General features: G+C 38.3%; 53 protein-coding genes and 4 pseudogenes (1 of these 57 only partly in view). 9 read left to right on the forward strand and 48 right to left on the reverse strand.

The features are described from left to right. The first annotated feature begins 152 nt into the window (after positions 1-152). From QK255_RS06725 to QK255_RS06740, 4 genes are all read left to right on the forward strand, one after another. Positions 153-395 (forward strand): hypothetical protein, encoded by a 243-nt coding sequence (locus tag QK255_RS06725; RefSeq protein WP_002339290.1) that lies wholly within the window; start codon positions 153-155, stop codon positions 393-395. Between the two features lie 70 nt (positions 396-465). Then, positions 466-798, forward strand: a complete 333-nt coding sequence (locus QK255_RS06730) for a hypothetical protein (protein WP_002342211.1) — start codon at positions 466-468, stop codon at positions 796-798. 25 nt (positions 799-823) lie between these two features. Next, a complete protein-coding gene (locus QK255_RS06735; RefSeq protein WP_002329193.1) occupies positions 824-1066 on the forward strand; it encodes a hypothetical protein in 243 nt (80 codons plus the stop codon). A gap of 123 nt (positions 1067-1189) precedes the next feature. Continuing rightward, a complete protein-coding gene (locus QK255_RS06740; protein ID WP_002329192.1) occupies positions 1190-2134 on the forward strand; it encodes an L-lactate dehydrogenase in 945 nt (314 codons plus the stop codon). A gap of 660 nt (positions 2135-2794) precedes the next feature. On the opposite strand, the gene QK255_RS06745 is transcribed toward QK255_RS06740, so the two are convergent. The 11 genes and pseudogenes from QK255_RS06745 to QK255_RS06795 all read right to left on the reverse strand — a co-directional run bounded on the left by QK255_RS06745 (position 2795) and on the right by QK255_RS06795 (position 13232). Then, positions 2795-3193 carry a type II toxin-antitoxin system death-on-curing family toxin gene (locus QK255_RS06745; RefSeq protein ID WP_002329191.1) on the reverse strand — a complete coding sequence of 133 codons (399 nt, stop codon included), beginning with the start codon at positions 3191-3193 and terminating at the stop codon, positions 2795-2797. Then, a complete protein-coding gene (locus QK255_RS06750; RefSeq protein WP_002309281.1) occupies positions 3190-3426 on the reverse strand; it encodes an AbrB/MazE/SpoVT family DNA-binding domain-containing protein in 237 nt (78 codons plus the stop codon). The genes QK255_RS06745 and QK255_RS06750 overlap by 4 nt, the downstream gene beginning before the upstream one ends. 169 nt (positions 3427-3595) lie before the next feature. After that, positions 3596-3880 (reverse strand): hypothetical protein, encoded by a 285-nt coding sequence (locus tag QK255_RS06755; RefSeq protein WP_002313773.1) that lies wholly within the window; start codon positions 3878-3880, stop codon positions 3596-3598. 171 nt (positions 3881-4051) lie between these two features. Continuing rightward, entirely contained in the window at positions 4052-6280 is a 2229-nt protein-coding gene (locus QK255_RS06760) for a type IA DNA topoisomerase (protein WP_002329190.1), read from the reverse strand. A 174-nt stretch (positions 6281-6454) separates the two neighbouring features. Then, positions 6455-6866: pseudogene (locus QK255_RS06765) on the reverse strand (VOC family protein). A gap of 118 nt (positions 6867-6984) precedes the next feature. Further along, complete coding sequence (locus tag QK255_RS06770; RefSeq protein WP_002313776.1) at positions 6985-8148, reverse strand: LCP family protein; 1164 nt, start codon at positions 8146-8148, stop codon at positions 6985-6987. A gap of 177 nt (positions 8149-8325) precedes the next feature. Then, on the reverse strand, positions 8326-9180 hold the full coding sequence (aroE, locus tag QK255_RS06775) for a shikimate dehydrogenase (RefSeq protein WP_002309292.1): 855 nt from the start codon (positions 9178-9180) through the stop codon (positions 8326-8328). A gap of 279 nt (positions 9181-9459) precedes the next feature. After that, entirely contained in the window at positions 9460-10230 is a 771-nt protein-coding gene (locus QK255_RS06780) for an ABC transporter ATP-binding protein (RefSeq protein ID WP_002309294.1), read from the reverse strand. Positions 10231-10232: 2 nt separating this feature from the next. Next, positions 10233-11114 (reverse strand): ABC transporter permease, encoded by an 882-nt coding sequence (locus QK255_RS06785; RefSeq protein ID WP_002309295.1) that lies wholly within the window; start codon positions 11112-11114, stop codon positions 10233-10235. Next, on the reverse strand, positions 11111-12160 hold the full coding sequence (gene trpX, locus QK255_RS06790) for a tryptophan ABC transporter substrate-binding protein (protein WP_002329188.1): 1050 nt from the start codon (positions 12158-12160) through the stop codon (positions 11111-11113). Before trpX ends, QK255_RS06785 begins: the two co-directional genes overlap by 4 nt. A gap of 448 nt (positions 12161-12608) precedes the next feature. Beyond that, on the reverse strand, positions 12609-13232 hold the full coding sequence (locus tag QK255_RS06795; RefSeq protein ID WP_002309297.1) for a thioredoxin domain-containing protein: 624 nt from the start codon (positions 13230-13232) through the stop codon (positions 12609-12611). 188 nt (positions 13233-13420) lie between these two features. Here QK255_RS06795 and efbA point away from each other — a divergent pair, with 188 nt between their 5' ends. Further along, complete coding sequence (gene efbA / locus QK255_RS06800; protein ID WP_002313779.1) at positions 13421-15127, forward strand: fibronectin-binding protein EfbA; 1707 nt, start codon at positions 13421-13423, stop codon at positions 15125-15127. Positions 15128-15308: 181 nt separating this feature from the next. Here efbA and QK255_RS06805 read toward each other — a convergent pair whose 3' ends face one another. The 26 genes and pseudogenes from QK255_RS06805 to QK255_RS06925 all read right to left on the reverse strand — a co-directional run bounded on the left by QK255_RS06805 (position 15309) and on the right by QK255_RS06925 (position 41434). Next, a complete protein-coding gene (locus QK255_RS06805; protein ID WP_002329186.1) occupies positions 15309-16211 on the reverse strand; it encodes a LysR family transcriptional regulator in 903 nt (300 codons plus the stop codon). Continuing rightward, entirely contained in the window at positions 16208-16900 is a 693-nt protein-coding gene (locus QK255_RS06810) for a carbonic anhydrase family protein (protein WP_002316248.1), read from the reverse strand. Before QK255_RS06810 ends, QK255_RS06805 begins: the two co-directional genes overlap by 4 nt. Positions 16901-16942: 42 nt before the next feature. Further along, positions 16943-17584 (reverse strand): YfbR-like 5'-deoxynucleotidase, encoded by a 642-nt coding sequence (locus tag QK255_RS06815; RefSeq protein WP_002288886.1) that lies wholly within the window; start codon positions 17582-17584, stop codon positions 16943-16945. Positions 17585-17621: 37 nt separating this feature from the next. Then, complete coding sequence (locus QK255_RS13350) at positions 17622-17900, reverse strand: hypothetical protein (RefSeq protein ID WP_073357538.1); 279 nt, start codon at positions 17898-17900, stop codon at positions 17622-17624. Positions 17901-17976: 76 nt separating this feature from the next. Further along, positions 17977-18612: an HAD family hydrolase gene (locus tag QK255_RS06820; RefSeq protein WP_002309302.1), complete on the reverse strand. Its 636-nt coding sequence runs from the start codon at positions 18610-18612 to the stop codon at positions 17977-17979. 11 nt (positions 18613-18623) lie between these two features. Beyond that, a pseudogene (locus tag QK255_RS06825) lies at positions 18624-21355 on the reverse strand (sigma 54-interacting transcriptional regulator). 105 nt (positions 21356-21460) lie between these two features. Continuing rightward, complete coding sequence (locus QK255_RS06830) at positions 21461-22438, reverse strand: SIS domain-containing protein (RefSeq protein WP_002313783.1); 978 nt, start codon at positions 22436-22438, stop codon at positions 21461-21463. A 52-nt stretch (positions 22439-22490) separates the two neighbouring features. Then, complete coding sequence (locus tag QK255_RS06835; RefSeq protein WP_002309306.1) at positions 22491-23303, reverse strand: PTS system mannose/fructose/sorbose family transporter subunit IID; 813 nt, start codon at positions 23301-23303, stop codon at positions 22491-22493. A gap of 14 nt (positions 23304-23317) precedes the next feature. Next, positions 23318-24097 carry a PTS mannose/fructose/sorbose/N-acetylgalactosamine transporter subunit IIC gene (locus QK255_RS06840; RefSeq protein ID WP_002313784.1) on the reverse strand — a complete coding sequence of 260 codons (780 nt, stop codon included), beginning with the start codon at positions 24095-24097 and terminating at the stop codon, positions 23318-23320. Between the two features lie 19 nt (positions 24098-24116). After that, positions 24117-24587: a PTS sugar transporter subunit IIB gene (locus QK255_RS06845; protein ID WP_002309310.1), complete on the reverse strand. Its 471-nt coding sequence runs from the start codon at positions 24585-24587 to the stop codon at positions 24117-24119. Next, the gene (locus QK255_RS06850) at positions 24584-25000 is read right to left on the reverse strand and encodes a PTS sugar transporter subunit IIA (protein WP_002309312.1); all 417 of its coding nucleotides are present in this window, start codon (positions 24998-25000) and stop codon (positions 24584-24586) included. Before QK255_RS06850 ends, QK255_RS06845 begins: the two co-directional genes overlap by 4 nt. A gap of 452 nt (positions 25001-25452) precedes the next feature. Next, positions 25453-26082, reverse strand: a complete 630-nt coding sequence (gene pyrE / locus QK255_RS06855; RefSeq protein WP_029680876.1) for an orotate phosphoribosyltransferase — start codon at positions 26080-26082, stop codon at positions 25453-25455. A 9-nt stretch (positions 26083-26091) separates the two neighbouring features. Continuing rightward, positions 26092-26805: pseudogene (pyrF, locus tag QK255_RS06860) on the reverse strand (orotidine-5'-phosphate decarboxylase); the annotation flags it as partial. Further along, positions 26802-27734 carry a dihydroorotate dehydrogenase gene (locus QK255_RS06865; RefSeq protein WP_002309316.1) on the reverse strand — a complete coding sequence of 311 codons (933 nt, stop codon included), beginning with the start codon at positions 27732-27734 and terminating at the stop codon, positions 26802-26804. The pseudogene pyrF and the gene QK255_RS06865, both read right to left, overlap by 4 nt. Further along, the gene (locus QK255_RS06870) at positions 27731-28507 is read right to left on the reverse strand and encodes a dihydroorotate dehydrogenase electron transfer subunit (RefSeq protein WP_002309317.1); all 777 of its coding nucleotides are present in this window, start codon (positions 28505-28507) and stop codon (positions 27731-27733) included. Before QK255_RS06870 ends, QK255_RS06865 begins: the two co-directional genes overlap by 4 nt. Positions 28508-28560: 53 nt before the next feature. After that, on the reverse strand, positions 28561-31746 hold the full coding sequence (carB, locus tag QK255_RS06875; RefSeq protein WP_002342215.1) for a carbamoyl-phosphate synthase large subunit: 3186 nt from the start codon (positions 31744-31746) through the stop codon (positions 28561-28563). A gap of 4 nt (positions 31747-31750) precedes the next feature. Beyond that, positions 31751-32827 (reverse strand): carbamoyl phosphate synthase small subunit, encoded by a 1077-nt coding sequence (locus QK255_RS06880; RefSeq protein ID WP_002329184.1) that lies wholly within the window; start codon positions 32825-32827, stop codon positions 31751-31753. A 4-nt stretch (positions 32828-32831) separates the two neighbouring features. Further along, positions 32832-34112: a dihydroorotase gene (gene pyrC / locus QK255_RS06885; protein ID WP_002329183.1), complete on the reverse strand. Its 1281-nt coding sequence runs from the start codon at positions 34110-34112 to the stop codon at positions 32832-32834. A gap of 18 nt (positions 34113-34130) precedes the next feature. After that, entirely contained in the window at positions 34131-35057 is a 927-nt protein-coding gene (locus QK255_RS06890) for an aspartate carbamoyltransferase catalytic subunit (RefSeq protein WP_002309323.1), read from the reverse strand. A gap of 12 nt (positions 35058-35069) precedes the next feature. Continuing rightward, positions 35070-36353: a solute carrier family 23 protein gene (locus tag QK255_RS06895; protein ID WP_002309324.1), complete on the reverse strand. Its 1284-nt coding sequence runs from the start codon at positions 36351-36353 to the stop codon at positions 35070-35072. Between the two features lie 13 nt (positions 36354-36366). Beyond that, on the reverse strand, positions 36367-36906 hold the full coding sequence (gene pyrR, locus QK255_RS06900) for a bifunctional pyr operon transcriptional regulator/uracil phosphoribosyltransferase PyrR (protein WP_002295862.1): 540 nt from the start codon (positions 36904-36906) through the stop codon (positions 36367-36369). A 235-nt stretch (positions 36907-37141) separates the two neighbouring features. Further along, positions 37142-38053, reverse strand: coding sequence for an RluA family pseudouridine synthase (locus tag QK255_RS06905; protein ID WP_002309325.1), 912 nt, complete (start codon positions 38051-38053; stop codon positions 37142-37144). Further along, positions 38050-38514, reverse strand: a complete 465-nt coding sequence (gene lspA / locus QK255_RS06910) for a signal peptidase II (protein ID WP_002309326.1) — start codon at positions 38512-38514, stop codon at positions 38050-38052. Before lspA ends, QK255_RS06905 begins: the two co-directional genes overlap by 4 nt. 4 nt (positions 38515-38518) lie before the next feature. Further along, positions 38519-39217: a CBS domain-containing protein gene (locus QK255_RS06915; RefSeq protein WP_002309327.1), complete on the reverse strand. Its 699-nt coding sequence runs from the start codon at positions 39215-39217 to the stop codon at positions 38519-38521. Beyond that, on the reverse strand, positions 39204-39590 hold the full coding sequence (locus QK255_RS06920; protein ID WP_002309328.1) for a hypothetical protein: 387 nt from the start codon (positions 39588-39590) through the stop codon (positions 39204-39206). Before QK255_RS06920 ends, QK255_RS06915 begins: the two co-directional genes overlap by 14 nt. A gap of 173 nt (positions 39591-39763) precedes the next feature. Then, a complete protein-coding gene (locus QK255_RS06925; RefSeq protein ID WP_002329182.1) occupies positions 39764-41434 on the reverse strand; it encodes a formate--tetrahydrofolate ligase in 1671 nt (556 codons plus the stop codon). Between the two features lie 182 nt (positions 41435-41616). On the opposite strand from QK255_RS06925, the gene QK255_RS06930 reads away from it, so the two are divergent. Beyond that, complete coding sequence (locus tag QK255_RS06930) at positions 41617-41847, forward strand: cold-shock protein (protein ID WP_002309330.1); 231 nt, start codon at positions 41617-41619, stop codon at positions 41845-41847. 103 nt (positions 41848-41950) lie between these two features. Here the strand turns inward: QK255_RS06930 and QK255_RS06935 are convergent, their stop codons facing one another. Further along, entirely contained in the window at positions 41951-42400 is a 450-nt protein-coding gene (locus tag QK255_RS06935; RefSeq protein ID WP_002309331.1) for an EbsA family protein, read from the reverse strand. Between the two features lie 78 nt (positions 42401-42478). On the opposite strand from QK255_RS06935, the gene QK255_RS06940 reads away from it, so the two are divergent. Continuing rightward, positions 42479-42883: a ribonuclease HI family protein gene (locus tag QK255_RS06940; RefSeq protein ID WP_002309332.1), complete on the forward strand. Its 405-nt coding sequence runs from the start codon at positions 42479-42481 to the stop codon at positions 42881-42883. A 46-nt stretch (positions 42884-42929) separates the two neighbouring features. Here QK255_RS06940 and QK255_RS06945 read toward each other — a convergent pair whose 3' ends face one another. From QK255_RS06945 to alaS, 3 genes are all read right to left on the reverse strand, one after another. Beyond that, positions 42930-44078 (reverse strand): cation diffusion facilitator family transporter, encoded by a 1149-nt coding sequence (locus QK255_RS06945; protein WP_002309334.1) that lies wholly within the window; start codon positions 44076-44078, stop codon positions 42930-42932. A gap of 122 nt (positions 44079-44200) precedes the next feature. Beyond that, positions 44201-44797 (reverse strand): ECF transporter S component, encoded by a 597-nt coding sequence (locus QK255_RS06950; protein WP_002309336.1) that lies wholly within the window; start codon positions 44795-44797, stop codon positions 44201-44203. 205 nt (positions 44798-45002) lie between these two features. Beyond that, the gene (alaS, locus tag QK255_RS06955) at positions 45003-47645 is read right to left on the reverse strand and encodes an alanine--tRNA ligase (protein ID WP_002313789.1); all 2643 of its coding nucleotides are present in this window, start codon (positions 47643-47645) and stop codon (positions 45003-45005) included. Between the two features lie 390 nt (positions 47646-48035). Here alaS and QK255_RS06960 point away from each other — a divergent pair, with 390 nt between their 5' ends. Next, positions 48036-48467: a GNAT family N-acetyltransferase gene (locus QK255_RS06960; RefSeq protein WP_002309339.1), complete on the forward strand. Its 432-nt coding sequence runs from the start codon at positions 48036-48038 to the stop codon at positions 48465-48467. Positions 48468-48511: 44 nt separating this feature from the next. Here the strand turns inward: QK255_RS06960 and QK255_RS06965 are convergent, their stop codons facing one another. Further along, on the reverse strand, positions 48512-49861 hold the full coding sequence (locus QK255_RS06965; RefSeq protein ID WP_002309341.1) for a DEAD/DEAH box helicase: 1350 nt from the start codon (positions 49859-49861) through the stop codon (positions 48512-48514). Between the two features lie 69 nt (positions 49862-49930). After that, positions 49931-51094 carry a VanZ family protein gene (locus QK255_RS06970; protein ID WP_002329179.1) on the reverse strand — a complete coding sequence of 388 codons (1164 nt, stop codon included), beginning with the start codon at positions 51092-51094 and terminating at the stop codon, positions 49931-49933. Between the two features lie 128 nt (positions 51095-51222). Here QK255_RS06970 and QK255_RS06975 point away from each other — a divergent pair, with 128 nt between their 5' ends. Next, a complete protein-coding gene (locus QK255_RS06975) occupies positions 51223-51546 on the forward strand; it encodes a hypothetical protein (RefSeq protein WP_002329178.1) in 324 nt (107 codons plus the stop codon). A gap of 39 nt (positions 51547-51585) precedes the next feature. Here QK255_RS06975 and QK255_RS06980 read toward each other — a convergent pair. The 5 genes and pseudogenes from QK255_RS06980 to QK255_RS07000 all read right to left on the reverse strand — a co-directional run. Further along, positions 51586-52999 (reverse strand): annotated as a pseudogene (locus tag QK255_RS06980) (AbgT family transporter). 236 nt (positions 53000-53235) lie between these two features. Continuing rightward, positions 53236-54654, reverse strand: coding sequence for a dipeptidase PepV (gene pepV, locus QK255_RS06985; RefSeq protein ID WP_002335686.1), 1419 nt, complete (start codon positions 54652-54654; stop codon positions 53236-53238). A gap of 88 nt (positions 54655-54742) precedes the next feature. Further along, a complete protein-coding gene (locus QK255_RS06990) occupies positions 54743-56092 on the reverse strand; it encodes an APC family permease (RefSeq protein ID WP_002329174.1) in 1350 nt (449 codons plus the stop codon). Positions 56093-56155: 63 nt separating this feature from the next. Next, a complete protein-coding gene (locus QK255_RS06995; protein ID WP_002335685.1) occupies positions 56156-57109 on the reverse strand; it encodes an L-threonine 3-dehydrogenase in 954 nt (317 codons plus the stop codon). A gap of 101 nt (positions 57110-57210) precedes the next feature. Continuing rightward, a protein-coding gene (locus QK255_RS07000; RefSeq protein ID WP_002335684.1) for a glycine C-acetyltransferase crosses the window boundary here: on the reverse strand, positions 57211-57671 show its end. Its footprint extends 730 nt past the window's final position; 461 of the gene's 1191 nt are visible here — the last part of the coding sequence; its start codon lies beyond the right edge, outside the window; it ends in the stop codon at positions 57211-57213.

Here is a 57671-nt window from a genome sequence, read left to right on the forward strand (position 1 = left end):
TATATCCGATACTAGTGTACTCATTTCTTATCTTCCAATAAACATATAGAAGGAACAGTTTTTTCATAAACAAGAAAAAGCAGTTCCTTTTTTAAACTTCTTTTATTGTATCCTTTAGATAATGTGATTGAAGAAGGGAGGAGGAGATGAAAATGGTAAAGGCTTGGTTAAGTGGTTTAGCTGCTTACAGCGTTGTTGGACAAACTGATTTATTTTCTGCGTTCGCTATGTACTTGTCTAAGTATCGTTTTGTGTTATTAGGTGCTCTTTTTTTCGTGATTCTATTAACTGTTCTGTTGAGCAAAAAGATGTCCGCAAGTTCAAGTACGAAGAGTAACGCACCTGGTAATAAGGGTTTTCAGAAGCAGCAGCAATATAAAAACTATCGTAAGTGATGTTTTCTATCTCTTTAAAGAAATCAAAGGATGATACGGCAACTATTTACTATTTACAATGAGGTGAAGCATGGGAAATTTTGCATTTATCATAACTTTTTTAAGCGAATTTGCTGTCTTAGCACAAAATGAAGGAACTGGTATTTTTGCCACCTTCGTTGCTATGTATCTCATCCGATACGGATTGTCCACGTTTTTTGCCGTCTATCTGTTCATTTTTATCGTCAAACAGTTCTATGAATATCTAAAAGACACCAGTATACGAAAAAACAAACGCCGATTTAAAAGACAGTTAGCTGCATCCTATAAAATACAAAAGAAAACGATCCAAGAAAATTACGAAAAAGGATTGACTGATACGGACAAAGTAAAGAAAAACGTTTATAACAAAACAAAACTTTAGATGGGATAATGAGGGAGCAGAGCAAATGGATATAGGGATTTCAATCGTAAATGAAGGGATATTGATTTTAGGTGCGATTGGCTTTTTATTATGGTTAATTATTTTTGGCTTGGTTTTATTTTCAGTTCTAAAGCGTACAAGGAAAAAGTATAGTTTTGATAAAGGTGGAGCTAAAGTAGCTCCATTAGTGATAGCGTTAGTACTTTTAGTTGTGTTGGCAGGGTACATGGGTGTAATAGTTTATCAGTTATCTGTTGTACGTATTTAGGAATTCGTTTCCATCAAAAATTATAATAACAGCTATTATAATTAACATATTGATAAAATGAATAAACAAGACTATAATTTCCATGAAAGTAACAAATAGTTATGAAAAAGGAGCTGTTTATTCATGAAAAAAACAAGTCGTAAAGTAGTAATCGTCGGTACAGGTTTTGTTGGAACAAGTATCGCTTATGCAATGATCAACCAAGGAATCTCTAATGAATTAGTCTTGATCGATGTGAACCAAGAAAAAGCAGAAGGGGAAGCACTGGATCTTTTAGATGGTATGGCTTGGGGCGATGAAAACGTTGCTGTATGGTCAGGCGGTTATGAAGAATGTAAAGATGCAGATATCGTTGTTATCACAGCTGGTATCAACCAAAAACCTGGCCAATCTCGTTTAGATTTAGTTAAGACAAATGCGTCAATCATGCGCCAAATCGTCAAAGAAATCATGGGATCAGGATTCGACGGAATTATCGTTGTTGCTTCAAATCCAGTAGATATTTTGACATATATCGCTTGGAACGAGTCAGGCCTGCCAACATCACGTGTTATCGGTACTGGTACAACATTGGATACAACTCGTTTCCGTAAAGAAATCGCATTGAAATTAAAAGTAGACCCACGTAGCGTTCACGGCTATATCTTAGGTGAACATGGTGATTCAGAAGTTGCTGCATGGTCACATACAACTGTTGGTGGTAAACCAGTTTTTGAAATTGTAGAAAAAGATCATCGTATCGCAAAAGACGAATTAGATGTAATTGCTGATAAAGTTCGTAATGCTGCTTATGAGATCATTGATCGTAAAAAAGCAACTTATTATGGTATTGGTATGAGTACTGCACGTATCGTAAAAGCTATCTTGAATAACGAACAAGCTGTATTGCCTGTATCTGCTTACTTAACTGGTGAATACAACGAAAAAGATATCTTTACAGGTGTGCCATCAATCGTTGACGAAAATGGTGTTCGTGAAGTTGTTGAATTGTCCATCAACGAAGAAGAAAAAGCAATGTTCAGCAAATCAACAAGTGCTTTAAGAGAAGTATTGAACACTGTATTATAAGAAATAATGAGCAAGAACTAAAAAATCAAAACCTGCTTAACAGATATTTCAGCTGTTAAGCAGGTTTTTTATTGATATCTATAGGTAAGCAAATAAACGGAATGATTATAATCGATTCGGTCGAAAATGATCCATAAGTATGAAATGTAATCTGCTGATTAAATAATCGAATCGATATCAATGACAACTAAAACTTAAGTAAATGATTTATCTATGTGATTAAAAATCCTTCAGTGATGGCAAACATAAATACAGTGAGTCGTAATCTGATTAACTGTATAAAGAAAATGGTTTTTATCATTTAATTAAACGCTGAAAAAGTAAGAAAAACTGCAAAATTTTTTTATAATTTTGCACAAGTAGATTTTGATGGAAAAATGACGATTTTTAATAAAAAACTGTTCGAGAGAGGCTTATTATTTTTTAAAACTACTTTGTATAATATATATTATGTAAACTAAAATATATAAAAAATCAATCCACTAGTTCTAAACCACTATTTCCTACTCTTCACACTTTTGTATTCCTTTTAAATCAATTATTTCAAAATTAATCCATATTTTTATGAAAAAACTATTTTGTATGAACAACCATACAAAAAATCAGCATATTCTTTAATGACATGCTGATCGAATGGAGAAATAAATTTTTTTAATTCGTTCATTTTATTGCGGTTTGTCGTAAATAATTGGTTATCTTGGACTTCAGTGAATCGAAATCCAATGAACTAGTGGTAATCATTATAATAAAATCAACAGCTTCTTGACGAGAAAAAGCAACTGAACAATTATTCAATTGAAGAAACAACAGCATGGCAACAAGAGCAGTTCGTTTATTACCATTATGAAAAGGATGTTTTTTAGCTAAATTAATTGCTAAAATTGCCGCTTTTTCATAGACTTCGGGATAGAGTTCTTGATTAAATACTGCTTGTGAAGGCTGTTTAACTGCCATATCTAATGCATTGGCATCTTTTATACCAATCATTTCGCCTGGTGAGTAACGTAAAATAACTTTTGCGTTGATTTTGATAATTTCTTTAGTCGAAAGATACCTCATAAATCAACCAAATCTTTTAACGCGTCTTCATATTGATTCATGATCGAATCAACTAATAAATCAATATCAGGTTCTTCTTGTGCTTTGATCATTCGTACAGAACCATCAGATTGAAAAACATAACTGATTGCGTCACCCGTCTGCACACCCATGAATTCTTTTACTTCTGGTGGGATAGTTGTTACATCGCTATTGCCGGATTTTCTAATTTTATACTTTTTCATTTTTTTCATATTTCGCCACCCTCTATATTCTATATCATTCTATAGTAAGTACATTATATCTAAGTATATACATTTAATCAATGTATATACTATTGATTTACTTTTTCTTACGGAAAAACGAAAAAGAAAAAAGTTAAAAGAGTTTGTGACATGACTTTTGTCACAAACTCTCGTATTTTTAACCAAAATATTGATGGAATACTTGTGTAATAACTGGTAGGAAATAAATAATGATCATAGCCCCTACCACCATCAACAATTGTTTACGCTGTTTCTTTCGCTTCAACATGCTTGTCGTTTTATGAAAAAAATAAGTAGCGCTTTTAGCTCCTGCAGTCAAAGTCGATAAAATCAGCGTTGGTGAATATGCTGTTTGATTGTGCGTCAATGACAGCAACTTCGTCCCGTAATCAGGATACTTGAGAAATGCTTGGTACACAGCCACAATCGTGATTGCTCCCATAAGATAATTTAAAAATGAATGCACTTTTTTCAAATAAAAAAACTCCTTGCTATCTATATAAAATCAGCCTACCCCAACATTTTTGCTTGATTGACTGATATTTTTTTGGTTTTATTGGTATTTATATTCTCACTTTTCGGAATAAATATTCTGCTATTTCATTGTTTTCATTTACTCTACTTCGTTTTCATTATTTTTTCTTGATGTTTCTTTGTTTCCATCAACTGCTTTTGTTCCGCTGTTTTCGATCCATGGAAAAGAAAAACCGATCGTCATATCTTCTTTTAATACTAAAACTGCATCGAATTTTCCTTTTTTACCAGTAAAACCTTTGACCACTTTACTTGTCTTTCCTTTTGAAAGCAAATCTCTGAGATTTGTTTTAGTCAGCTTCTTTTTAGCTACTGTTGGCCACAATTTGAAGTCGCATTCCGGGTTCAAACATGTAGCGATTTTAGGATAAAGCATGACTATCCCTTTTTTACATTTTGGACATCTTCCTAATTGATCGTTTTTCTTCTCCATCGCTTTTATCTGGCGTGTTCCGCTGATTTCATCTGAGAAATCTACCTTATCGATTTGATTAGGTACTTCTGCCAATAAATGTAAGATGAATTTTTTGATGTTTTCTAAAAAAACAGATGGCGTCCCTTCTTGGTTACCAATTTTTCTCAAGTATCCTTCCCAGCGTGCAGTCATTTCTGCACTTGTCAGCAATGGTTCATTAGCTACTGCCTTACAAAGAGTGATTCCTTTTGGCGTAACGATTATTTCGTTTTTATTGACTTCGATGTAATGTTTCTGCTTAAGATTTTCAATGATATTGGCCCGTGTAGCTTCGGTCCCTATTCCTTCTACTTCTTTGAGGATTTCTTGCGCTTCATCATTATCCAGCGTTTTTCCCGCAGTTTTCATTGCTGTGATCAAGGTTCCTTCGGTATAGGGTTTCGGAGGTTGTGTTTCTTTCTCCATACTTTTCAGCTCTACTTCTGCTTCTTCATTTTCTACGATAGGAGGAAGCGTCTGAGCTTCTTTCTTTTTTGACTTGATGCGCAAGATTTCCTGCCACCCTTGCTGTAATGGGATCTTTCCGGTGCTTTTTAGCTTTAATTGCTGTACACCCGTCGTGACAGTCGTCTCTTCATAAATATAATCTGCGGCAAACATAGCCACAGTGGTACGTAAGACTTGCAAATAGATTGCTTGCTGTAATTTAGATAGCTTCGCAAAGCGTGCAGGAGTCGGAATCGTCTTTGTCGGAATGATTGCGTGATGTTCTTGAACTTTTTTCGCATCGACATACCGTTTCTTTGCTCTGATCTCAGTTGTCTGTACTTCTTCTATTCCTAAAAACTTTTTATAGTTTTGCAGATGTTTAACCAGATACTGATGCTCATTTTCTGTGATATAAAAGGAATCCGTTCTTGGATAGCTTAGAAATTTGCTTTCATACAATCCTTGAGCAGCATCAAGTGTGGCTTTAGCACTTGCTTTCATTAGCTGATTCATCTTTGTCTGCAAACTAGATAGCGAAAATAAACGTGGGCTATGCAACCTCTTTTCCTTTTTCGTAACTTCAAGAATCCGTCCGTTTTGCTTACCTAAATGCGCTCCGAGTCTCTCTATTTCCTTTGTTAACTCTTCTTGTGTTTTAAATGCTTTTTTTGGTACGATTTTTCCTGAAAACTGTCCTTTGTTTGTCGTAATTAAACCTTCTCCTTCAAAGTACGTTTCTTTTTTGAAGTGTTTGATTTCTTCTTGCAGCTGATAAATCATGTAAAGTGTCGGCGTTTGTACACGACCAAGAGAAAAACTACCATCAATCCCTTTTCGTTGAAGCAGTAAGCTATATAATGGGCTTCCGTTCATTCCAATCAGCCAATCAGCATTCTGCCTTGCTTGCGCTTCTTTATATTTTGGAAAATAGTTCTTTCCAGGTTGGAGATTCTTAAAACCTTCATATATTGCTTCTTTTTCAAGAGAATTGATCCATAAACGTAAATAGTTCTTTTCTTTAGAAAAGGCGTTTGCTTGACGAATAATCGACCACGCGATGGCTTCACCTTCTCTATCACCATCTGTTGCAATAATGATGGTATTGGCTGACTGTAACTCTCGCTTTACAATCGAAAATTGTGCACGTTTGTCCCTTGGAACTTCGTAACGGAAGGTTTCTGGGAAAATAGGCAAATTTTCTAAAGACCATTTTGCCCAACGCTCTTCATAAGCTCCTGGGGCAACCATATCTACCAGATGTCCAAAACCATAAGTGATGGTTACTTCACCAGCAAACAATGGATCGCTGATTTCATAATACCCTTCATGCCGCTTTCGCTGTTGGAAGGTTTCGGCATAGGCTTTTGCTTGTGAAGGTTTTTCAGCTAGTATCACCGTCTTCATCTTCTGACCTCCGTTACTTGATTTTTTGCGGACTTCTCTATTATGGAACATATTTTCGCATCTGGCAATAAAAAAAAGATACCGTATAGTCGAAATAGGCACAAAAAACATCAAGCAAGCAAACGATGTTCCGTTTGCTGCTTGATGTTTCTAGAAAATATTCATCTTTAGCTGTCACTCTTGGTTAATCTGCCAATTGATGCCAAATCGATCAGTTACCATCCCATACAACTGAGCCCACGGAACAGCATCCAGCGGCATCTCAATCTTACCACCTTCAGCTAAGCTTTCAAATAGACGCTTCGTTTCTTCTTCATTTCTTGTTTGGATGACTAAAGAAACATTATTTCCAACAACTAATTCAGGACCAATTCTTTCTGGCATATCTGCAAACATAACTAATGTATCATAAATGTTCAACCGTGCATTCGTGATTAGATTTTTTGCTTCTTCTGGCAAGTTCATTTGTTCTATTCTAGGCATTTCACCGTATGTGGTGATACCTGATGCTTCAGTCTCAAAAACTTTTTTCATAAAAAGCGATGGCTTCACGAGACTCATTTTTGAAGTTCAGATAGATATCCAATGTAAACAGCTCCTTTCTTGGTTATAATCTATTATAAGAAAGCGTTTTTTACGAGTGAATCGTTTGATTGATTCATGACAAAAGCCTTGTCGCAACTTCTTCTTAATCTTTTTTATGATCATTTATTCAAAAAATCTGTAATAGCTGATTGATTCATTTGATTATCAATTTCAAGAATGCTACCAGCATAATCACTTTGCCCATAATTCCACGAACCGTCTACTGGCACACTTATTCGATCAATGCCACCAGCTCCTCGTGCAATCGAAAAGAGGTTTTTCGTCAAGAACCAAGCAGTGACATCTGTGGATGTATACCCTAAAGCTTTACCAGCTGCATAAGGTGCACGAATCAGATTCAATGGATTCTTCAATTGGCTGAAAATAGCGTTCATTACTTGCTGTTGGCGTCTGACACGGCCAAAGTCTCCTTCTTCATCCATTCGGAAACGTGCGTACTGCAAAAGAACATGTCCATCCATCTTCTGGACCCCTTTTTTAATATCTACACCATCCAGATTCAGATCTTTTTCTGCATCGATCTTCACTCCGTTCATGAACAAGGCATCGATCACTTTTTCAAACGATTTGAAATCGACTTTCGCATAGTATTGACAATTGATTCCAAAATTTTCTACTAAAGTTTGACGCACTAGATCGGCTCCTCCGTATGCATAAGCTGAATTGATCTTATTTTGTCCTACCCCTGGGATCGTAACGAAGCTGTCACGCATAAAAGAAATCAGTTTCGGCTTATGGGAAGGACCATCCAACTGTAAGACCATGATCGTATCAGCTCGTCCAGCATCTTCTCCGCGTGTATCACTCCCAAGAATCAAAATATTATGCGCACCATTTGTCGCTTTTTGCCCATGAAAGGTTTCTGAAGTCGCTGCCTCTAAGCTTGTGTCATGTTCAGCTACATATTTACCAATAAAAAATGAGATACCTGAATAAAGGATCAAAACAAGCAAAATCGATAGAATGATTTTTTTCCACGATCGCTTTCTTCGAGATTTCAACGGTTTGTTCTTCTTTTGCCGATTGAAAAATTTTTTATTTTTTTGTTGTTCTTCTGTTCTTGGTGCATCTCTATATATCTGTTGTTCGTGTTGGTTCAAATGTTCAAATGAGTGCTGCTCTCTTTCATAAATACGGGTAGCATCTTCCTCATTTTCCATACGCGTTCGTTTTCGTTCTCTTCTAGCAAAAATACTCCCCGTATCCCGCTTCAGAGGTTTCGCCTTCTTATGGATGTCCTTATAGCGATCCATCCGACTCATTGTGGTTCCTCCTCGTTTCTTACTGATAAATAAAGGATACGATAACCAATCGACAAAAGCTTATCATTTTTTGATAATTTAATAAAAAATAACGAAATAAATGCTTCGATACATAAAGAATTACTTTTCTTGAGACCGTTTATGCGAGAATAAAAAATCTTTATCTATTATCCTTTTTTAATCAAACAGTTTTTCAATCACATGGATCGGCATCTTTTCCTTTGTCCATAATTCAAACGCGATTGCTCCTTGGTAGATCAACATGCCAAGTCCATTGTATCCTTTTGCTCCTACTTTTTTTGCTTCTTTTAATAAACGTGTTTCTCTAGGTGCATAAATCAAATCAAAAACCGCTAGTTTCTCATGCATCATGTTTATATCTAAGAGCGGTGACTGATCGATTTTCTTTCCCATCCCGATATCTGTTGCATTGACTAGAAGGCAGCTTTCTTTCAAGTCTTTTCTTAATTGATACGTATCGGCAAAATCACGAACTTTTATCTCGCAAGAAGTTCGATAGCTGAGTTGTTCGAATGTTTCTTTTACTTGAGCGAATGTTTGATTGTTTCGTTTATAAACTACAATTTCCTTAGCACCGTCTAACGCCGCTTGAACAGTGACTGCCTTTGCTGCCCCTCCAGCGCCCAGCAGAGTCACTTTTTTCTTTTTGACCGAAATCCCAGCTTCTTGTACGGATTGCATGAAGCCCGCACCATCGGTATTATAGCCAATCAAACGACCTTTTTCGTGCACGATCGTATTCACTGCTCCAATCAATTGTGCTTCCTGGCTTACCTCATCCAGATAAGGAATAACCGCTGTTTTATTCGGCATCGAAAGGTTCACACCTAACATATCAAAAGTTCGTATACTTTCGACTGCTTGCTTCAAATTCATTGGGTTTACTTTGAAAGCTAAATACACCGCATCGATGTTGTTTGCTTCAAAAGCAGTATTGTGCATCAATGGAGATAAACTGTGAGAAGCTGGATCAGCAAAGAGTCCAGCTAATTTGGTTTGTCCAGAAATCATCTTATTCCTCCTTTGTTCTTACTTCAATAAAAAAAGCCACTTAGCGTTTGATACGAAAAAGTACGAAACGTCTAGGTGGCAAAGTAGCAAATTCTTTTCTCATCGTTCACTTGTCAGAGCAAAGAATATTCTATTTAATTGTTAAAATCATTGACTACGTGATCCTACAAAACACCCAAATATGTTCCAATTGTTTATTGTTTTAAGTATAGGATGAATCAAAGGAAGATGTCAATGAGTTTTCAAGTCCTTCTACTGAAAGGAGACTTTCTGTCGAAATCAATCTACTACTTCTTCAAAGAACTGCAAAAGGTCGCCCATTGTCAAATGTTGCTTTTCTTTTTCAGAAAGATCCTGAACAATTTTTCCTTTTTGGAGTACGATCAGACGATTTCCGTATTTCAAGGCGTCTTCCATTCGATGCGTGATCATGAGACAAGTCAATTTTTGTTCATTGATCCGCTGATTTGTTAACTGCATTAATGCTTTAGCTGTTTTAGGATCTAAAGCGGCAGTATGTTCATCTAATAACAGTAATTCAGGAGCCGTGATCGTCGCCATCAGCAAACTTAATGCTTGGCGTTGACCGCCAGATAATTCCCCTGCTGGAGTATCCAAATGTTGTTCTAGGCCATTACCGACTTCTTGACATAGTCTGAAAAAATCTTCTTTTTGATTTTTCAAGTTACGTAAACGGAATTTCCGCTTTTGCCCTCTTTTTTGTGCAAGTAGCAGATTTTCTGCTACAGTCATCCGGGGAGCCGTTCCCATCTTAGGGTCTTGGAAAACCCGAGAAAGGAATCGTGCTCTTTTTTCTTCTGAATCTTTTGTAATCAGCTGATCTTTAAAAGAGATCGATCCTTGACTGAGTTGAAGCGTACCAGCGATGGTATTGAACAGTGTGCTTTTTCCAGCACCATTCCCGCCAAGAACAGTGATAAAGTCCCCTTCTCTGATTGTAAGGTTGATTTCATCCAATAGTACTTTCTCTTCATTCATTCCATTGTTTACGACTTTTCTGCCGTTTTTGATTGTCAATATATCTGTCATTACTATGCCTCCTTCTCAAAACCCGTTTTTAAGTTCAGTGCTTTCTTCAATTGCGGGATCATCAGACAAATAGCTAAGATGATAGCGGAGAACAACTTCAGATAAGTCGTGTCAAACCCTAGTTTGATTACTACTAAAATCAATAGTTGATAAATGATACTGCCGACAACAATAGCAATCAATCTTTCTGCTAGCGTCAATTCTTGGAAAATCACTTCACCGATGATGATGGAAGCAAGACCGATGACGATCACGCCAATCCCTTTATTTACATCTGCATATCCGTCATTCTGGGCAATCAGCGCACCGGATAATGCAATGACACCGTTCGACAAAGTCAAACCTAAAATTTTCATACGATCGGTTTTTATCCCTAACGACCGAGCCATCGTTTCGTTGTCTCCTGTCGCAATATAGCCTTGACCTAAATCTGTATTGAAGAAGAATAGCAGTACAGCAATCAAGATGCCCAAAGAGATGAAGCCAAGAAGGACTGTGTCAAAGTAATCAGGTAATCCAAAGCGATGAAAGCTGTCTTGTAGAATCGGATGATTCAATAAAGATAGATTGGGTGTTCGCATCACAAACAAAATAACTGAGTTCAATCCTGACATCACTAAAATCCCTGCTAGAATAACCGGTATCTTTCCTTTTGTATAAAGTAACCCTGTAATGAGTCCTGCTACCATACCAGCACCTACGCCCAATAACGTAGCTAAAATCGGTGCTACCCCATGAGTGATAGCTGTCACACAGACAGCAGCACCTAATGGGAAGGACCCTTCTGTCGTCATATCAGGAAAATCTAAGATCCGATAGGTCATGAAAATCCCTAATCCTAATATTGCCCAAAGCATGCCTTGTGAAATAGCTGATACGATCATTTGTCATCCTCCTTAGATGTTTCTTGTTGCGACTCATCTGTAATGATTTTGGCTTTTTCTTTCATCGATTGAGGAATAGTGATTCCTAAGTGATCAGCCTGAGATTGATTGATCACTGTATCCCCTTGATCAAACATATAAACAGGTGTCGTTTCCGGTTTTTCTTTTCCGCTCGCAAGTTCTGCCGCCATCTTACCGCTTTGAAGCCCTAATTGATATTGATTGATCCCGATTGTTGCTAGTCCGCCTTGTTCTACCATTGTATCAACAGAAGGAATGACGGGGATATTTGCTTTATTCGCTTCTTTAACCACTGTCTGCATAGCATTGGCAATCGTATTGTCTAATGGAACATAGATAAAATCGACTTGTCGGCTCATCACTTGTACCGTTTGTGCAATCTCATTAGTGGAAGGCACCGCATATTTTACTGCTTCTAACCCTTCTTTTTTTGCAGCTTCTTCCGCTTGTGCTACTTGGTATTTTGAATTATCTTCCGAAGAAGCATACAAGATCCCGACTTTTTTTGCATTTGGCAGCAAATCAGAAGCAAGCTTGATTTGTGAAGCAACAGGTGGCTGATCAGAAACACCTGTCACGTTTCCACCAGGTTTCTCTAAAGAACCAACTAATCCAGCCCCCACAGGATCCGTTACAGCACCTAATACAACGGGAATCGACGAAGTCGTGTTTGCTAATGATTGAGCAGCAGGCGTTGCGATTCCGATCAAAACATCAGGATCGGATTGTACTAGCTGTTGACTCATTGTGGCTAGCTTGCTCTGATCGGCTTGTCCATTTTGAAATTTGATTTCAAGATTTTCTCCTTCTTTTAATCCTTCTTCTTTCAGACCATCTTTGATCCCTCGATAAATCTCATCTAATGCCGGATGGCTCACATATTGCAATACCCCGACAACTGTTGTTTTTTTTGTCTGGTTCGTCGAAGTACTTTCTTTTTCTCCTGAGGCTTTTCCATAAATAAATGCACCTGCTAAATAAACTAAAATAATTACTACAACTGTTATTAAACGTTTGTTTTTCATTTTTTCCTCCTGCAAAGTCAATCTTTTTATTTATTAAAATCAGGCAAGTATCCAGTCTACAAAAAAAGACAATGGCCAAAACGGTCATTGTCTTTACACAAAAAACCGCATAGATAGGATCTATGCGGCAGTCAATGTTCATGTCTAGCATAGATACAAGCTTTAGAAATGCACTCTAAAAAGTTGTATCTATGGGAAAGTTTCACCATTAATACAACTTATCTACGCCAGCTGCGCCAATTTTTTTTGTTCTCTGCTGAAATACGTTTTGATAAGTTCATTACAGGTCACCCTTTCCTTAAGAATTGATTTAAGTCTAATCGAATTTTTGAATTTCGTCAACTATATTTTTTATTTTTTTCATTTGTTATTTTGAAGATCAAACATCACTTGTTCTGATAATTAAAAATAGCGCTATATAGAGCCACCATTTCATCACGTTAACAACTCAATTAGCAGTCTCGGCATTTGGGGAAGCTGTTCCTGTTCTATCCATTTCTTCTTCTAATTGTTTGATATTGGCTAACGGTAGTCGATTCAGCTCAGGGATCAACTCCTTATCAAAATCAGTTATTCCTCCCTTACCCGCAGTTATCCGATTTGCTTCTTTTCCTCCATCAAAGAAAATAAATGTCACTTCATCCGTTCGTATGTTATATTTTTGTTCCAGTTCATGTACGTCATAAACGATCGGATAATAAAAGATCGGTCGATTCAATTCTTCCATAAGCTCAGGGTCATTAAAGACATCCAGCATATCCTGATAGGTTTTCCCGTTCGGTTTGCTGAACATCACCGATATCGCTCGGCTTTGTTTGATTTTCTGATCCGCTTGACTGTAATCAAAAGGTTTTAATTTGCTAGTTGGTATGGATGAATAAACGAGACTATTTACTTGCTCTTCTCGGATTTTTTCCGGCAACAAAAACATCGCAATTGTTAGTAGCAATGATAAGATGAGCAGAAACACAAGACGTCGAAAATACTTAATTGGATTTTCTGCGAATGACACTGAGAAATGATCATTCATTTCTTGTACTCTCGATTTAACTGCTTCCCAAATAACAAACACCTTCTTTTCTACTTTTTCTCCTATTTTTTATTATACCTAAAAATTTGGATTTCAACGATAAAAACACTGTTTTTTATGTAATTAGTCCAATTTTTTCTAGACTTTTACTTCACTATTCGGCCAAATTGGTTTTTCTTCTTTTTTTCGTTATAATGAATATACTTATGAAAAGAAATGAGGAATGAACCATGTCCTTTGATGGTGTATTTACCCATGCGATGGTCAACGAATTGCGTGAAACGTTACTATCTGGCCGGATCTCGAAAATCCATCAGCCTTATGAAAATGAAATCGTGCTGGTGATTCGTTCACGCGGCAAAAACCATCGATTATTATTATCTGCGCACCCTAGTTATGCTCGTGTACAGATTACCCAAATCGATTATCAGAATCCTGATAATCCGCCTAACTTCGTGATGATGCTTCGAAAGTATTTGGATGGTGCTATTTTAGAAAGCATCGAACAAATCGAAAACGATCGAGTGATCCATTTTCACTTTGCTAAGCGCAACGAGTTGGGCGATTTACAGAATATCATATTGATCGTTGAATTAATGGGGCGTCATAGTACGATCGTCTTAGTTAATCAAGAAACTGGAAAAATATTGGACGCGATCAAACACATAGGAAGCTCTCAAAACACTTATCGTTCTTTGCTTCCCGGCGTAGAATACATTGCTCCGCCAAAACAAGAGGTCTTGAACCCATTTAGCTCCGATAAAGAAAAAATCTTTCAGCGACTTTCTCAAACTGAACTAGAACCAAAAGCAATCCAATATCAGTTTCAGGGAATCGGTTTCGATACTGCTCAAGAGCTGACCAAGAGATTGCTTGAACGTCCTAATGAAAAAATGGTTGTTTGGGACGAATTTTTCTCATCGATCATCAATCACCCAGACCCTACTTTTTACGAAACGACAAATAAAGATTTCTTTACGCCGATTGTTTATCAGGTATTTTCCGAACAAGCATCTGCTGTGACAACTTATCCAACACTCAGTCAATTATTAGATAGCTATTATCACGAAAAAGCGGAGAAAGATCGGGCAAAACAACAAGGCGGAGAACTGATCCGAAAAATCGAAAATGAACTAAAACGAAATAAAAATAAATTGAAAAAACGTGAACAAACACTCAAAGAATCCGAAAACGCTGAGAATTACCGTAGAGATGGCGAACTACTTACTACTTTTCTGACACAAGTACCACGTGGCGCAAAAGAAGTTGTTTTACCTAATTATTATGAAGAAGACCGGCCAATCAAAATAGCATTAGATCCGGCGTTGACGCCAAATCAAAATGCACAGAAATATTTTCATCGATACCAAAAGCTGAAGAACGCCGTTAAGTTGATTGGCGAACAAATCCAAGAAGCCAAAGATGAAATTCAATATCTTGAATCTGTCTTGTCTCAACTGGAAATTGCCGGTCCGATGGATATCGAAGCAATCAAAGAAGAATTGACTGCTGAGGGCTATTTGAAAAAGAAGACACAGAAAAAACAAAAGAAAAAGAAACCATCTCAGCCTGATCAATACTTTTCTTCTGACGGAACGCTCATTCTTGTTGGTAAAAACAATCTTCAAAATGACCAGCTGACAATGAAAACAGCTAAGAAAACCGACTATTGGCTCCATGCAAAAAATATCCCTGGTTCGCACGTCATCATCAAAAGTGATCAACCTTCAGATGAAACAATTACCGAAGCTGCCGAGTTAGCTGCCTATTTTTCAAAATATCGATATTCTGCCCAAGTACCAGTTGATCTTGTACAAGTGAAGCATATCCGCAAGCCAAATGGTGCCAAACCTGGTTACGTCATTTATGAAAATCAGAAAACAGTCATCGTGACACCAGAAGAAGAGAAAATTATAGCTATGAAACAAAACGGGTAATGAATGTATTTTCTTAGAATCATATTTTCGTACTTTTTCATAAAAGCAATCAGTTATAAATTGCTTTCTATAAAAAGAGGGGTTGTGACAAAATTCGTGTCACAACCCCTTATTTCGCATAAACTGTTTTGTTTGGCTGTTCTTTCTACTTAATATCAGTCAGATGTTCCGTCTGCTTTTCTTAATTCTGTTGGTCCAGTAACCGAGGAAGCTCTTTGATAAATCTTTGAGCGATTTCACTGAGCGGGCGCTTTGCCGAATAAATGATATAAAATTCATTTAGCTCGCCTTCTGCTAAAGGAATTAACCGCAAGTGCTCACGAATTCCTCCAATCACAATACCAGACCCTGAAGCGTACGCATCAGTTTCAAGAACGATATTCATCAAAGTCCCTCGATCGCTGGTATAGATCACTGTTTCTTGATCAGGAATCTCGATAAGGTCTTCATAAAAATACGGAAAATTATTTCCATCCTGTGTAAAACGAACTTGAGGATAAGATAACAATTCTTCTTTTGTGATCTCTGCGTGTGTAGCTAGCGGATGTCCATGCCTTAAAAAAATGTGTGTTTTAAATTTTCCAATGCTGCGGCCACTTAGTTCTCCTTGTTGCAAATATCTTCTGATACCAACTTGATTATGCTCGTTCATATAAATAATGCCGATTTCACTGTGCTGCTCTTTGACTTCTTCGATCACTCTCGCCGTCGTCGTCTCCATGATCCGAAATTGTTTGATTTCATCTTTGAATTCCTCGAGTAGCTGTGCGGTCAAAGGACCTAAGAAATCATAATGCTGGGCAGCGATTGAAAAATTCTCTCTCTTTTCACTCGTTAGATAGTGACTTTCTAATGTATCAAGCTGAACCAAGATTTTTTCGGCACGATTTAAGAAATCTTGTCCTTCTTCTGTTAAATATGCACCTCGATTCGTTCGAGTAAATAGCGTGATTCCTAACTCGGTCTCTAATTCTTTGATACCAGCTGAAAGACTTGGTTGTGAAACAAACATTTTCTTTGCAGCTTCTCTGAAACTACCATTATTTGCCACAGCGACCACATATTTCATTTGTTGAATATTCATTGCTCAAACTCCTCAAAATAATAAATTTCTCTTCCATTCAAGGGTTGAATTGGTCGGTTGTTCGGCTGTGCATACTGCCCTTTGAAGGGTAGAAGAAACTCTTGGTTCAATTTTTCTACATGATCCATCACAAACCATTGGATTGGTCCGCTGGTAGGTGGAGTTGTCAATGAACCTACATAATGAAAATGGCTTTTTTTCTCTGGAAAAAAGACATCTGGATTTACCCAGTGTTCATGTTTTTCTAAATTCCATCTCTCTCCATTTTCTTGATTATAAAACCAACCTTCCTGTTCCATTAACTGATACATGACGCCCACGACCAGATTCTCTTTTTTGCTGTTCATATGAACAAAATGAAACTCAATATCTTCCTGTTTCCCGTCGATGATATGTTCTGATGGTAAGTGGAAATGAATATCTGTCAAATAATAGCGTTCTTTCTTGAACTCTACATAACTGAGTTGATCAAAAGGTACTAAATGAATCGTATTTTTGAATTCCTTGTCAGTGAAGCGTTGCTTTTGATAATGAAACGAAAGTGTCTCTCCTTTCATTTTTATTTCTTCACCTTTTGTTAAATGAATAGGTGACTGCAACGGAAATTCCGCACCTCTCGCAAACCAATCACATAAATTCGCCCAATTTTCCGGACCTCTGTCTCCAGAATAGCCCCATTCGACATCCATATTCTTTTTCAACTATACTTCCCCCTGCATCTCATATCGTTTTTATTTTTCTTCTTTCTTTACAATCGTTGAGACAGTTTCTAAAAACGCCTCTTTTCCATAAAATTCCTGGTTCAATAGTTCCGGAAATATCTCTTTAAAGAAATACTGAACAGAAGGCCGATGTTCAAAGCTTTTGATAGTCGTCACTGCCTCAATGAACATCTCCTTGTAAACTTTTTCTGGATTATTTTTGATGATTTCATCAAAAGACTCATAAAGAAGGTCAACCTTATCTGAAATGGCTAATAGTTCTCCTTCTACAGTTTCATCTTTTCCCTCGAACAACCGACGGCGATAAACTTCTTGGAACTCAGCTGGAATCTCTTGATTGATGAATTCGTCCGTCATCTTTTCTTCAACTGTTTGCAGCATCCCTCTTAATTCTTTGCTTGCATATTTCACTGGTGTTTTGATATCACCAATAAAACGTTCTGTGTAGTCATGATTCAGTGATTTTTCATAGAGCAGTTTCCAATCGATTGGCTGCCCATTTGCTTCTTCAATATCTCCTAGAACTTGCGCAATAGATGCTACACGATACGAATGTGCTGCGACTGTATGCTCCGTATATTTAAAAAAACCAGGTGCCCTTGTGATCGTCTCTAAATTGTTCAATCCTAAAATAAATTCATTCAATCCCATAAAAGTTACCTCCCTTTGAGATTTCTTTTTCCGAATATCATATCATTAAATAACTGACATTCGCAACATTTCCGCTCTTTTCCATTTTCGCAACAGCTCGCTTACCAAAAAATAGAGAAACTCTCGATAGAATAGAGTGCAGAGAAGAGATTATTCTCTTTTCTCTGCTAATTAGTCTTAGCAAAATAAATTTTGCAAAAATCAAAAACTGATCACGATAGAAGTTTCTTTTCATATCTGATGAAAAGATGCTTTTCGCAATCAGTTTTTGGATTGTTTTTATATCGATTGATAGCCATTTTTTCTCACAATCAATTAATTATATGCTTAAGATTCTTGTTCAAAAATTTCACGAAGTTTCGGGGCATTTAAATCTTTTTCAGATAGTTGAATCAATCTATATCGTAAGTTTCGATTATTTGAATGATATCGTTCAAGTCATCAATCACGATATCTGCTTGTGCCTGATCAAGGGGCAGATCTTGCTTTAATGCAATCGTATATAAATTAGCTGCTTTTGCTGACGCAATACCAACAGGAGAATCTTCTACTGCGATGCAATGTCTACCATCCAATGCATTTACTGCGATTTGATAAATTTCTGGATGTGGTTTGCTTTTAGATAGCTTTTCTCCTGAAATGACAAAATCGAAGTATGGTGCTAAAGCATTCTGTGTCAGCATTTTGTCGATTTCTCTTTGAGGAGAAGAAGAAGCAAGAGCAATTTTGATACTTTTCTTTTTTAAATAATCCAAGATGTCTTCCGCACCCTTTCGCAGTGCTATTTTAAAGTCAATAGGATGTTTTTCCCGGTACGCAAGGTATTCTTTTCTAAGATCAGCTCGTTGGTCTTTTTCTGAGACCAATACTTCCCAAATCCCATTTTCTGTCAGTCCAACGAAATCCAACTTATTCGTCGAACCTGGTAGGATGTTTTTTTCTTTGAAAAATTGCATACGTCGATCAAAATAAAAATTTTCTGAGTCAATTAAGACACCATCCATATCAAAAATCATGCCTAAATTCACAAACCTTCCTCCTATCCATAAATAATTTCATGAATCAATCGTAATTCCAACGTGGAAATCTTGATAGTATACTCACTCTCTATTTCGAAAAAGGCACGATGGATCTGTTCCATTTCTGCACCTGCTTGAGTCGTATATTCCTCTATATCTTCTTGTTCATCCACACTTTCTTTCCTTAAAATTCGTTCAATCATACAGCAGCAATGTAGGTATAGTAAAAACAACTTACTATTAGATAGAGTGATCTCTAAGGTTTCCTCAGCTACGGATACAGCACTTTGCACTAAACGCAACAGTTTGGTTGCGTCCAAAATCGTTAAATTTTCGATGATTTTATTAATTGAAAAACTGAACATCAGCTGTTCTTTTAAATCTTTATCACGTATGTCAAAATAATCTTGTAGAATTGAAATGAACTTCTCAACATCTTCACCGTTAATTAAATGATCAAGACCAATATAAGGAACCTGTTCGATTTTGGGATCTTCTGTTCCTACAATCATCAATACTTCATATATTTGGAAAGGATCCTCATACATTTTATTTTTTTGCAATTTTTTGTAATCATACGGAATAATCGTCAATTCTTTGCAATGATTTTCTAAACAAGATTCCAAAATCTCTTGTATTTGAGTAGCTGAACCTATTCCGGTGTAACAGCAAGTTAAGATTGCCTGTGTTTTTTCTTTTTTTGGTAGTATTAGTTGTTTTTTTACTTTGTTTTCTATATCGATTTTTTGGCTGATTTCTGCGATAGACATTTGTCTTTGAATCAACTGCCCAATCTCCAATACAAGAGGCGTAGAGACATAATCGATAATCAGCAGTGGACCACGTATTTTATCTGCTAGCTTTTTTCCGATTTCGTTCAACGACCCCATATCTACTAATAAAATCAACCCGGCGTCCGTTTGATGATCATTGATAAAGCGAATAACTTGTTCTTCTACTTTAGCTAACGTGATATTGATTGGCATATCATAAGCTTGAAAGATATTCTGCTTCAGTATATCCGATTGCCTACGTTCGCCATACTGCTAGCAGTAGAATAACCATGAGCTAAAATGATACTCTTGATTTTCTTTTCTCCTAGCGTGATCTGCAACCCATGAAAATAAAAGGAAATAAAAATCAAATCTTCCTCTTTAAAATCTTGATCTAATTGTCGAGAAATATGTCCTAGTACTTTTTTAGCATACCAATAAGAAGTATCTATGGAACTCGAAACCAATTCTAACAACTTGTCTTTGACACTTTGCCATTCATGATTTTCTGCAATCATATCTGTGTTGTTTTTATGGTAGAGATACTGTGCTAGGGCAATCACACGATTACCATCTTGTTCCAATCCGTAGTTTTCATGCATCCAATCAAAAGTTTCTCGTATCTGATAGGTTAGTACAGAATAAAATGATTCTTCTTTCGAATAACTATCTTTAAAAATAAACTCGTCCATCAAATGATTGATTCGATTTACCGTATGATCAATAAAATCTTTGATCATTAATTCTTGCTTTTCAACTTTTTGATACATTTGCACTATTTTTTCAAATAACTGTCTGATTTGCCTGACTTCTGAAGATTCTAAAAAGACTTGGTTAGCTGTATGCGGCAAATATTGGCGGTCTGGTAAAGCTTTAATCGTTTTTTTTAGCTGCTCTTTTAGCTGCATGGTATTTTCAGTTGGAAGATCCTTCAAACGAACTCGAATAGACAGACTATTTTGGTTTTTGGCGTACGCACTACCGCAGACATATTTCACGATGTTCTTTATCTTCCCTACATTGCCTTCTAAGTCACTATTAAGCAAAAAGTCCACTAGTTGATAACTTACATCGATGCGTTTTGACAAAATATTCGCTTCATTGATAAAAAATGTGTCTATCAGTTGCATACGTTCTGATTGCGGACGACGTTCATAATTCGGCAACATGACAATCACTGGCAAACGGCGAATAAAGGTCGGCAAAAATGTTTGATAGACATTCTCAGTTGTTGCAAATATCATACGGACGTTTGCTTTATGTCTGATTGCATTGTCCCCCATCGGTGAAATTTCTCCTGTATCCATAAATGTAAAAAGCTTTTCTTGCCCTTCATCACTTAAGCGGTGAACCTCATCCAAAAATAATACGCCATTATCAGCTTTTTCTATCAATCCAATATGTTCTTTTTCTGCTCCGGTAAATGCTCCTTTGACATGGCCAAACAAAGCAGAAGACAAGAGTTCAGGATTGTTGAAATATTGGGCACAATTATAAGAGATAAACGGAGCATCTTTTGGGATGACCTTTTCTGCTACAGCATATTCATAGATTTTTTCTGCTAAAAATGTTTTTCCTGAACCGCTATTGCCCGATAAAAGAATAGGTAACCCATTCCCAGGATAAAGTACTGCTGTTTTTATTTGATCAACTGCTTCTCTTAAGCTGCCATTTGCTCCAATCACCGTTTCTAATGCATTGGCTTTTTCTGCTGCAAATAAGTCTTCCCAAGTTTCATATTCAGATTCTCTGTGAAAAATGCCAAGTTCAGCTAAAGCTTCAACATGTAAAAAAGAGACGGGGTAACTCTTGACCTTGACCAATACTCCTTCTTTCATTCCTTGATTTAAGTAGAAGCTTGTTGTACTTCGATTCAAACCGACATTTTCGCTAATTGATAAAGCTGAAAAATCTTCTGCATGATGCTCACTGTAATTTTTTGTCAGCTCTTTTAAATATTTTTCTACTTTTTTGTTCATGATCAACACCACCCAATTTACTCTTGCTCAATCAATTGTACGAGAATAAGAAACCCTTTTCAATGCAAGGGAAGAAAAGCCGAGGCACTTGGCCTCAGCTCTAGTTTAATACTCTAATTTCCACATATAACGACGCTTTGTCAGTGGATGCTGGCGTACTTCAGCTAATTCTTCTGCATAGACGCGGAATACTGCTGTGATGACGAATGGATTGAAGTAATCAAGAACCTCTTTCGCAATGTGGGCAGACAGTCCCCAATCCAGTGCATCTACGATTTCTATTTTTGCATCGAAACGATTCAAAAAAGTCAGTGCTCGGGCATCCATTTGACGCGTACGACCATCATTCATCAATAAGATAAATGGTACGTCTTTGTCCGTGATTTCAAATGGACCATGGAAAAATTCACCAGAATGGAAAGTACCAGAGTGAATCCATTGCATCTCCATCATTAAACAAATAGAAGTGGAATACGCAACTTCATGAGTCGCTCCTGAACTCATAACATATATCACCTTTTCATTTTTGAAACGTTCGGCGAATTTTTTTGCTTGTAGACGTGCTCCCTTTGCACTTTCTTGCGACAAATCATAAATTTTGTCGAAACCATCCATCATCTTATCGTAGTCTTTATATCCTTCGATCTGATTTAGTAGTTCAACTGCAAGTTCTAAGCAGTAACCTGTTTTTTCTAGTTTTGCTGCGTAATCTTCTGTGAAACGATGATAAATCACATAGTCTGCGTCTTTCGTTAACGGAGAATCTACGCTATGTGTTAAACTAATAACTGTGGCACCTTGTTCTTTCGCTACTGCGTTAGCTTGAACAGTTTCAGGAGTCGTACCTCCCAATGAAGCTGAAATAACTACAGTATGATCGTTGATCGAGCGAGGTGTCGCATAATTGAATTCATTTGCCGTAAAGTGGCTGATACGTAATTTGTTTGCGTTTTGTTCTAAAAAATATTTTGCTGGATATAGATCTGCTTTCGATGCACCACAGCCGACAAATACGATGGACTCCACCTCTTTGTTCGCGATGATTTCTTTGACGATATCTTTTGGACTTAATGTTGAATTCATGTTTGAATTCCTCCTCATACTATTTATTTTTAACCTAAATTAGGTTGGTCCCTTAATTAAAAATCCCGCATAAACTTAGTAAAACACCACCAGCGATACAAATAGTGAGCATCAAACCGGTCCGAACTTTCTTTTGCAACAACCAATACATAAAAAACGTCAGCCCTAAAGGAATCAACTGGGGCATGATATTATCTAAAACATCCTGTAAAACAAACGCCTTGCCGAATCTTAGCGGCGTGGTGATCCCAATCATACTAGCAATCATGGCTCCAATGACCATCAAACCGATAATCGTACAAACATACATCACTTTATCCATCAAACCTTCTTGATACAGTTTCGCTAAATATTTATTCCCAGTATTATAACCAATTTTTCCGCCATAATATGTAACGAAAAAGGACGGAATGAAGGAGATGATAATGGCCAAGATAGGGCCTAAGATACTACCTTGCTGAGCGAGATTGATTCCAAAGCCAAAGGCCAAAACACGTATGGTTCCTTGGAAGAAAGAGTCTCCGATTCCTGACAAAGGGCCCATAAGCGAAGTCTTCAAAGCACTGATGGTTTCCGGATTGAAATTCTCTTGATCTTCGGCATATTGTTCTTCCATAGATGCTGTTAGTCCTAAAACGAATGAACTTGTTTGCGGCGTACAATTGTAGTAAGCCATGTGCCGCTCATAAGCATCGATTTTCTTTTGTTTGTCTTCTGGCTTGTCATAGATTTTATCGATGATTGGTGCGATACCATACATAAATCCCATATTCATTTGTCGTTCGTAATTCCACGAAGCTTGTATTGCCCACGAACGCCAGAAAAATTGCCAATACTTCCAACTATTTTGATCTTTCTTAGTCATAAAAAAACTCCTTTCTATAAATCATCTAAAGGATCAGGTTCGCTTACAGCTGTCCTATTATCTTTACCATTGAATTTGACTTGTGCCATCACAAAGGCCACAATGCAAGCAAAAGCTGCGATACCTGTGATGCTTAATCCGGAGTAAGCTGTGATTAGAAAACCAAGTAATAAAAACGGGATCATTTTTTTCGTCAACATCGTTTGTAACAACAAAGCAAAACCATATGCTGGTAAAATTTTGCTTGCTAAAGTCAGACCATTTGTCAACCATACTGGGATACTGCTCACGATATTTTTCACTAAATCTGTTCCAAAGTAAACAGCTAAAAAGATAGGGATAAAATACATCAGTGAATATAAGACCGTACCATAGATTATGTGGATCCGTCGTGCTCTGCTGAACTTTCCTTCATTGATTAAATTATCTGCCCAATGTGTCAGATTTGAGAGTACCGTCCGCATCAATATTCCAAGCATTTGTCCTAATACAGAGATTGGAATGGCAATAGTCAGAGCAGTTTCAGCATTGGAGCCAGATAGAATAGCAAAAGCTGTAGCAATAATGGACGCCATATTCATATCCGGTGGCGCTGCTGCTCCGATATTTACCAGACCAAGCGACATCAATTCCAGAGAAGCACCAACCAACAAACCTTTTTCCAAGTCACCTAATACTAACCCAACTAACGTACTCACGATTAAAGGCCGTTCAAAATTCATCCTCCCTAGTAGTCTAGAGTCCAAGATGCACATGATTCCGACCAGACCTAAGGCAATCGATTGAAACAACATAACGTAAACTCCTTTCTTTTTAAATCATTGTATTCAAATCCTCTTTTTTGGAGGTTGGAACCTGTTGCATGAACTGTTTGATGCCCATTGATTTTAGTACTTTCGCATCTTCTATCTCATTTTCAGTCAAGAAGATAGCATTACTGAATTGTTTTGATCCTTCTTTTTTTATGATGCCTCCGTAATTGATTTCCTTAACGTTTGAGTAACTTTCGCAAAACTGACGAACATCCTTGGTATTTCCAAAGATCATCATGATGTTTTCACTCAATGCTTCTATTTTAGATATTTTTGTCAAGGTATTTTCAACGGTAAATATATTGAGTTTGATTCCTTGAGGTTTTGATAGTTCTAAAGACATTTTTTTAAATTCATCATTGGCTGCTTCATCATTCACCACCAGAATTCGGTTGATTTGTAAAGATTTACTCCAAGAAAACACCACTTGTCCATGTAACAATCGGTGATCGATACGAATGAACTTGATCATAGATCATCTCCTCCTTCATTTGATTTTTTTAGTAATCGATTGCAATCAATCAATGACTGCCGACTTTCTTCGATAATCAATTCTAAATCTGCAGCAGCAATTGGGTTAACTTGCGTGGCGATTGAAATCACTAAGGGTAGATTCATTCCTGTGATCAAGCGTATTGCTGGCTCTTTCTTTAACAGTCCTATCATTTCATTATTGACACTTCCTCCTAAGATATCTGTGAGAATAAATAGATTTTCTTTTCCTAATTTTGAAACTATACTTTGTATTTGTTGTTCTATCGGCTCATCTTCATCGCGATAAGCCGATAATGCATAAATATTAGTGGCAGGTCCCAAGATCATTTCAGCTGTTTGTTTTAGACCTTGAGATAATGCGCCATGACTAGCTAGAATAATCGTATTCATTTTTATTTCCTCCTCGCTGACAGTTTTATATAAAGCAAATACCGTGCCAACTTCTGTTCAGCCTGTAAAAGCTATAGTTACAACTATTTCCCAACACTTTTATCATTTACTGATAAGTGTTCAATCTATTTTGTAAAAGTGTTGAACTGCTTTTCTACATATATAAAACAAAAATAGCCTCTCGACTGTGGGATAGGAACACAGTTGAGGGGCTGTTTTTGACTCGTTGAAGTCGTTCATACTTTGTGTAATCAGCGCTATTGAAGATCATGCATATGTATTTTATGGATGTATCTCCTCATCCAAATCATCCATGCAGGGTTATGAAAAAAATAAGGATACAGTTACATAAACTGTATCCTTAAAAAATATAACGGTGTAGAGAAATGGTAATTTAGAAATATTCAAAATAATATAGCTTTATTTCTTCAATTATCTAAGTATTTTTGTACTTAAAACTGCCAATTTTCAGGATCTTTTTTCCATTCTTTTAGCAGAGTTAATTCTTGCTCATCGATATAACGATCTTCTAAAGCTGCTTCGATCAATACAGAGTAATTGGTCAACGTCATAAGAGGGATTTCGGCTTTTTCGAAATTTGCTTTTCCTTTTGGCAACTCATACGTAAAGATAGCTGCAACACCAAGGATAGCTGCACCTTCTCTTTTTGCTGCTTCAGCTGCTTCCAAGACGCTACCTCCTGTAGAAATCAGATCCTCGATCACAACCATCTTCTGACCTTCAACTATACGCCCTTCGATTTGGTTGCCTTTCCCATGATCTTTCGCCTTACTTCGAATATAGACCATTGGCAAGTCTAATATTTCCGCTACCCATGCAGCATGAGGAATTCCTGCCGTTGCAGTTCCAGCAATTACTTGTACTTCAGGGAAAGCTTCTTTGATTTTTCTTGCTAAGCCTTTTGCGATCTCTTTTCGGACTTTTGGATAGCTCATCGTGATTCGGTTATCACAGTAAATGGGGCTTTTGATTCCACTTGCCCAAGTAAAAGGATTACTTGGATTTAAAAATACTGCTTCAATCTCTAATAGATCTTTTGCGATACTTTGTTCTACATTCATTTTAGGTTGGCTCCATTCTGTTTGAATCGCTCGGTATGCTTCATAAGGATCAGTTGCCTGTGTGATTGGTCGTCCCACAACGATGAAAGTTGAGCCAATCTCTCTTGCTTGAGAAGGTGTGACTACTCTTGTCTGATCTCCTACGACTGTTCCTTCTGGTCTTATCCCTGGAGTTAAGCAAACAAATTCATCTCCCGCCGTTTCTTTGATCGCTTCTACTTCCCAAGCAGAAGAAACCACACCATCTAATCCTGCTTTTTTGGCACAGTTAGCGTAATGGATCACACTTTTTTCTAAAGGAACTTCGATTAGTTGGTCTGCATGCATCTCCTCTTCACTTGTAGAGGTAAGTTGAGTGATAGCTAGAAGTAGGGGACGTTTCCCACCTTCTGGCGTTCCTTCTTCTAATCCACGCATTGCCGCCTCCATCATGCGAATACCGCCAGCTGCATGAACACATGTGACATCAACACCAAGCTTTGCCAGTCCCCGCATTGCTTTTTCGACCGTATTCGGAATATCGTGAAGTTTCAGATCTAAAAACACATCGTGACCAGCATCTTTTAAATAACGTACGATTTCAGGTCCTTCTTGGTAGAACAATTCCATTCCGATTTTCACAAACAATTTTTCTTCTTCTGGGAAAAAAAGAAGAAAGTCTTCTACTTCTTGCCAAGTTGAAAAATCTAATGCAATGATTGGTCGTTGGTTTAGTTGGTTCATCGTTCACGTTCCTCTCTCACTTCTTTGATTAATCTTTCCAGTGACTCAATACCTAGTTCGTTCATTCGCACTGGGAGCTCTTTGATTAGTTTAGGACAGATATAGGGATCGGTGAAATTCGCAGTCCCTATAGCTACAGCGCTTGCTCCAGCCATAAACATCTCAAGAACATCGTCCACTGTCTGCACGCCGCCCATCCCAATGATTGGAAGATTGGATATACTTGCCACTTGATGAATCAAACGGATAGCGACAGGCTTGATTGCTGGTCCGGATAGTCCACCTGTTTGATTGGCTAAAATTGGTTTTCTTGTCTTAAGGTCAATCCGCATACCAAGTAGTGTATTGATCATTGTAAATCCATCTGCCCCTCCAGCTTCGATTGCCTGAGCGATTGGAACGATGTCTGTCACATTGGGAGATAGTTTGACATAGACAGGAACAGAAGCAACTTTCTTTACTGCTTGTGTTAATTGAAAAGCAACATCAGGATCTGTTCCAAAAGCGATACCGCCATGCTTGACATTTGGACAGGAAATATTCAGCTCGATTGCTTTCACATTTGGCGCTTCGCCGATTTTGCTACAAACTTCTACATAGTCTTCTTCACAAGCACCAGCAACATTTGCGATGATGGGTAACTCATTGTACTCCTCTAATTCTGGAAGAAGTTTATTCATAACAACGTCTAGACCAGGATTTTGTAAACCAATCGCATTCAACATGCCAGATGGTGTTTCCGCCACTCTCGGTGTGGGATTGCCAAAGCGAGCATTTGGAGTCGTTGCCTTGACCATGATCGAACCAAGCTGATTCAAATCATAGTATTTTCCATATTCTTTGCCAAAACCGAAACAGCCGCTTGCTGGCATGATAGGATTTTTTAATTCTAGGCCAGGAAGTTTGACTGCTAAAGGATTCTCATTCATATAATTACCTCTCCTATTTTAAAAATCGGTCCTTCGTCACAAACTTTCACACTTTTTGTTCCTGTTTCATCTTCCGGCGTATGACAAACGCAAGCATAGCAAGCCCCTATCCCACATGCCATGCGGGATTCTAATGATAACTGGACATTTTGATGCGAAGAAAACAGCTGTTCCACTGTCTTCAATAACCCGTTTGAACCACATGCAAAAACTGCTGTAGGTTTCGTCTTCGTTCCTAATAATAAATTACCGACATTTCCGTGCATACCGTATGTGCCATCGTCAGTAGCGATTCTTGTTTCTCCAAGACGATTAAATTCTTTTTCATAATAAACGACTTCATGTGTGGCAAAACCTAAAAAGTGCGTTGGCTTGATCCCTTTTTTGACTAACTGCTTTGATAACTCATACAGAGGCGGGACACCGATTCCTCCACCGATTATAAATACTTCGTCTCCTGTATGAAGATCAGATAAATCAAAGCCATTACCTAAAGGGCCCATAACATCTAAATAGTCTCCGGCAGAAAGAGTAGAGAAAACGCTAGTCCCCTCACCTTCCACCCGATAGATAATACGGCAAGTATTTGTCTCGTGATCGATATGATTCAAGCTAATCGGTCGGCGTAGCAGCAAGTCTGCACGCGGCACGAGGATATGCAAGAACTGTCCTGGTTGCTGCATTTCTTTTACTAGATCACCTTTTAATGTCATTTCAAAAATCTTTGGTGCCAGCTGTTTTTGCTGAACGATTTCCATCATTTCTTGTTTCATCTGTCCCCTCCTGTAACGGATTTTCTTCTTTCGGTCTTAACATGTATACACCGTTAAATAGGGTTGGTTGAAAATGCACGGGATTCCATCACTCGAACGATCGCATCTGCTGTGTCTAAAGAAGTAAACAACGGAATACCATGTTCGACTGCTTCTCTTCGGATAATGAAGCCGTCTTTAGAAGCATTTCCCCGATCTTTATCAATCGTATTGACAACCACTTGTGTTTTACCATCTCGTATTAAGTCGACTACATTTTTTTCTGCTGCTTCCTCAGAAATTTTCGCAACTGTTTCAACAACCAAACCATGTTTTTCGAAATAGGCAGCTGTATGTTTCGTTCCTATCAGACTATAGCCGATTTCTGTAAAACGTTTAGCCAACTCTAGTGCTTCTTCTTTTGTTTCATCCGCAATCGTAAACAATACGGCTCCATATTCAGGCAAGTGTAATCCAGAAGCTTCGAATGCCTTGTACAAAGCTTTGTCTAATTGTCTGTCAGACCCCATTACTTCTCCAGTCGATTTCATTTCAGGCCCTAAGTAAGTATCGACTTTCTGCAATTTAGTAAAAGAAAAGACGGGCGCTTTAACATGGACTTCTTTTGTTTCCTTATAAAGTCCGTTTTCATAACCAAGTGCCTTTAATTTCTCTCCCAAAATAGCTTTCGTCGCAATTTGTGCCATTGGAATTCCTGTCACCTTACTTAAGAATGGAACAGTCCGACTTGCTCGAGGATTGACTTCGATCACATAAACCTCATTTTCATGGATGACGAACTGGATATTCATCATCCCGACACAGTTCAAACCTAATGCTAAACGGATCGTGTAGTCTTCGATCGTTTTCTTGATTGATTCAGATAATGTTTGAGGTGGATACACAGCCATTGAATCCCCTGAATGGACACCGGCACGCTCAATATGTTCCATGATCCCTGGAATGAGTACTGTTTCACCGTCACAAATCGCATCCACTTCGCATTCGCCACCAAGCAAATAGCGGTCCACTAGTACTGGATGTTCTGGAGAAGCTTTCACAGCATGTTCCATGTAGTCTTCTAAATCTCGCTGATTTTCAACGATTTCCATCGCACGCCCGCCTAATACATAGCTTGGACGAACAAGTACTGGATAACCAATTCTCGAAGCGATAACCACGGCTTCTTCTTTACTTGTAGCAGTATCCCCTAAAGGTTGAGGAATATCCAACTCTTTCAGCGCTTGCTCGAATAAATCACGATTTTCCGCACGATCCAAGTCTTCAATCGTTGTCCCTAAGATTTTTACACCAGCAGTAGTCAAAGGTTCGGCTAAGTTGATTGCTGTCTGACCACCGAATTGAACGATTACTCCTATCGGCTGTTCTAGCTCGATCACATTCATCACATCTTCGAAGGTCAATGGCTCAAAATATAATTTATCCGAAATAGAAAAGTCAGTAGAAACTGTTTCCGGATTGCTGTTCATGATGATTGCCTCGTATCCTGCCTGCTGGATTGCTTTGACAGAATGCACAGTCGTATAGTCAAATTCAACTCCTTGTCCGATACGGATAGGACCAGATCCCAGTACTAGAACTGAGGGCTTTTCTGATCGTGAACTTTCATTTTCATATTCATAGGAACTATAAAAATAAGGTGTTTTTGATTCGAATTCCGCTGCACAAGTGTCAACCATTTTATATACAGGAATCAAGTCATTTTCTTTTCTCATCTGGCGAACGGCTTCTTCGCTTATTTCCCACAGCTCCGCCACTTTTTTGTCTGTAAAACCGTTTTGTTTCGCTGTTTTCAATATCCTGTCATCCAACGGCTGCTGTTTCAACTGCTGTTCGATTTCTACGATATGCAACAGTTTATCTAAAAAGAATAAATCGATTTTTGTCAAATCTGCCAATTCTTCTATGGTGTACCCTCGTCTAATAGCTTCAGCTACATAAAACAGGCGATCATCTTGTGCTCGAACCACTTTTTGGATTAGGTCATCGTCCGTGATGTCTGCCAACTCAGGAAGTTCGATATGGTGTGTACCGATTTCTAAAGAACGCACAGCTTTCAATAAAGACTCTTCGATATTCCGACCGATAGCCATCACTTCACCAGTTGCTTTCATCTGCGTACCTAAAAGCCGTTCTCCGTTTTCAAACTTATCAAACGGCCAGCGAGGAATTTTAGCTACAACATAATCTAATGCAGGTTCAAATTCTGCAAAAGTCGTTCCTGTTACAGGATTTTTCATTTCGTCTAATGTTAATCCAAGCGCTATTTTAGCAGCTAGCTTAGCGATCGGATAGCCAGTCGCCTTACTTGCTAACGCCGATGAACGAGAAACACGCGGATTGACTTCAATCACATAATAATTAAAGCTATGTGGATCAAGAGCAAGTTGGACGTTACAGCCTCCTTCGATCTTAAGTGCTCGAATAATCGAAAGAGAAGCATCACGAAGCATTTGATATTCATGGTCAGACAATGTCTGGCTAGGAGCAAACACGATAGAATCACCTGTATGGATACCCACTGGGTCAAAATTTTCCATGTTGCAGACAACGATTGCATTATCAGCCGAATCTCTCATCACTTCATATTCAATTTCTTTAAAACCCGCAATACTTCGTTCAATTAAACATTGGGTAGCTGGGGAAAGACTTAATCCATTTTCTGAGACTATTCGTAATTCTTCTTCATTTTCACACATGCCTCCACCAGTCCCGCCTAAAGTAAAGGCTGGACGAACGATGACGGGATAGCCGATTTTATTTGCAAACGCTACAGCTTCTTCTACTGTATTGACGATTTCAGACTCGGGGATTGGCTGATTCAATTCTTTCATCAACTGTTTGAATAAATCACGGTCTTCTGCTTGATCGATCGCAGAAAGCTTCGTTCCTAGAAGTTCTATGTTCAATTCTTCTAAAATACCTGATGCTGCCAGCTCCATTGCCATATTGAGGCCTGTCTGTCCGCCTAAAGTTGGAAGGAGAGCATCTGGACGCTCTTTTCGAAGAATCCTTGATACAAATTCAAGTGTGATCGGTTCGATATATACTTGATCTGCCACTTCTTTGTCCGTCATGATCGTCGCAGGATTAGAATTTACTAAAACCACTTCATATCCCTCTTCTTTTAAAGCAAGGCAAGCTTGTGTTCCTGCGTAGTCAAATTCTGCGGCTTGACCAATGATGATCGGACCAGATCCAATCACCATAATTTTCTTGATATCTGTACGTTTCGGCATCTGTTTACTGCTCCTTTCCTGCATCCATCATTTCCATAAATTCATCAAATAAATGTAGTGCATCGTGCGGACCAGGAGCAGCATCTGGATGAAACTGCACACTGAAAGCGGGATAATCTCTGTGTTTGACTCCTTCTACTGTTCCGTCATTTACTTCTACATGGGTTACGATGAGTTTTTCTGGATCAATCGTGGCTTCATCGACTGCATAGCCATGATTTTGAGAAGTAAAATCAATTCTTCCGGTCGCTACTTCTCGTACCGGGTGATTTAATCCTCGATGTCCGAATTTCATTTTATAGGTATCTGCACCGTTGGCTAAAGCAAATAACTGGTGACCAAGACAAATACCAAAAATCGGTACTTTTCCTTGGATTTTTTTGATCATTTCGATTGCTTCTGGCACATCTTTTGGATCACCAGGTCCATTCGTCAGCATGACTCCGTCTGGTGATAACGCTAAAATCGTCTCGGCATCTGTGTTATAGGGAAGTACTGTGAGGTTACAGTTTCTTTTACTCAATTCTCGTAAAATACTATGTTTCAAGCCGAAGTCAATGACGATAACTTTCCGTCCTGTTCCTGGACTTGGATAAGGTTTGTTAGTGGAAACTTGCTGCACTTGATTGGTTGCTAGAACGGTTGCTTTCAGCTGATCAAATGCATGTTCGAAGGAATCTCCAGCATCAACGATACTTGCTTTCATCGTTCCGGCTTCACGGATTTTACGAGTAAGGGCGCGCGTATCGATACCTGATATTCCAGGAATCCCTTTTTGTTTCAAAAATGAATCTAGCGTCATTTGGTTTCGCCAGTTTGAAGCTACACGCGCGTGCTCTTTTACTACTACTCCTTTGCATGTTGGAGAAATCGATTCATAATCATCTCTATTTACCCCATAATTGCCCACCATAGGATAGGTAAATGTAATGATTTGACCGTTGAAACTTTGATCGGTGATGGTTTCTTGATAACCAGTCATACTTGTTGTAAAAACGATTTCTCCGAAGACATTTGCATCCGCGCCAAAAGCTTTTCCTTCGAAAACTGTTCCATCTTCTAATATAAGCAAACGTTCCATATTTTTATTCTCCCTTCTGCCACACAAGTTTTCCGTTGACAAAAGTCATTTGTGTTTCACCTTTTACTTTCCAGCCGATAAAAGGTGTATTTTCCCCTTTTGATAAAAAGTCTTCTTTATCGATCGTGCAAGTTTTTGTAATATCAAAAATTGCTACATCAGCGGGTGCGCCGACTGTCAGCGTTCCTGCATTCAAACCAAAAATCTCAGCCGGTTTAACTGCCAGCCAATTGATTACTTGTTCCAATGTGAATTGTCCAGTTTCTACAAAATGAGTGTAGATCAGTTGGAATGCTGTTTCGCTTCCTACTATGCCAAATGGCGATTTCATGAAGCTTTGGCTTTTTTCTTCTAATCCATGTGGGGCATGATCTGTAGCGATACAATCGATCGTGCCGTCAAGCAAACCTTCGATCAAGGCTTCCCTGTCCTTCCGTCCTCTTAGCGGTGGATTCATTTTCCAAAAGCCGAAATCTTCGGGAATATCTTCATCGATCAAAATAAGATGATGGGGCGAAACTTCCGCTGTTACGTGGATTCCTGCTTTTTTTGCGTCTCTGATTACTCGGACACTCTCTTTAGTAGATACGTGGCACACATGGTAATGAACACCAGTTGCTTCAGCTAGCAACAGATCTCTGGCGATTTGAGAAGACTCGGTTACACTTAAGATCCCGGGAAGACCCAGTTCTTCTGCCTTCTTGCCAGCATGCATAACACCGCCAAATAATAAAGATTCGTCTTCTGTATGGGCTACTAGTGCTTTATTGTTTTTCGCAGCTTCTTTCATAGCCAGATACATCGTTCCAGCCGTTTGGACACCTACACCGTCATTTGTGAAAGCAAAAGCACCTTCTTCAATCAGTGCTTCTTGATCAACTAATTTCTCACTTCGCAGATTTTCTGTGATTGGCGCATACTGTAATACCTTCACAACTGCATCTTTTCTAATGATGTCATATACTTGTTTCAGCTTTTCTGCCGTATCAGGTACAGGATTTAAATTCGGCATCGCGCATACAGTAGTAAAACCACCACGTGCAGCTGAGCGAGTTCCAGCTTCGATCGTCTCCTTGTATGTAAATCCTGGCTCTCTCAAATGGACATGGACGTCCACTAAACCAGGTGTGATCAATTGTCCCTTTGCATCAAACACTTCATCAAATTCGGCTTCTGAGAATCCTGTACCGATTGCTTTGATTCGCCCATCTTCTATCCAAATTTCTGCTGGTGTCGTCATATTTTTTCGTGTATTGATCTGACCGTTTTTAATGAGTGTTTTCATTTTTCCATCCTCCTATAATTACGCTTTTCCATTTAGCACTGCTTCTAAGATTGCCATTCTGACAAAGACACCATTGCTCATTTGTTGAACGATTCGTGACTGTAATCCTTCCACTAATGAATCAGCTAATTCCACATCGCGGTTAACTGGTGCTGGGTGCATAATGATTGCATGTTTTTGCAGCTTCTTCGCACGTTCAACTGTTAAACCATATTCCTGATGGTAGCCTTCTTTTGAGAAGCTTTCTTTTCCATCATGGCGTTCGTGTTGCACTCGAAGCATCATCATGACATCAACTTGATCTAGTAGTTCGTCCAATGGCATATAATGTCCGTATACTTCGAATTCATCGTCGTACCATTCTCTAGGACCTGAGAAGAATACTTGTGCACCTAAGCGTTTCAACATCTGCATATTGGATTTCGCTACCCGAGAGTGGGTGATGTCCCCTACAATGGCAACTTTCAGTCCTTCAAAGTGTCCAAATTCTTCATAAATGGTCATCAAATCAAGCAAGCATTGGGTTGGATGCTGTCCGCTTCCGTCTCCCCCATTAATAATCGAGCACTGGATGGTTTTGCTTTGTATCAGTTCGTCATAATAGTTTTCATCACCATGACGGATGACCGCTACATCTACACCTAATGCAGACATCGTCAGTACTGTATCGTATAACGTTTCTCCTTTTTGGACAGAGCTTGTACTTGCTTCAAATTCAATCACTTCAAGCCCTAGTTTTTTCTCCGCTACATCAAAACTTTTATGTGTGCGGGTACTATTTTCGAAAAAGAGGTTTGTAGCAAAGTACTGGCGCTTTTGCGGAGTCCAATTAGCCCCTTGCTTGAATTCTTGCCCTCTGCGAATCAAGCCCATAACTTCTTGGTCAGTAAGTGCCTCAACGGTCAATAAATGCTTTAAACTGATACGTTCTGATTTGATGATCATAATGTTTCCTCCTTAGTTTTCTTCGCTTCGTGAAGTTTCTGGTAAGATAAGATTTAAAACGATGCCAAGTACAGTTGCTAACGCCATTGCCGACAATGTAAATGTGCCTACTTCAAAGACAAGTCCGCCAATTCCTACTACTAGTATAACTGAAGCAATCAACAGATTTTTCTTTTTGTCAAAATCGATTTTGTTCTCGATCAAAATCTTCATTCCGCTTGCTGCAATGACACCAAACAAGATAAAACTGATTCCTGAGATGACTGGTCCAGGGATACTTAAAATCAAAGCGCTTAATTTTCCTACGAATCCCAAAACGACTGCAAAAACTGCAGCTCCCCCAATCACAAACACGCTATGGACGCGTGTGATAGCCAGAACACCAATGTTTTCGCCGTAACTTGTTACAGGAGGTCCACCAACGAAGGCTGCTACGATTTGTGCTAAGCCATCACCTGTCAACGTCTTATGAAGACCCGGTTCTTCAAAGAAATTACGTTTAGTTAGTTTATTCAATACCATAAGATGGCCGATATGCTCTGTCATCGTCACAAAAGCGATGGGCGCCATTGTTGTGATTGCTCCAAGATATAGCTTTGGTTCATATTGTAAAAATGGAATCTCAAAGTTAGGAACAGCAAACCAGGCAGCGTCTACGATTGGCTTAGTATCCACGATTCCAAACAGCAAGGCTACGATGTACCCGCTAATAATACCTAGTAAAATCGGAATCAATCCGAGAAAACCTCTTAGCCACATGTTGAAGAAGATGGTCAATCCTAATGTGATCAGTGCTACGGCAATATACTTGAAATCATATGTGCCTTGATTATACATAGCATTTGTTGCTGCATTTGCCGCAAGTCCCAACCCGATAACCATGATGACTGGGCCGACGACGATCGGAGGCAAGATTTTATCTAGCCATGCTGAACCGATCTTTTTGATGATCAGCGCAACAATCAAGTAGACTAATCCAGTTGTGACTGCTCCTTGTGCAATCGCTGGATAACCATCTGTTTTCATCAAAAGCTGCATCGCTGCAATGAAAGCGAAGCTGCTTCCTAAGTACGCAGGTATCTTTCCTTTAGTAGTAAATAAGTACACCAATGTACCTAGTCCTGAACTGACTAGTGCGATACCTGGATCGATCCCTACTAAGATAGGTACTAACACGGTTGCTCCGAACATCGTGAACAAGTGTTGTAAACTTAATCCAACCCAATGTCCTGGGGTTGGGCGATCGTGGATATCTAACACCACGTCATCATTATGAAATCCTTTTTTCTCCGACATGTTTCTCTCTCCTCTAATCTTCCTCTTTCAAAATCATGATGCGATCTTGTCCATCAAGCTCTTGCATCTCTACTAAAATCTCTTCCGCCCGAGATGTTGGAATGTTCTTCCCAACATAATCTGCACGGATTGGCAATTCTCGATGCCCACGATCTACTAGGACTGCTAATGAAATTTTTCTTGGTCTGCCAAAATCCATTACTGCGTCCATTGCTGCTCGAATCGTTCGTCCTGTATACAAAACATCATCAATCAAAATAACTTCTTTTCCTTCTAAGGAAACTGGGATGTCAGAAGAATGAAGTTCCGGTTCTTCTGGATTTTCTTTTTTGTCATCTCGGTATAAAGTGATATCTAGTTCTCCTACAGGAATATCGATATCTTCTAGCTGCTTCAGGCGTTCAGCGATTCTTGATGCAATGTAGATCCCTCGTGTTTTGATACCTACCAATACGATATCTTGGATACTATGGTTTCTCTCGATAATCTCATAAGTAATTCGAGTCAATGCTCGCTTCATCGTTACCTGATCTACTACTTCTTTTGCTTGCATTTTCATTCCCCCTACTTTTTTGCATAAAAAAACTCCTGCCCTAAGAGGACAGGAGGAATGTTTAGACTGAGCGTATACTGATACACTGATAGCTATACTATGTCAATGAGCAATTTACTTTATGGCGCACCATACGTATCCTTGCTCCCACCCTTCTTAGCCTCACGGGACTAAACTTAAAGGAATTCTATTAAGTTTTATGCTTTCGTTGTTAATTACTATACCGTTATCTAAATTAAAATGCAATGTTTTTTCTTAATTTTTCTAAAGTTTTTTCAAAAACTTCTGGAAGAGGTGCTTCAAAGATCATCTTTTCGTTTGTAGTCGGGTGCGTAAAACCTAACATTTGCGCATGGAGAAACTGACCATTGCCTTTCAAAGTTTTCTTCGGTCCGTATACTGGATCTCCAGCTAACGGATAACCGATATACTTCATATGCACGCGGATCTGATGTGTTCTTCCAGTTTCCAGTTTTAATTCAACTAGAGTAAATCCTTCAAAACGTTCCAATACAGTAAAATGCGTGACAGCTGGCTTTCCATCTTCTCTTATCGCCTGCATTTTTCGGTTTTCTTTCGAACGGCCGATTGGCGCATTGATCGTGCCTTTTTCGTGAGGAATCTCTCCATGGACTAAAGCAACATATTTACGTAAAGAAGTCTTATCTTTTAATTGCTTAGCTAATGATTCGTGTGCCTGGTCATTTTTGGCAACCATCAGCAAACCTGAAGTATCTTTGTCGATTCGGTGGACGATACCCGGTCGGATAACTCCGTTGATCGTAGAAAGATCCTTGACATGATACATCAGCGCATTGACCATTGTACCATGCGTATGACCTGCTGAAGGATGAACGACCATTCCTTGGGGTTTATTGATTACCGCGACATCTTCATCTTCGTAAACAATGGTCAACGGGATGTTCTCTGGGACAACATCTAATGTTTCTGGTTCAGGGATCAAGACAGTGATCTCGTCTCCTTGTTTTACTTTGTAATTTGCTTTGACTGGTTCTCCATTGACAGAAACCGCACGTTCTTTCAGCCACAATTGAATTTGCGAACGGCTGTAATTACTGAATAGATTAGTCAATACTTTATCGATCCTACCAGATTCATGATAAATCGTTGTTTTAAGTTCTGTCATTTTTTTCTTTGATCCTTTTCATCTAAAATAATATAAATTAATATACAGATCACTCCGCATACAAGTGTCACATCTGCTACATTGAAAATTGGAAAGTTCATAAAGTCTGTTTGAAACATATCTACTACATAGCCAAGTCGGAGACGATCAATAAAGTTACCTATCGCACCAGCTAGAATCAGGCTCAATCCAATCATGAACCAGCGATTACCTTTTTCACGATTTTTAATCATCAATGTGAGAATCACAACGACTGCAATGAGTGTCACTATAGTAAAGAACCACATCTTCCCTTCTAGCATACTCCATGCGGCTCCAGTGTTTCGAATATGATTCAGTGACAATATACCTGGTATAAGACTTTTCGTCTCTCCAAGCGCTAAATTATCAGTGATCCACCATTTGACCAGCTGATCCACTCCCACTAGCAGAGCGCTGAATATCCAATAAATAATTAACAAAAAATCAATCCTTTTCTATTTGTTTATAAATATCGCGAGGTCGTATGATCCCAAGCAGATTACCATCGGGATTACCATCTTTAGTGATAAGTACGGCTTCCAAAGTTCCTTGCTCACGAAACATCGCTTCAACCTCGTAAATATGTGTTTTAGCTGGAACAAAATGATAATTTGTGTACTTCCCATTTTGGATAATCAAATCCAATGCTCGTTTATTTGTTAAATCAACAGGACCTTTTTGGCTTTCTTTTGCTAGCCAAAATCCGATATTCCGTAAAGTAATCAATGCTACAAATTTTCCTTTATTATATAACGGAAACTGTGAATACCTTTTTTCTGCTACTATCTTTAACAGTTCAAGTAGCGGAAGATCTTGCTCAAAACCGGTTACACGTTTTGCAAATCGAGGTAGTACGGTTTCTGGGCGTATCAGTTCTTGTTCGATCAGCTGGATTCGCTTGACTGTCCAATCATTTGGTTCTGCAATGACAAAATCGACGGCGATTCGGTCATGGACGATTGCATTCCTTAACTGAGCAAGCTGTAAAAGATCATCTTCATATTTTCTGATCATCAATTGTTTTCTTTGAGCTAGGCGTCTGACAAGTTCGGTAAATCCCATGTTTCGTGCATTTCCCATCTCGTCTCTCATCCATTTTTCGATTCGATTGAAACTGATTAAAAAAAGATCAGAGTTTGCCATAATTTTCCTCCTTGATCAAATATGCCCGGTTTTTTATATAGAAAAAGAACGCAAACATCACGACAACTGCAAAAAAACTGAAAAATAGATTTTGTAGGAAAACGGCCCCCAACCCAGTTGCCAGAAATAAGAACGGGTAGATTTGAAGAATCAAACTATTCATTGTGATCACATAAACAGGCTTTGCTTCTTTCACTGTATAAACGGGGCTTTTTAGCCAATAAAAGGTGACCTGCATCGTAAAGGGAACTTCCAGATCAAGCGTTATCTTTTGTTCATGATTGAGAAAACTGCGTTTTTCATTATTGATTCTTAATTGAATCGAGCTGCCCATACCGTAAAAACCGGTTTTTCTTATAAATGTCGTTTTCATCGTACCCTCCTATTATGCTTTAGTATAGCTCAAAATACAATAAAGAAAAAGAATGATCCTAGTGCAAACACAATTAATCTCTTGACACCTTCAAAAAAAGAAGCTGTAGTCAAAATACAGCTCCTCTTATGTTTAATGAAAGTCATTTAGTATACGGTAGATTATAATCAAGCTTAAAACAAACCAAATACTTCTCCGTCGTTTGTCACGTCCATATTTAATGCAGCAGGTTTTTTAGGCAAACCAGGCATCGTCATAACATCCCCAGTTAAGGCTACTAAAAATCCTGCCCCTACTTTTGGGATGATTTCTCGGATGGTGATGGTGAAATCTTCAGGTGCGCCTAGCAATGAAGGATCATCAGAGAATGAATATTGGGTTTTCGCCATACAAATCGGCAAATTATCCCATCCATTTTTCGTAAATTCTTCTATTTGTTTTTGCGCCTTTTTACTAAAAACAACACCATTTCCTCCGTAGATTTTCTTGACGATTGTTTCAGTCTTTTCTTGTATCGTTTCTTCTAGGAGATACAATGGCTTGTAATCAGCTTCTTTTCTATCAATCAATCGTACCACAGCTTCTGCTAAATCAACGCCACCTTCTGCTCCATTTGCCCATACACTTGCTCTTTTAGCAAGGATTCCCTGATCTTCGCACAAGTGCTCCAGCAGTGTAAGTTCACTATCTGTATCTGTTACGAATTCATTGATTGCAACGATCACAGGGAGTTGGTATTGTTCCATGTTACGTATATGACGTTTTAAATTTGCAAAACCTATTTTCAAAGCGTCAAGATTCTCATTTTTAAGTTCATCTTTTTTCATTCCGCCATGCATTTTCAATGCGCGGATTGTTGCGACGATCACCACTGCATCCGGCGCTTTTTTCAAGTTAGGTACTTTGATATCTAAAAATTTCTCTCCGCCAAGATCTGCACCAAATCCTGCCTCTGTGACAACGTAATCTGCTAATCTCAATGCTGTCTTGGTAGCTAAAATACTATTGCAGCCATGGGCGATATTGGCAAACGGTCCCCCGTGGACAAAAGCTGGTGTTCCGTAAATTGTTTGTACAAGATTCGGTTTGATGGCATCTTTCAGCAGTAATGCCAGAGCGCCTTCTGCTTTCAAGTCTCCAGCAGTCACAGGCTGACGGTCAAATGTATAGCCGACAACGATTCTTGCAAGACGAGCCTTTAAATCTTCGAGGTCTGCCGCAAGACACAAGATAGCCATGATTTCGCTAGCAACTGTGATATCAAACCCATCTTCTCTTGGGACACCTTGGATTGGCCCACCCAAGCCAACGATTACTTTACGCAGTTCACGATCATTGAGATCAACTACCCGTTTCCAAATCACTCGGCGAGCATCGATGTTCAATTCATTTCCTTGATGAATATGATTATCTAAAAGAGCAGATAATGCATTATTAGCTGTTGTGATAGCATGCATGTCACCAGTAAAATGCAAGTTGATATCTTCCATAGGCAATACCTGTGCATATCCTCCGCCTGCAGCACCACCTTTGATTCCCATCACAGGACCAAGTGAGGGTTCTCGCAATGCAATAACAGATTTTTTATTGATTTTATTGAGCGCGTCTCCTAACCCTACAGTGATTGTTGACTTTCCTTCGCCAGCTGGTGTTGGATTGATGGAAGTAACTAAGATCAAATGCCCTTCAGCGTTATCCTTTGAGCGATTGATTCCAGAAAAATTGATTTTCGCCTTATATTTCCCATACAGTTCCAAATCGTCTTCCTTAAGATCTAATTTACTAGCTACTTCAATAATCGGTTCTAGATCTGTTTCTTGTGAAATTTGCAGATCACTCTTCATTTGATTACCCCTTTTCACGAACTTTATTTAAAAAAATACCTTCTTTGTTAAGATATGCCAATTATACCTTGTTTTATTCAGAAAAAAAACATTAAATTACGGGTTTTTAATTTATTTGACGTACTTATAAATACTCTTTATAATGAAGGCTATGATCAGACTTTAGAAAGGTCGTGAGTGCTTTGACCACAGGAATTGTAAAATGGTTTGACAACAAAAAAGGATACGGCTTTATCAGTTATGATGACACAGAAGAAATTTTTGTACATTTTACTGCGATTGAAGAAGAGGGATTCAAAACTTTGGAAGAAAATCAAGTGGTCGAATTTGAGATCATCGAGGGGAATCGAGGAACACAAGCTGCCCATGTCAAGAAAGGCAGTGTTCACACTTCCGAATCCAGTATACATTGATTTAGATAATCAAATAGAGTGAGACGTTTAACGGGTTGATCCGTACGTCTCACTCTTTTCTTTTCCTACAAAGATTCATTTCTTCAGGGCCTATTTTTTAAAATTAACTTTTTCTATTTTTCGTATATGGGGTATTATTTCTTTGCTGTTGAGAAGATGGTCCTACTTTAGGCCCACTTTTTTCAAGATGATCAAAAAGAACCACTTGATCTTTTTTTCGCATCATAAAAACAGATGGGGCTTTCTCATTTTGCAATGTCATTTGTACTCCTGTATTAGTCGGTGTCAAAGATCGAATCTGTCCGACAGTTATTTCCCGGTCTTTCCAAAAAGCAGCATAGCGTATGATGACCGAGTTGGATTTTAAAATAAAAGAACGCCGCCATCCTAGAAATAGAAAAACAAGAAAAACACCTAAAACAATATTGCTTTTCCAATACGGACCTGTGTTTTCTAAAGAAAGAATCAGACTAAAAAACAGAATGATCAAGGTCAATGACCAATAGATGATCGTATGTGCCAATTCAGGCTGCCATCGAATATTTTTTTTCATTCTCTAACCTCTCACCGATTCAGTAATGATATAATCTTACCATAACATTAATTTGAACAAAAAGGAGAATCTCTTTTTATGTTAAAAGTATACATTGATGCCTCTACAAAAGGCAACCCTGGACCTAGCGGAGGAGGGATCTTGATTGTCTATCAAGGTAAACAAGAACAGCTATCTATTCCCCTTTCTGTAGGGACAAACCATCAAGCAGAGTTCGAAGTCTTTTTAAAAACTTTAGAATTTCTAAAGAATAAGGGTTTACAGAATGAAACGATTTTCTGTTTTTCAGACAGCAAAACACTGGTTTCTACAGTCGATAAAAACACAACGAAAAACGAGCTTTTCCTTCCCTATCTCCAAAAAATCAAAGAACTTCTGCCCGACTTTTCCTTGTTAATCCTACAATGGTTGCCCGAAAACAAAAACAAAGGGGCAGATAACCTCGCACGACAAGCCCTACAAAAACAATTAAAAGAAAAATAGACTCTTCGAAGAAAAAACTTTAAAGAGTCTTTTTAGTATCTTGTCTTTAATACAAAAGATAATTGTGATCAAAAGTGATTTCCAAATGATAATCTCCGATTTTTTCTTCTATTTGAATACGTAAAATTCTTTCGAGTTCTGTATCATCAAATTGGAATTTTTCAGGAACAACTACGTCAAACTGCAATGTTTTCCCTTGATGGATGACTCTAAAATCATGTATATCGAGCCCTCTACCTGTTTCAAAAAGAATTTGCTTTAATTGATGCAAGATATTATAGTATTTTTCGTTATCAACAGGCATTGGGTCCAAGTGACAGACAAGTTCTACGTCTAAAGACTTTTTGAAGTCTTTTTCTATCAGGTCAATAATCTTATGTGCTTCATTCAAATTCATTGATTCATCTACTTCGATGTGGACTGATGCAAAGCGTTTATTGGGTCCATAGTTATGCACCAGCAAATCATGATAGCCAAGTATATCGTCGCAGGCATTCAAGTGTTCTTCCATTTCTTCAATCTCTGCTGACGTTGGGCGACTACCTAATAGCTCATATACAAAATTCCGAAGCATCGTTAAACCACTATAAAGGATATATAATGCTAAAGCAAAACCGATATATCCATCGATACGCCATCCAGTTACCCATTCGATTGCTGCTGAAAGCAATACAGCCAGTGTAGTAAAGACATCATTATAACTATCTGTTGCTGTAGCTCTCAATGTTTCAGAATCAATGGATCGTGCAATAACCTGGTACATTTTTCCTTGTGCAAATTTCAAAAAGATGGAAATGATCAGGACAAAAAAGACGATGGGTGCTAAAGAGACATTTTCTGGATGGATGATTTTTTCAACGGATGACTCTAAAAATTGAAATCCTACATAAGTAATGATGATCGAAACAAATAACCCACTGATATATTCGAAACGTTCATGTCCATAAGGATGTTCCTGATCCGCTGGCTTTGCAGCAATTTTAAATCCAATCAAAGTCAATATAGATGAAGCAGTGTCTGATAGACTATTCACTGCATCAGCCATAATGGAGACACTCCCTGAAAAAAGCCCGATCATTAGCTTAGAGACAAACAAGATTAGATTCGTAACCAATCCTAATATGCCAGCTAGTACTCCTTTTTTTGTCCGCTGTTGCGGTATTTGTTTCTTTTTTTCTTCTTGTTTCTTAACCAAGTTTTTTATCCCTTCTAGTTTGCTTGTTGCTCAGGTAAAAAGATGGAGAGGACAATTCTTTTCCTCTCCTCTCTTCCTTTTTCCATCTATCATGCGTCCTACTATTCATTCAAAGATGGCCGTTATTCTGGTTTTAATGGCGTTGCTGCAAATAACGCTTTTGCTAGTAATGGTGTTATGATTCCCGCTCCTATTGCTTCAGGTATCCCATTGATTGCTGCAACTCCTGCTAAGGTTTTAAATAAAAGAGCAGAATCTACACCATAGGCATCTGCCGTTGCACCTGTATAAAATAATCCCATGAATCCTAACACTAAGACTGTATTGACCAATGAACCTAATACCCCTGCAAAGACCGAGCTGATCGTTATTGATTTATTTTTTTGATAAATCCAGTGGAAAACCAAACCAGCTACTAAGCCAACAAGCACTCTGGGAACTACCGAAATAATCGGGTTCGTGAATACCAATGTATCAAATGGCGTTGTCGGCATGGCGTAGGCACGGACAATTGTAGCAATTCCCCAAAACAGGCCAATTACCATCCCATCTTTTGGACCCAATACTACTGCGGCAATAATTACTGTAATATGAATAATCGTTAAACTAATGAACCCTAATGGAATAAAGCCAAGCCAAGGTACCATAGCTTGTACGATGATGATTGCTAATAAGATAGCACGTAAGACTAGTCGAAAGGTTTTATTTCTGCTATTCATTTTTTTCACCCCTTTTATTTATACTAATCGTAAAAATTTCTGTCACTTTCGTCAACTAAAGACCATCCGAAATCGACCATTTGATTAGATGCGCTCTTCTATTCCATCGAAAAAAGTATGAGGGCAAGACTATTTGTCTTCGCCCCCATGATCGTGTTTCGTTCAATGATTGAACAGTTGTTTTTTTCTATCAAACATAAACGGTCTATTGTTGCGCAAGCCATTCTTTCGCAGCTTTAAGTGCATCTGGAATACCAGCAGGATTTTTCCCACCAGCTTGTGCCATATCTGGACGTCCACCACCGCCACCGCCTACTTTCGGTGCGATTGCTTTAATCAAGTCGCCAGCTTTTAGTCCAGCTTCATTTGATTCTTTCGTCATTGCCGCTAGCAGACTGACTTTTCCTTCTTGTTCGTTTGCTAAAACAAGAATGTCTGAAATATTTTTTTGTTTCCATTGGTCAGCTAATTGACGCAGCTGATTCATGTCTTTCACTTTTACTTGTGCTGCAATGATTGTTTTTCCATTGATCCTTTCTGGATTCTTGAATACATCACCGGCTTGTTGATTCGCTAACTTGCTAGCTAATTGTTCATTTTCCTTTTGTAGCTCTCTTACTTGCTGTTGCAATTGTTCCGCTTTTGAAACAACTTCCTTCAATTGAGGTGATTTAACAATTGTTGCTACTTGTTTTAGTTGTTTTTCTTCTTCTTCAAGTAGTTCATACGCTTCTTTGCTTGTTACAGCCTCGATTCGTCGCACGCCTGCACCAATTCCTGATTCAGAAACGATTTTGAAGATTCCGATGTTTTCTGTGTTTGCTACATGTGTGCCTCCGCACAGTTCGATTGACCAACCGCCAATATTGACTACGCGAACGTCATGTCCGTATTTTTCACCAAACAAAGCCATTGCACCCATATTTTTGGCTGTATCGATATCTGTTTCAATTGTTTCAACTGGGATAGCTTCCCAGATTTTTTCGTTGACGATTCTTTCCATTTCAGCTAATTCATCTGAAGTGATTTGACCAAAATGGGTAAAGTCGAATCGTAAATGTCCAGGAGCGACTAAAGAACCAGCTTGATTTGCATGCTCGCCAAGTACTTCTTTCAATGCTTTGTGCAGTAGATGGGTTGCTGTATGGTTTTTGATGATACGGTTGCGCATCGATTGATCGATCAATAGATGATAAGTTTGTCCTTCGCTCATTGGTGCTTTTACTTCTACTGTGTGCATAAATTGACCATTAGGCGCTTTTTGAACATCTGTAACAACTGCAACGATTTCTCCTGCTTCATCCATGATCCAACCTTGGTCTGCTACTTGGCCACCCATTTCTGCATAAAAAGGTGTTTGGTCAAAGATCATTTGAGCTTCACCTTCTGCGATTTCATTCAGAAGAGATTCGCCTTTTACGATGACCAATAATTGACTATCTGATTCTTGCTCCGTGTATCCGATGAATTTACTTTCTACTTTGATATCTGTCAATAAAGCAGATTGTACACCCATTGATTTTTCTGTACTACGGGCAGAGCGAGCACGTTCACGTTGTGCGTCCATTTCTTTTTCAAAACCAGCATGATCAACTTTCAGTCCTTCATCTTCTGCCACTTCTTCCGTTAATTCTACTGGGAAGCCATATGTGTCGTATAATTTGAAGATGTCTTTTCCTGATAGAGTCGTACCGTTTTCGTTTTTCACTTCTTGGATCACTTGATTCAAGATTTCCAATCCTTCATTGATTGTTTCATTGAAACGTTCTTCTTCTGTACGGATAACTTTTTCAATAAATTCTTTTTGTTGAAGTACTTCAGGATAATAACTTACCATGATTTCCCCAACGACAGGGACTAAACGATATAAGAATGCTTGTTCAATACCTAATTTTTTCCCATGCATGACCGCGCGACGAAGCAAACGGCGTAAGACATACCCTCTTCCTTCATTCGATGGTAATGCACCATCGCCAATAGCAAATGAAAGGGCCCGAATATGATCTGCGATTACTTTGTAAGAGATATCTGTTACTGGGTTTTCACCATATTTTACTTGTTTGCTTAGCTTTTCTACGGCGTGGATAATAGGCATAAACAAATCTGTCTCAAAGTTCGTGGGCGCATCTTGAACGATTGAGACCATACGTTCCAATCCCATGCCCGTATCAATGTTTTTATGAGGAAGTGGTTCAAATGTATTATCAGGTTTATGGTTGAATTCTGAAAATACCAAGTTCCAGATTTCTAAATAACGTTCATTTTCTCCTCCTGGATAGTTTTCAGGATCATCTTCTGCTAAATCGTTATAAGCTTCTCCTCGGTCATAGAAAATTTCTGTATCTGGTCCACATGGGCCTGCACCGATATCCCAGAAGTTGTCTTCTACATCAATAATGTGATCTAACGGTAGACCGACTTCTTCATGCCAGATGCGTTTTGCTTCTGTATCTTTTGGATAAACTGTTACATAAAGTTTTTCTGGATCGAATGCCATCCATTTTGGATCAGTCAAAAATTCCCATGCCCAGTGGATGGCTTCATTTTTGAAATAGTCACCAATAGAAAAATTGCCCAGCATCTCAAACATCGTATGGTGACGTGCTGTTTTACCGACATTTTCGATATCATTTGTTCGAATAGACTTTTGGGCATTTGTGATTCTTGGATTTTCTGGTACAACTGAACCATCAAAATATTTTTTCAATGTTGCAACACCAGAGTTGATCCATAATAAGGTTGGATCGTTCACGGGGATCAAAGACGCACTAGGTTCAATTGTATGTCCTTTAGATTGGAAGAAATCAAGAAACATTTGTCGAACTTGTGCACTACTTAATTGTTTCATGTCATTACCTGCTTTCTATAAATTAAATACAAAAAAACACCATTACAGCCAAGGACGAAAACTCGCGGTACCACCTTGATTGCAATGATGTGTAATCATTACCTCTTAAACTCGATAACGCTGAGCTGCGTCGGTATTTCTACCAAAATAGAAAAAGGGAGCAATTTGATTAGTGACTATTCTTTTTTCAGCCAAGAAAGAATTTTCTGTGAGTCTTAAAAAAACAAATCATGTCCTTTTCGTACTTTAATAAGTATACGCATTCTGTCAATCACTGTCAATATCTCAATTACCTATTTTTATTTCCTTTTGGTCATATTCCATATTTTTTGGTACGATAAGGATAAAGAAATCAATACATCTCTGTTATTCATGATAAGGAGGAATATGATGAAAAAAATAGTTGGCGCAGATGAATGGATCCGCGCAGCTAGCTGCTTTTTGAGATATCAAGTTTTTGTATTAGAACAAGGAATTCCTGCAGAACTAGAATTCGACGGAAAAGATATCCCGCAACAAAACTATTATCTATTTCTTGATAAAAAAAGACCAGTAGCCACATTGCGTTATGAAAAGAAAACACCTACTTGCTTCAAGCCAGAACGCTTTTGCGTAGCAAAAGAATACCGAGGAAAAGGGTTAGGCGGTCAGTTGCTTGAAGCTGCAGAAAAACGGGCGATGTCAGAAGGTTGTCAGACTAGTTATGTAGTAGCTGAAATGACGGCTGTAGATTTTTATGAAAAACAAGGGTATCATACTTGCACGAAACCTTTTATTGAAGATGAAGTACTTTGTATCGGAATGGAAAAAAGTCTCGCTTAAAAACAAGAGATTGTGACAAAAGGCGTGTCACAATCTCTTGTTTTTTATTTATGCGAATTTTTCTTATTTTTACGAGCAATACGACTTTGCTGTCTGCGTTCGATTTTGCGTTCTTTTTTATTTTTTTCTGCAATTGCCCAATCGATTTTTTTCTTATAACCAGGCTTGATCTTTTTCTTTTTCTTCTTCACAAGTCCAATCAGAGTTGGGTCTAATACATCCTTTGATTTTTCTCGTTTGGTACGTCTATTACGATCATATGTTTTAACGATTTCACCATTTTTGATTTCTTTCGGTTCAAATGAGACGCCTAATTTCTCGATCGCATCAATGGCTTGTTCATCGTTTGGTGAATACAACGTAATGGCCGTTCCTTTTAAACCATTACGTCCAGTACGTCCGACACGATGGATAAAGAAGTCCAGATCTTCCGGGATTTCTGCATTGATAACATGAGAAACACCTTCGATATCGATTCCTCTAGCAGCTAAATCAGTCGCTACAACATATTGATACTCCAGATTCTGTACTTGTCGCATCACTCGTTTTCTCTCTCTTGGTGTGATGTCCCCGTGAATCTTTGCTACTTTCAATCCTTGGTTTTTCAAATAATCAGCAATTTCATCCACATGCTGTTTTGTATTGGCAAATACGATTGCTAAATAAGGATGACCAATCGTCAGCAGTTGATAAATCATTTGATTCTCATCTTTACCTTTTGTTGAAATCAGCCAATTTTCGATATCTTCAGAAATAACTGCTTTCGGCTTGATTTCTTCAATGATTGGATTCTCCATATATTTTCGCAAGAATGGACGCAGTTTTTCTGGAATAGTGGCAGAAAAGACTAAGAACTGCAATTTTTCTGGTAACCGACTTGCAATTTGATCTACTTCATTTAAAAAGCCCATATCCAATGTCATATCCGCTTCATCAACAACAAATGCAAATGCTGTGTGAATCTTCAACGCTTGTTCATTCATCATGTCTAATATTCTACCTGGCGTGCCTACTACGACCTGTGGCTGCTGATGGTGCAGACGGTTTAACTGACGCTGTTTGTCTGTCCCCCCGACAAAATTCGAAACACGGATCTCCGGTGTAGAAAATTTAGCGATTTGTGTAGCTGCTTCATAAATTTGTGCAGCCAGTTCTCTACTTGGAGCTGTAATAACAACTTGTACTTCCTCTTTATCTGCATTGATTTTTTCAAACAACGGCAACAAAAACGTATGTGTTTTTCCTGTACCAGTTTGAGATTGCCCAATGATATTTTTTCCTTTTGCAATTAAAGGAATCAAACGTTCCTGGACCTCTGTGGGCTGTTTGAAGCCCTTTGCGGCTAACGCTTCATTGATAAATGGCTTGAAGCGGAATATATCAAAATTATTCATTCGTGCACCTCTTCTCTTTAAATTATCACGACTTTGGCATTATAACATAGACAAAGTATTTTTGCTCAGCTAATTTCGAGAATCATCATCCTTTGTTTGAGCAATCGTGCTAACGGTATATGTGTGACTAGCTTTTTCATAAAACAGAATCCGTTTTTTTCTCAAAAATGATAGCAAGATATTTAAAATAAAAATACCTTGCAGTAACAAGACACCGAGAGAAATGAATACTGCACTCATCTGCAACACCGTATTCGTTGTCGAATTCATGATTTGCTGAAGCAACTGTCCCAACCAGCTTAAACCATAAAAAAGAAAATATAGATACCCGTAGCGGATAATCAATGCTTTCAAAGAAATTCGCTCGCGGTCTTGCTCCACCAAGCGGATGCGTACAATTTTTTTCCCAAGTGTCCATCCATTGGTTATAAACGGTACAATCATAAAGTATAGCCCTACTTCCAATAAAAGCCACCAGATATGAGAAGTAACTGTCCCTGAATCGAACGCAAGTTTAAAGAAAATCGCTGCGATAAAATTGACAATAGATAAAAATGTCCAGTCGATCAAATAAGCGACCAAACGTCGTGTCAACGAGACAGTTTTTCCTTTTTCATAAGAAAGTTCATCCATCCGTCTTCTCGTAGGAAGCATAAATGTAAATAACGGCGTAACGACAAAACCAATGATTCCACCCAATGTATTTGTCACTAAATCATTCACATCAAATAAGCGGTATGGTCTTGGGTAGATAAAATAAAGGCCACTTAGCTGCGTCAGCTCAAAAAATAGTGATAGACAGAAACTAGCAATCATCGTTTTCATAAAAGAAAGCCGGAAATAATATCTTAAATAAATGCCAAATGGTATGAGTAATAAAACATTAAAAGCTGGTTCCAAAAACACACTCTGCTTCATCGCCGGCAGATAGGTACTAGGTTCAGATAATACCAATACCGTGTTGTCTCTGAAATGTTGCCATGAAGCAAATAAATGCAGCTCCATCTTTGGCCCTGTCATTTGGGCAACCGTCTCCTTTGCCGGAAGTGGTAAGATCACCAGAAAGTATGCACACAATAAATAGAAAACAAAGGAATACAAAATAACTGCCCTTGTTACTAGAAATGTTCCATACTTTCGATATTCATAAATAAAAAAAACAGATGAAATCGCTAAGGCTAAAAATGGAAAAACAATAAGCGCAAAACGAATCGGTTCGATATAACTTGCCATGTGACTCCTCCTTGATTCTTTGTATCTCCCTTATCTTAGCAGTCCTTTGCTGTTTCAAGCAAGTAACGAGGCTATTATTTCTCATTTCTTTCAAAGTAAAGTAAGATAAACTCAAAGGGGGTGTCGAGATGCTGAATATGTACTTTGTTTTTGGCGTACCTATTTTTTTACTGTTCCTTTATGCAACAATTGCTTATGTAAGAAAAAGAACTACGATTCATTATTTAGGATTTATTCTCCTGATTATTTCAGGTTTCATGCTTGTCTTCAACCTTCAGACTTGGCAGCAAGCGCTTCTTGAAATGGATAAAATGACTCCACATGCTTTGTCTAAAATGATTGGCTACCCTGTCTATCTGATTTGGCTTCCCATTTTCATTTCTGGTTGCTTAGTTTTATTAAATATTTATCGCGGTGTACGCCGAATATTTCTCTTACGCAAAACAAAATAACAGGCAGAAATCGGTTGAACCCGATTTCTGCCTGTTTTCTCAATTCAAATGCATACCGATCCCTGGTCCTAACGGTAGTTGGAATACATAATAGAGAATAAATAAAATGATCCATGTGATAGTTAGACTTACAGCATGTGGCAGCATTATGGAAATAATCGTTCCGACACCGGTTTTCTTTTGATATTTCGTGGCAAATGTGACGATCAAAGCAAAATACGGCATCAGTGGCGTAATAATATTGACAGGAGAATCAGCTACTCGATAAGCAGCCAAAACAGCTTCTGGAGCTACTCCCAACTGATAGAGTAATGGAACAAATATTGGGGTTAAAATAGCAAATTTTGGTATCGCTCCCACTAAAATAAAATCAAGAATAAGTGCTAGTGCTAAGAAACTAAGTAACAAGGCTAAGCTGCTCAAATTCATATCTTCAATAATCGTGGCTGAATTGACTGCCCAAACAGTACCTAAATTAGTAAAATTGAAATATGAAATGAATTGGCTAATGATTAACAATAAGAAAATCATCCCACCTAAGTTGCTGAATACTTTAATAATCGGATTTACTACATCCAAACTCGTTTTGACTTTTCCAACTGCCTTTCCAAAACATATCCCTGGAATCAAAAATGAAATCAAGATCAAAGCGATTAAACTATCCATAAAAGGTGTAGAACCAATCAATTCATCAGTTTCAGGATGGCGAAGTGGGGCACCACTTGGTATCGTAATCAACAGGATAAATGCCAGTACCACTAATCACTACTAAGATGGTTGATGCAATCGAAAAATAAAAATTTGCCATTAAATCAACAGAGTAGGATGGATTAATGATATGTACTGCATCATTTAATATTTCGGTAAGCATACCATCCACTGGCGTAATAACTAAGTTGACTCCAAATCCTCCTGAAACACCTGCAAAGGCAGCAGATAAACCTGCTAAAGGATGTCGCCCGACTTTATAAAATACTGCTGCACCTAATGGAATCAATACTAGATACCCAGCATCAGAGGCAATACTCGACATTACGCCAAGAAGTACTAGTACCGCTGTCAGACTAGATTTTGGTACTACCTTTACCAGCTTTCGAATCATCGCACCGATTAAGCCAACCTCTTCTGCAAATCCTACGCCTGCCATCGCCACTAAAGTGACTCCAAGAGCCTGAAAGCTCATCAGATTTGAGACGATCGAAGTCAACATAAAACGGATCCCTTCACCACTCAACAAACTTTTTACATGTGTAGTAGTAAGCTCTAGTGCTCCTGTTTCAGCATTAATAGCATCAAACGTAACGTGTTGACCCATTAGATAAAAAATATGAGACAGTACTCCTACAATAACGATCAAAATTAAGAATATAATAGCTGGATGGGGCACCTTGTTCCCTAGTTTTTCTACTGTATCTAACACTTTATCTAATCTAGAATGTTTTTCTTTTGGCATCTATTCTCCTCCTTTTTCAAACCAGATGAAAGAAAAACAAGCTTTTTCTATGGAATCTTTTTTCATTCATCTGGTTCATTTTTATTTTTAGAATCTTCTTTACTTCAAAGAAATTGCCGTCTTATTCTCTGCAATCTTTCAAACTTTCATGAATATTCTTTTTTACTGAAGGATACAAGCGTTACGAGTGTGAAAATAGTTACGACTGATTGGGAACGTTTTTTCTATGAATACGTTTATTTAACCAAACGATAGATTGCTTCAGCGTAAATAGCTGTTGCTTTCAAAATATCTTCTACGTACATATATTCATTTGGCTGATGCATTACATTTTCTCTACCAGGAAATAAACTACCGTACGCACATCCTTTTTCCAAGATTCGTCCATACGTACCTCCACCAATTGTTTGTTCGTAACCTTTTTCCCCAGTATGTTTTTCGTAAACAGACAATAATGTTTGGATGAATGGATCATCTCCTGAAACATAATGCGGAGTCTTGATGTCTCCAACTATCGAAATTGATACTGATTCATTTTGAAGGACAGTTAGCAAGGATTCTTGAATTTTTTCTTTTGTGATCCCTTTTGGATGACGAATATTAAGAATGATCTTTTTCTCTCCTTCTTGTTGATAAATGAATACATTAGCACTTGAAGTCACTTTTCCCATCACGTCATCTTCATAATCGACCATTAACCGATGCCCATTAAAGTCTTCATGCAGATAATTGGCAATGACAGAAAGATAAGCAGATCCTGAGCTGTCTAATGGATATTGATGCAAAAAGTCGGCGAGATAAGTTCCCGCATTGATACCAAATTTTGGTTCTTGGGCATGTGCAGCTTTTCCATACAGAACGAAGGATGCTTCTCCTTCCTTATATTCAAAAGTCCCTTTCAATTTTTTGTCATCTAGATATTTTGTATATCCAGTTTCTAAAGAAGATAACTTTTCCAAATCAGGAATTTCCAAGACGGCTATTGCCTCGCTTGGTACCATATTTGCACGCAAACCAGAAGAGAATCTTTTCAGTTGCATTTTGTCTGCCTTTTCTTCCTTCAAAGTAAAACTCAACTCGAAAGATAAGATCCCTTTTTCACCATTAATGATTGGGAAATTGGCATCTGGCGAAAATCCAAATGCTGGCATTTCTTCTTTTTCCATATAACGATGGATACCTATCCACTCACTCTCTTCATCTGTTCCGAAAATGAATCGAATTTTTTTCGATGTTGATAATTGCAGTTCTTTGATAATTTTCATCCCATAATAGGCAGCAATACAAGGACCTTTGTCATCACTTGAACCTCTTGCGAACAATTTCCCTTCTTTGATGATTGGTTCGAACGGATCAGTTGCCCACCCTTCTCCTGGCGGTACGACATCTACATGTCCTAAGATACCAAGTGCTTCTGCTGTTTCTTCCCCATATTCTATATGTCCGGCTAGATTATCAATGTTTTTAACTCTGAAGCCATCTCTTTCCCCAAATGACAGTACTTTTTTCAATGCTAAAGCAGGACCAGCGCCTAGTGGATATTCATCTGTCTGATGTTCGATATCCCTTACACTATTGATGCGTAGCAATTCACTTAAATCCTCTAGCAACATCTCTTTTCTCTTTTGTGCTTCTTGCAACCAGTTTATTTCCATAAGATCCTCCTTGGTAGAAATGACTTAATTTCTTAACGGGTATTTATGGTCAAAAGTTTGTTTCCAATGAATTTCAAATCATTTTTTGCTATCTACGTTTCAAATAAAGGTAAAACGGGATACCAGCAAGTGTCAATGCAATCCCCATCGAAGCTAAAAAAGTTTGAGTGATAAGTGTGCTTGATACAATAAAGGTTCCTCCAATGATTGCTACTAATGGGATAAACGGATACATCGGAACTTTATATGGTCGAATCAGATCAGGTTCTTTTTTACGAAGAAGAATGACACCAACAAAGACCATCGTATAAAAAATCCAAATGACAAAGATCAGCATATCCGTTAGTGTATCAAAACCACCGACCATCATCATGCCAATAGCGATGACTAGCTCTAAGATACCTGCGGCTACAGGAACTTTAGTTTTATCATGAAGTTTAGCAAAAAGCTTGCTAAAAGGCAGATTGTTTTCTTTTGCCATAACATAAGGAAGACGCATTCCAGTAAGGGTATAGCCATTGATAGTTCCATAAACAGAAATCAAGATACCAACTGTGACCAGTTTTCCACCAAAGCCGCCAAAAATCATTTTTGCAACATCACTTGCCGCATTGCTGTTTCCTACGACTCCGTCGATAGATGCGGTTCTTAAGAACACCGCATTTACTAATAAATAAACGATCATGATTCCGATGATTCCTAAAGAAATGGCTTTTGGCAAATCTTTCGCCGGCTTTTTCAATTCTCCCGAAATATTTCCTACGTGTATCCAACCGTCGTATGCGAACATCGTTGCTAGTAAGCCAGCTCCCAAAGCAGAGAAAAATGAAAGGTTTTCTCCTGCTTGGATCGGAAACAGTTGGAAGTCTACTCCTTCTTGTCGGAATAAACCGAAAATAACGATCACAAACAAAGGAATGAGTTTGCAGATAAGCGTAATCGACTGAAAAGCTCCTCCAGCTTTAGAACCTAAAAAATTGATCAGCATGATCGATACAGCAGCTGTAACAGCTACAGGAACAATCATCGACTGGGAAAGATCAAATAAATTGACGAACTGTGTACCGAAAATGATCGACAAGGCTGCTACATTTGCTGGAAAATAAATCACGACTTGAGCCCAGCCAAGTAAAAATGCTGCTGTATTTCCATAAATCCGTTCGATATATTTGATCATCCCGCCTGTTTCAGGAATAGCCGCTGCCAATTCAGCTCCTGTCAGTCCTGCACAAACAGAAATCACACCACCTAGAAACCAGGAAAACATATGCAAACTGACGGTACCTGTTACTTCTGCTACGCTTGCGGCTTTGAAAAACACCCCTGCACCGATCACTGTGCCCATAACAGTCGATAAAGCAGTGAAAAAACCCATCGTACGCTTCAATTCATTTTCCGTTTTTACTTCCTTTACTGGCGTGGCTTGATATTCTTCCATTACTTACCTCCTTCCATACCATAGCCAAAAAGTATAGAAACCTTTTTGGCTATAGTTCTTGTTTTATACCGTCTCTGCTAATTTTTCTCTCAGTTTTTCCAACATATCCTTTGTCATTGCATCTAAATCGTATTTTGGTAAAAAGTCCCATTCCTCTTGCGCACAAGAAACATCTAGTGAGTTTGGCCAAGATTCTGCTATCGATTGACGCACAGGATCGACATCGTAATCCATTTTAAAATCTGGTATGATTTTTTGAATAGATGCTTTGATTTCTTCAGGCTCAAAAGACATTGCCGATATATTAAAGGCATTTCGATGAACTAGTCGATTAGGGTCTGCGTTCATGAGCTTTATAATGGCATCGATCGCATCTGGCATATACATCATATCCATTGATGTACCTTGATCAATGAAACTAGTGTACTTTCCTTCTTTGATTGCTGAATAATAAATATCGACTGCGTAGTCTGTCGTACCGCCTCCCGGCAAGGTCGCATAAGAAATCAATCCAGGGAAACGGACACCACGAGTATCTACGCCATATTTCACATAATAATAATCACATAGTAGTTCTCCAGCTACCTTCGTTACCCCATACATGGTTGTAGGGCGCTGAAGGGTATCTTGTGGGGTATGATCTTTTGGAGTATTTGGACCAAACGCGCCGATTGAACTTGGCGTAAAAAATTTCAGCTGGAATTCTTTAGCGACTTCCAATGCATTGACCAGCCCAGTCATGTTCAAATCCCATGCTAACTGTGGTTTTGCTTCCGCAACAGCTGACAAAAGAGCAGCCAAATGGATCAATGTGTCCACTTGATATTGTTCTGCTATGCTGCGCATTTTTTCGTAATCCATTACATCTAGGATCTCAAAGATATCGTTTTTCCCAATGACTTCAGGCATGCGTATATCTGTCGCAATGACATTTTCACTGCCTAGTTCTTGACGTAGCCGTGTGATCAACTCTGAACCAATTTGTCCTAAACATCCTGTCACCAATACTTTTTTCATGATGATCCTCCCTGATCTTTTTTTACTACTATCTTCAGATGATTAACAATATATGCGTGAACATGTTCTCTAATTTTAAATATGCGAAAAAACTAAATTAGTTAAATAATTTCCATTTCTTTTCCTATTTTTTGATAAACCGCTACTGCTTCATCAAGCATTTCCTTTGTATGTTCCGCAGTCGGCATATTTCTGATTCTGCCTGTCCCCAGAGGAACAGTTGGATAAACGATTGGTTTAGCATAAATCCCATGTTCGATCAGTTTCTTAGAGAAAGTCTGAGTCACTTTTTCATCTCCTAAAATAACTGGAGTGATAGGTGTTTCAGACACACCGATGTTATAGCCGACTTTTTTCAATTCTTCTTTAAAATAATTAGCATTTTCCCAAACTTTTTCGACAAGTTCCGGATGTTCCTGCATCAAAGAGATCGAAGCCAACGCAGATGCAGCTGCTCCAGGAGTTAGCGAGGTAGAAAATAGAAATGGCCGGCTTCTGGCTTTCAACCAGTCAATCAGTGTTTTTGAACCAGCTACATAACCCCCAACAACACCTACAGCTT

It is taken from the genome of Enterococcus sp. ZQ21, from assembly GCF_030053755.1.
GTDB classification, from domain to species: Bacteria; Bacillota; Bacilli; order Lactobacillales; family Enterococcaceae; genus Enterococcus_B; species Enterococcus_B lactis.

Excerpts from the sequence above, each read along its gene's own strand:
- pyrC (WP_002329183.1), bottom strand. The coding sequence starts at position 34,112 with ATGAAAACACTCATTAAAAACGGTCAGATCAATACACGAAAAAATATG.
- QK255_RS06915 (WP_002309327.1), bottom strand. The coding sequence starts at position 39,217 with ATGGCAAACTCTGATCTTTTTTTAATCAGTTTCAATCGAATCGAAAAA.
- efbA (WP_002313779.1), top strand. The coding sequence starts at position 13,421 with ATGTCCTTTGATGGTGTATTTACCCATGCGATGGTCAACGAATTGCGT.
- QK255_RS06970 (WP_002329179.1), bottom strand. The coding sequence starts at position 51,094 with ATGGCAAGTTATATCGAACCGATTCGTTTTGCGCTTATTGTTTTTCCA.
- QK255_RS06895 (WP_002309324.1), bottom strand. The coding sequence starts at position 36,353 with ATGTCGGAGAAAAAAGGATTTCATAATGATGACGTGGTGTTAGATATC.
- QK255_RS06960 (WP_002309339.1), top strand. The coding sequence starts at position 48,036 with ATGAAAAAAATAGTTGGCGCAGATGAATGGATCCGCGCAGCTAGCTGC.
- QK255_RS06725 (WP_002339290.1), top strand. The coding sequence starts at position 153 with ATGGTAAAGGCTTGGTTAAGTGGTTTAGCTGCTTACAGCGTTGTTGGA.
- QK255_RS06890 (WP_002309323.1), bottom strand. The coding sequence starts at position 35,057 with ATGATCATCAAATCAGAACGTATCAGTTTAAAGCATTTATTGACCGTT.
- QK255_RS06750 (WP_002309281.1), bottom strand. The coding sequence starts at position 3,426 with ATGAAAAAAATGAAAAAGTATAAAATTAGAAAATCCGGCAATAGCGAT.
- QK255_RS06760 (WP_002329190.1), bottom strand. The coding sequence starts at position 6,280 with ATGAAGACGGTGATACTAGCTGAAAAACCTTCACAAGCAAAAGCCTAT.
- QK255_RS06920 (WP_002309328.1), bottom strand. The coding sequence starts at position 39,590 with ATGAAAACGACATTTATAAGAAAAACCGGTTTTTACGGTATGGGCAGC.
- QK255_RS06740 (WP_002329192.1), top strand. The coding sequence starts at position 1,190 with ATGAAAAAAACAAGTCGTAAAGTAGTAATCGTCGGTACAGGTTTTGTT.
- QK255_RS06880 (WP_002329184.1), bottom strand. The coding sequence starts at position 32,827 with ATGGAACGTTTGCTTATATTAGAAGATGGAACAGTTTTCGAAGGAAAA.
- QK255_RS06755 (WP_002313773.1), bottom strand. The coding sequence starts at position 3,880 with ATGGGAGCAATCACGATTGTGGCTGTGTACCAAGCATTTCTCAAGTAT.
- QK255_RS06845 (WP_002309310.1), bottom strand. The coding sequence starts at position 24,587 with ATGATCAAGTTCATTCGTATCGATCACCGATTGTTACATGGACAAGTG.
- QK255_RS06950 (WP_002309336.1), bottom strand. The coding sequence starts at position 44,797 with ATGAATAGCAGAAATAAAACCTTTCGACTAGTCTTACGTGCTATCTTA.
- QK255_RS06835 (WP_002309306.1), bottom strand. The coding sequence starts at position 23,303 with ATGACTAAGAAAGATCAAAATAGTTGGAAGTATTGGCAATTTTTCTGG.
- QK255_RS06785 (WP_002309295.1), bottom strand. The coding sequence starts at position 11,114 with ATGATCGTATCAGCTATTTCACAAGGCATGCTTTGGGCAATATTAGGA.
- pyrE (WP_029680876.1), bottom strand. The coding sequence starts at position 26,082 with ATGAATGTAGAACAAAGTATCGCAAAAGATCTATTAGAGATTGAAGCA.
- carB (WP_002342215.1), bottom strand. The coding sequence starts at position 31,746 with ATGCCGAAACGTACAGATATCAAGAAAATTATGGTGATTGGATCTGGT.
- QK255_RS06870 (WP_002309317.1), bottom strand. The coding sequence starts at position 28,507 with ATGAAACAAGAAATGATGGAAATCGTTCAGCAAAAACAGCTGGCACCA.
- QK255_RS06990 (WP_002329174.1), bottom strand. The coding sequence starts at position 56,092 with ATGGAAGAATATCAAGCCACGCCAGTAAAGGAAGTAAAAACGGAAAAT.
- trpX (WP_002329188.1), bottom strand. The coding sequence starts at position 12,160 with ATGAAAAACAAACGTTTAATAACAGTTGTAGTAATTATTTTAGTTTAT.
- QK255_RS06905 (WP_002309325.1), bottom strand. The coding sequence starts at position 38,053 with ATGACAGAACTTAAAACAACGATTTATCATGAATCTGGTAGGATCGAT.
- QK255_RS06840 (WP_002313784.1), bottom strand. The coding sequence starts at position 24,097 with ATGTTGTTTCAATCGATTGCCTTAGGTCTGGTCGGAATCATGTGCATC.
- QK255_RS06975 (WP_002329178.1), top strand. The coding sequence starts at position 51,223 with ATGCTGAATATGTACTTTGTTTTTGGCGTACCTATTTTTTTACTGTTC.
- QK255_RS06965 (WP_002309341.1), bottom strand. The coding sequence starts at position 49,861 with ATGAATAATTTTGATATATTCCGCTTCAAGCCATTTATCAATGAAGCG.
- QK255_RS06810 (WP_002316248.1), bottom strand. The coding sequence starts at position 16,900 with ATGGATGTCGAATGGGGCTATTCTGGAGACAGAGGTCCGGAAAATTGG.
- QK255_RS06805 (WP_002329186.1), bottom strand. The coding sequence starts at position 16,211 with ATGAATATTCAACAAATGAAATATGTGGTCGCTGTGGCAAATAATGGT.
- QK255_RS06770 (WP_002313776.1), bottom strand. The coding sequence starts at position 8,148 with ATGAGTCGGATGGATCGCTATAAGGACATCCATAAGAAGGCGAAACCT.
- QK255_RS06745 (WP_002329191.1), bottom strand. The coding sequence starts at position 3,193 with ATGAGGTATCTTTCGACTAAAGAAATTATCAAAATCAACGCAAAAGTT.
- QK255_RS06925 (WP_002329182.1), bottom strand. The coding sequence starts at position 41,434 with ATGAAGAGTGATCTGCAAATTTCACAAGAAACAGATCTAGAACCGATT.
- QK255_RS06780 (WP_002309294.1), bottom strand. The coding sequence starts at position 10,230 with ATGACAGATATATTGACAATCAAAAACGGCAGAAAAGTCGTAAACAAT.
- QK255_RS06830 (WP_002313783.1), bottom strand. The coding sequence starts at position 22,438 with ATGAATTCAACATTAAGTCCAAAAGATATCGTCAAAGAAATCATCGCG.
- QK255_RS06850 (WP_002309312.1), bottom strand. The coding sequence starts at position 25,000 with ATGAATACGATTATTCTAGCTAGTCATGGCGCATTATCTCAAGGTCTA.
- QK255_RS06815 (WP_002288886.1), bottom strand. The coding sequence starts at position 17,584 with ATGGGATTGAATGAATTTATTTTAGGATTGAACAATTTAGAGACGATC.
- QK255_RS06940 (WP_002309332.1), top strand. The coding sequence starts at position 42,479 with ATGTTAAAAGTATACATTGATGCCTCTACAAAAGGCAACCCTGGACCT.
- pyrR (WP_002295862.1), bottom strand. The coding sequence starts at position 36,906 with ATGCAAGCAAAAGAAGTAGTAGATCAGGTAACGATGAAGCGAGCATTG.
- QK255_RS06865 (WP_002309316.1), bottom strand. The coding sequence starts at position 27,734 with ATGAATGAGAATCCTTTAGCAGTCAAACTTCCTGGCCTAGAATTAAAA.
- alaS (WP_002313789.1), bottom strand. The coding sequence starts at position 47,645 with ATGAAACAATTAAGTAGTGCACAAGTTCGACAAATGTTTCTTGATTTC.
- QK255_RS06730 (WP_002342211.1), top strand. The coding sequence starts at position 466 with ATGGGAAATTTTGCATTTATCATAACTTTTTTAAGCGAATTTGCTGTC.
- aroE (WP_002309292.1), bottom strand. The coding sequence starts at position 9,180 with ATGATTTCTGGACAAACCAAATTAGCTGGACTCTTTGCTGATCCAGCT.
- QK255_RS06935 (WP_002309331.1), bottom strand. The coding sequence starts at position 42,400 with ATGAAAAAAAATATTCGATGGCAGCCTGAATTGGCACATACGATCATC.
- QK255_RS06735 (WP_002329193.1), top strand. The coding sequence starts at position 824 with ATGGATATAGGGATTTCAATCGTAAATGAAGGGATATTGATTTTAGGT.
- pepV (WP_002335686.1), bottom strand. The coding sequence starts at position 54,654 with ATGGAAATAAACTGGTTGCAAGAAGCACAAAAGAGAAAAGAGATGTTG.
- QK255_RS06995 (WP_002335685.1), bottom strand. The coding sequence starts at position 57,109 with ATGAAAAAAGTATTGGTGACAGGATGTTTAGGACAAATTGGTTCAGAG.